Origin of the sequence: Halomonas flagellata, assembly GCF_022487945.1 — a bacterium.
GTDB lineage: Bacteria > Pseudomonadota > Gammaproteobacteria > Pseudomonadales > Halomonadaceae > Halomonas > Halomonas flagellata.
Window position 1 is genome coordinate 280,523 of the sequence record NZ_JAKVPY010000001.1, and the last position, 55,712, is coordinate 336,234.

At 70.0% G+C, this 55,712-nt stretch carries 50 protein-coding genes (2 of these 50 running past the window's edge); 23 read left to right on the forward strand and 27 right to left on the reverse strand.

The annotated features are described in order from the left end of the window. Positions 1–825: the 3' portion of a phosphoenolpyruvate carboxylase gene (gene ppc, locus MKP05_RS01305; protein WP_240566690.1), read on the forward strand. Its footprint begins 1,824 nt before the window's first position; 825 of the gene's 2,649 nt are visible here — the last part of the coding sequence; its start codon lies beyond the left edge, outside the window; its stop codon occupies positions 823–825. Positions 826–927: 102 nt separating this feature from the next. On the opposite strand, the gene MKP05_RS01310 is transcribed toward ppc, so the two are convergent. From MKP05_RS01310 to MKP05_RS01325, 4 genes are all read right to left on the reverse strand, one after another. Continuing rightward, on the reverse strand, positions 928–1,587 hold the full coding sequence (locus tag MKP05_RS01310) for a peroxiredoxin (RefSeq protein WP_110281739.1): 660 nt from the start codon (positions 1,585–1,587) through the stop codon (positions 928–930). Positions 1,588–1,719: 132 nt separating this feature from the next. Then, a complete protein-coding gene (locus tag MKP05_RS01315; protein WP_240566691.1) occupies positions 1,720–2,292 on the reverse strand; it encodes a hypothetical protein in 573 nt (190 codons plus the stop codon). A 91-nt stretch (positions 2,293–2,383) separates the two neighbouring features. Then, positions 2,384–3,286 (reverse strand): ketopantoate reductase family protein, encoded by a 903-nt coding sequence (locus MKP05_RS01320; RefSeq protein ID WP_240566692.1) that lies wholly within the window; start codon positions 3,284–3,286, stop codon positions 2,384–2,386. Continuing rightward, positions 3,283–5,217: a DNA topoisomerase III gene (locus MKP05_RS01325; protein ID WP_240566693.1), complete on the reverse strand. Its 1,935-nt coding sequence runs from the start codon at positions 5,215–5,217 to the stop codon at positions 3,283–3,285. The genes MKP05_RS01320 and MKP05_RS01325 overlap by 4 nt, the downstream gene beginning before the upstream one ends. 131 nt (positions 5,218–5,348) lie before the next feature. Between MKP05_RS01325 and MKP05_RS01330 the strand changes: the two genes are divergently transcribed. Both MKP05_RS01330 and MKP05_RS01335 read left to right on the forward strand, forming a co-directional pair. Continuing rightward, positions 5,349–6,593, forward strand: coding sequence for an ABC1 kinase family protein (locus tag MKP05_RS01330; protein ID WP_110281735.1), 1,245 nt, complete (start codon positions 5,349–5,351; stop codon positions 6,591–6,593). 62 nt (positions 6,594–6,655) lie between these two features. Then, positions 6,656–8,488: an SEC-C domain-containing protein gene (locus MKP05_RS01335; protein ID WP_110281734.1), complete on the forward strand. Its 1,833-nt coding sequence runs from the start codon at positions 6,656–6,658 to the stop codon at positions 8,486–8,488. Positions 8,489–8,510: 22 nt separating this feature from the next. Here the strand turns inward: MKP05_RS01335 and MKP05_RS01340 are convergent, their stop codons facing one another. Further along, positions 8,511–9,878: an AmpG family muropeptide MFS transporter gene (locus tag MKP05_RS01340; RefSeq protein WP_110281733.1), complete on the reverse strand. Its 1,368-nt coding sequence runs from the start codon at positions 9,876–9,878 to the stop codon at positions 8,511–8,513. 157 nt (positions 9,879–10,035) lie between these two features. On the opposite strand from MKP05_RS01340, the gene rfaH reads away from it, so the two are divergent. The 5 genes from rfaH (at position 10,036) to MKP05_RS01360 (ending at position 13,133) form a co-directional block, all read left to right on the forward strand. Beyond that, positions 10,036–10,572, forward strand: coding sequence for a transcription/translation regulatory transformer protein RfaH (rfaH, locus tag MKP05_RS01345; protein WP_110281732.1), 537 nt, complete (start codon positions 10,036–10,038; stop codon positions 10,570–10,572). Between the two features lie 52 nt (positions 10,573–10,624). After that, positions 10,625–11,131 (forward strand): FKBP-type peptidyl-prolyl cis-trans isomerase, encoded by a 507-nt coding sequence (locus MKP05_RS01350; RefSeq protein WP_240566694.1) that lies wholly within the window; start codon positions 10,625–10,627, stop codon positions 11,129–11,131. A 128-nt stretch (positions 11,132–11,259) separates the two neighbouring features. Continuing rightward, on the forward strand, positions 11,260–11,373 hold the full coding sequence (ccoM, locus tag MKP05_RS21695; RefSeq protein ID WP_276316473.1) for a cytochrome c oxidase subunit CcoM: 114 nt from the start codon (positions 11,260–11,262) through the stop codon (positions 11,371–11,373). 198 nt (positions 11,374–11,571) lie between these two features. Then, positions 11,572–11,904 (forward strand): hypothetical protein, encoded by a 333-nt coding sequence (locus MKP05_RS01355; protein WP_240566695.1) that lies wholly within the window; start codon positions 11,572–11,574, stop codon positions 11,902–11,904. After that, the gene (locus tag MKP05_RS01360; protein ID WP_240566696.1) at positions 11,904–13,133 is read left to right on the forward strand and encodes a PqqD family protein; all 1,230 of its coding nucleotides are present in this window, start codon (positions 11,904–11,906) and stop codon (positions 13,131–13,133) included. The genes MKP05_RS01355 and MKP05_RS01360 overlap by 1 nt, the downstream gene beginning before the upstream one ends. A 22-nt stretch (positions 13,134–13,155) precedes the next feature. Here the strand turns inward: MKP05_RS01360 and MKP05_RS01370 are convergent, their stop codons facing one another. The 17 genes from MKP05_RS01370 to MKP05_RS01450 all read right to left on the reverse strand — a co-directional run bounded on the left by MKP05_RS01370 (position 13,156) and on the right by MKP05_RS01450 (position 30,998). After that, positions 13,156–15,849 carry a bifunctional diguanylate cyclase/phosphodiesterase gene (locus MKP05_RS01370; RefSeq protein WP_276316474.1) on the reverse strand — a complete coding sequence of 898 codons (2,694 nt, stop codon included), beginning with the start codon at positions 15,847–15,849 and terminating at the stop codon, positions 13,156–13,158. A 22-nt stretch (positions 15,850–15,871) separates the two neighbouring features. Next, positions 15,872–16,528 (reverse strand): transglycosylase SLT domain-containing protein, encoded by a 657-nt coding sequence (locus MKP05_RS01375; protein ID WP_439108961.1) that lies wholly within the window; start codon positions 16,526–16,528, stop codon positions 15,872–15,874. A 7-nt stretch (positions 16,529–16,535) separates the two neighbouring features. Beyond that, the gene (locus tag MKP05_RS01380) at positions 16,536–18,257 is read right to left on the reverse strand and encodes a proline--tRNA ligase (RefSeq protein WP_240566697.1); all 1,722 of its coding nucleotides are present in this window, start codon (positions 18,255–18,257) and stop codon (positions 16,536–16,538) included. A 141-nt stretch (positions 18,258–18,398) separates the two neighbouring features. Then, positions 18,399–18,992 carry a GNAT family N-acetyltransferase gene (locus MKP05_RS01385; protein ID WP_240566698.1) on the reverse strand — a complete coding sequence of 198 codons (594 nt, stop codon included), beginning with the start codon at positions 18,990–18,992 and terminating at the stop codon, positions 18,399–18,401. 286 nt (positions 18,993–19,278) lie between these two features. Beyond that, the gene (locus MKP05_RS01390; protein WP_110281725.1) at positions 19,279–20,037 is read right to left on the reverse strand and encodes a DUF3307 domain-containing protein; all 759 of its coding nucleotides are present in this window, start codon (positions 20,035–20,037) and stop codon (positions 19,279–19,281) included. Continuing rightward, entirely contained in the window at positions 20,034–20,675 is a 642-nt protein-coding gene (locus MKP05_RS01395) for a hypothetical protein (RefSeq protein ID WP_240566699.1), read from the reverse strand. The genes MKP05_RS01390 and MKP05_RS01395 overlap by 4 nt, the downstream gene beginning before the upstream one ends. 148 nt (positions 20,676–20,823) lie before the next feature. Beyond that, on the reverse strand, positions 20,824–21,726 hold the full coding sequence (locus MKP05_RS01400; RefSeq protein WP_240566700.1) for an NAD(P)-dependent oxidoreductase: 903 nt from the start codon (positions 21,724–21,726) through the stop codon (positions 20,824–20,826). Between the two features lie 757 nt (positions 21,727–22,483). Further along, a complete protein-coding gene (locus MKP05_RS01405; protein ID WP_240566701.1) occupies positions 22,484–24,289 on the reverse strand; it encodes an ABC transporter transmembrane domain-containing protein in 1,806 nt (601 codons plus the stop codon). 145 nt (positions 24,290–24,434) lie between these two features. Continuing rightward, entirely contained in the window at positions 24,435–25,661 is a 1,227-nt protein-coding gene (locus tag MKP05_RS01410; RefSeq protein ID WP_240566702.1) for a GGDEF domain-containing protein, read from the reverse strand. Between the two features lie 390 nt (positions 25,662–26,051). After that, positions 26,052–27,071 carry a nucleoid-associated protein YejK gene (yejK, locus tag MKP05_RS01415; protein ID WP_240566703.1) on the reverse strand — a complete coding sequence of 340 codons (1,020 nt, stop codon included), beginning with the start codon at positions 27,069–27,071 and terminating at the stop codon, positions 26,052–26,054. 41 nt (positions 27,072–27,112) lie between these two features. After that, positions 27,113–27,874 (reverse strand): ABC transporter permease, encoded by a 762-nt coding sequence (locus tag MKP05_RS01420; protein ID WP_240566704.1) that lies wholly within the window; start codon positions 27,872–27,874, stop codon positions 27,113–27,115. Continuing rightward, on the reverse strand, positions 27,871–28,794 hold the full coding sequence (locus tag MKP05_RS01425; RefSeq protein ID WP_240566757.1) for an ABC transporter ATP-binding protein: 924 nt from the start codon (positions 28,792–28,794) through the stop codon (positions 27,871–27,873). Before MKP05_RS01425 ends, MKP05_RS01420 begins: the two co-directional genes overlap by 4 nt. Before the next feature lie 7 nt (positions 28,795–28,801). Next, entirely contained in the window at positions 28,802–29,008 is a 207-nt protein-coding gene (locus tag MKP05_RS01430; protein WP_240566705.1) for a DUF6494 family protein, read from the reverse strand. Between the two features lie 137 nt (positions 29,009–29,145). Beyond that, positions 29,146–29,424 (reverse strand): peptidylprolyl isomerase, encoded by a 279-nt coding sequence (locus MKP05_RS01435; protein WP_240566706.1) that lies wholly within the window; start codon positions 29,422–29,424, stop codon positions 29,146–29,148. A gap of 89 nt (positions 29,425–29,513) precedes the next feature. Then, complete coding sequence (locus MKP05_RS01440; protein WP_240566707.1) at positions 29,514–29,843, reverse strand: hypothetical protein; 330 nt, start codon at positions 29,841–29,843, stop codon at positions 29,514–29,516. Between the two features lie 50 nt (positions 29,844–29,893). Continuing rightward, a complete protein-coding gene (locus MKP05_RS01445; RefSeq protein ID WP_240566708.1) occupies positions 29,894–30,286 on the reverse strand; it encodes a gamma-glutamylcyclotransferase family protein in 393 nt (130 codons plus the stop codon). Between the two features lie 79 nt (positions 30,287–30,365). Next, positions 30,366–30,998, reverse strand: coding sequence for a DsbA family oxidoreductase (locus tag MKP05_RS01450; protein WP_240566709.1), 633 nt, complete (start codon positions 30,996–30,998; stop codon positions 30,366–30,368). Positions 30,999–31,140: 142 nt separating this feature from the next. Between MKP05_RS01450 and MKP05_RS01455 the strand changes: the two genes are divergently transcribed. From MKP05_RS01455 to MKP05_RS01475, 5 genes are all read left to right on the forward strand, one after another. Further along, positions 31,141–31,881, forward strand: a complete 741-nt coding sequence (locus MKP05_RS01455) for a maleate cis-trans isomerase family protein (RefSeq protein ID WP_240566710.1) — start codon at positions 31,141–31,143, stop codon at positions 31,879–31,881. Positions 31,882–31,969: 88 nt separating this feature from the next. Further along, a complete protein-coding gene (locus MKP05_RS01460) occupies positions 31,970–32,953 on the forward strand; it encodes an alpha/beta hydrolase (RefSeq protein WP_240566711.1) in 984 nt (327 codons plus the stop codon). 20 nt (positions 32,954–32,973) lie between these two features. Next, positions 32,974–33,291: a cupin domain-containing protein gene (locus tag MKP05_RS01465; protein ID WP_240566712.1), complete on the forward strand. Its 318-nt coding sequence runs from the start codon at positions 32,974–32,976 to the stop codon at positions 33,289–33,291. A gap of 39 nt (positions 33,292–33,330) precedes the next feature. Further along, positions 33,331–33,801 carry a GFA family protein gene (locus MKP05_RS01470; RefSeq protein ID WP_240566713.1) on the forward strand — a complete coding sequence of 157 codons (471 nt, stop codon included), beginning with the start codon at positions 33,331–33,333 and terminating at the stop codon, positions 33,799–33,801. A 75-nt stretch (positions 33,802–33,876) separates the two neighbouring features. Further along, positions 33,877–35,109, forward strand: coding sequence for a methyltransferase (locus MKP05_RS01475; RefSeq protein WP_240566714.1), 1,233 nt, complete (start codon positions 33,877–33,879; stop codon positions 35,107–35,109). 5 nt (positions 35,110–35,114) lie between these two features. On the opposite strand, the gene MKP05_RS01480 is transcribed toward MKP05_RS01475, so the two are convergent. From MKP05_RS01480 to MKP05_RS01490, 3 genes are all read right to left on the reverse strand, one after another. Next, positions 35,115–36,704 (reverse strand): tetratricopeptide repeat protein, encoded by a 1,590-nt coding sequence (locus tag MKP05_RS01480; protein WP_240566715.1) that lies wholly within the window; start codon positions 36,702–36,704, stop codon positions 35,115–35,117. 174 nt (positions 36,705–36,878) lie between these two features. Beyond that, positions 36,879–38,006, reverse strand: a complete 1,128-nt coding sequence (locus tag MKP05_RS01485; protein WP_240566716.1) for an extracellular solute-binding protein — start codon at positions 38,004–38,006, stop codon at positions 36,879–36,881. Next, positions 37,993–39,870: a chloride channel protein gene (locus MKP05_RS01490; RefSeq protein ID WP_240566717.1), complete on the reverse strand. Its 1,878-nt coding sequence runs from the start codon at positions 39,868–39,870 to the stop codon at positions 37,993–37,995. The genes MKP05_RS01485 and MKP05_RS01490 overlap by 14 nt, the downstream gene beginning before the upstream one ends. Before the next feature lie 27 nt (positions 39,871–39,897). On the opposite strand from MKP05_RS01490, the gene MKP05_RS01495 reads away from it, so the two are divergent. Then, positions 39,898–40,437, forward strand: coding sequence for a PH domain-containing protein (locus tag MKP05_RS01495; RefSeq protein ID WP_110281705.1), 540 nt, complete (start codon positions 39,898–39,900; stop codon positions 40,435–40,437). Continuing rightward, complete coding sequence (locus tag MKP05_RS01500) at positions 40,434–41,969, forward strand: PH domain-containing protein (protein ID WP_240566718.1); 1,536 nt, start codon at positions 40,434–40,436, stop codon at positions 41,967–41,969. Before MKP05_RS01495 ends, MKP05_RS01500 begins: the two co-directional genes overlap by 4 nt. A gap of 19 nt (positions 41,970–41,988) precedes the next feature. Here the strand turns inward: MKP05_RS01500 and MKP05_RS01505 are convergent, their stop codons facing one another. Then, on the reverse strand, positions 41,989–42,855 hold the full coding sequence (locus MKP05_RS01505) for an SDR family oxidoreductase (RefSeq protein ID WP_240566719.1): 867 nt from the start codon (positions 42,853–42,855) through the stop codon (positions 41,989–41,991). A gap of 285 nt (positions 42,856–43,140) precedes the next feature. Here MKP05_RS01505 and MKP05_RS01510 point away from each other — a divergent pair, with 285 nt between their 5' ends. From MKP05_RS01510 to MKP05_RS01545, 8 genes are all read left to right on the forward strand, one after another. Further along, positions 43,141–44,088, forward strand: a complete 948-nt coding sequence (locus MKP05_RS01510) for a TAXI family TRAP transporter solute-binding subunit (protein WP_240566720.1) — start codon at positions 43,141–43,143, stop codon at positions 44,086–44,088. Positions 44,089–44,169: 81 nt separating this feature from the next. Beyond that, entirely contained in the window at positions 44,170–46,494 is a 2,325-nt protein-coding gene (locus MKP05_RS01515) for a TRAP transporter permease (RefSeq protein ID WP_240566721.1), read from the forward strand. Between the two features lie 22 nt (positions 46,495–46,516). Beyond that, positions 46,517–47,551, forward strand: a complete 1,035-nt coding sequence (locus MKP05_RS01520) for a M28 family peptidase (protein ID WP_240566722.1) — start codon at positions 46,517–46,519, stop codon at positions 47,549–47,551. Between the two features lie 95 nt (positions 47,552–47,646). Continuing rightward, a complete protein-coding gene (locus MKP05_RS01525) occupies positions 47,647–50,169 on the forward strand; it encodes an ABC transporter substrate-binding protein (protein ID WP_240566723.1) in 2,523 nt (840 codons plus the stop codon). Continuing rightward, complete coding sequence (locus tag MKP05_RS01530; protein ID WP_110281700.1) at positions 50,166–51,278, forward strand: ABC transporter permease; 1,113 nt, start codon at positions 50,166–50,168, stop codon at positions 51,276–51,278. The genes MKP05_RS01525 and MKP05_RS01530 overlap by 4 nt, the downstream gene beginning before the upstream one ends. Continuing rightward, entirely contained in the window at positions 51,275–52,615 is a 1,341-nt protein-coding gene (locus MKP05_RS01535) for an ABC transporter permease (RefSeq protein ID WP_240566724.1), read from the forward strand. The genes MKP05_RS01530 and MKP05_RS01535 overlap by 4 nt, the downstream gene beginning before the upstream one ends. Beyond that, positions 52,615–53,598, forward strand: coding sequence for an ABC transporter ATP-binding protein (locus MKP05_RS01540; protein ID WP_240566725.1), 984 nt, complete (start codon positions 52,615–52,617; stop codon positions 53,596–53,598). Before MKP05_RS01535 ends, MKP05_RS01540 begins: the two co-directional genes overlap by 1 nt. Further along, the gene (locus MKP05_RS01545; RefSeq protein ID WP_240566726.1) at positions 53,598–54,611 is read left to right on the forward strand and encodes an ABC transporter ATP-binding protein; all 1,014 of its coding nucleotides are present in this window, start codon (positions 53,598–53,600) and stop codon (positions 54,609–54,611) included. The genes MKP05_RS01540 and MKP05_RS01545 overlap by 1 nt, the downstream gene beginning before the upstream one ends. Positions 54,612–54,622: 11 nt before the next feature. Here MKP05_RS01545 and MKP05_RS01550 read toward each other — a convergent pair whose 3' ends face one another. Continuing rightward, positions 54,623–55,712, reverse strand: the 3' portion of a protein-coding gene (locus MKP05_RS01550; protein WP_240566727.1) for a ChaN family lipoprotein. The gene runs 59 nt beyond the window's last position; only the last 1,090 of its 1,149 coding nucleotides appear in the window; its start codon lies off the right edge, out of view — the gene reads right to left on this strand; its stop codon occupies positions 54,623–54,625.

Below are 55,712 nucleotides of genomic sequence, written 5' to 3' on the forward strand. Positions count from 1 at the left end.
AGGGTGACCGAGCAGGGCGAGATGATCCGCTTCAAGTTCGGCCAGCCGGACATCGCCCTGCGCTCCATGGAAATCTATGCCTGTGCGGTGCTCGAGGCGACCCTGCTACCGCCGCCGGCGCCGCGTACCGAGTGGCGCGAGGAGATGGATCGCCTGGCCGCGGTCGCCCATGGCGCCTATGTGGGGGTGGTGCGCGAGGATCCCGACTTCGTGCCCTATTTCCGTGCGGTGACCCCGGAAGGGGCGCTCGGGCGTCTGCCGCTCGGATCACGGCCCACCAAGCGGCGCCAGGATGGCGGCGTGGAGACCCTGCGGGCGATCCCCTGGATCTTCGCCTGGACCCAGACTCGCCTGATGCTGCCGGCCTGGCTCGGCAGTGGCGAGGCATTCGCCCGTCGCCTGGAGGACGAGGGAGGGCTGGAAGTGCTCCAGGAGATGCGCGACCAGTGGCCCTTCTTCGGCACCTACCTGGACATGCTCGAGATGCTGCTGGCCAAGGCCGACGTGGGGATCGCCGCCTACTACGAGAATCGCCTGGTCGACGAACCCGCCCTCAAGGCGCTGGGCGAGAAGCTGCGCAGCCGTTTCACCCGGCTGTACGAGGTGCTGCTCCGGGTCCTCGACCAGCAGGAGCTGCTCGAGAAGACCCCGCTGATTCGCCAGGCCATCGAGGTACGCAACCCCTACATCGACCCCCTCCACGGGCTGCAGGCCGAGTTGCTGCAGCGCAACCGGGATGCCGACGGGGCGATCAGCGCGGATCTCTCCCGGGCGCTGATGGTGACCATGGCCGGGATCGCCGCCGGGCTGCGAAATACCGGCTGAGGCCCGGCGCTTTCCCGGTGGCCGAAGCGGCGCGCCCCGGCCGGTAGCCGGGGCGCGCCGCTCGCTCACGAGAGGAGGAGCCGCCGGTCGAGCGGATGGCCGTCAGGAGGGCTGCTTGACCGTGCGCAGGTAGGGTTTCAGCGTGGTGAAACCCTCGGGGTACTTCTTGCGGGCCTCCTCGTCGCTGACCGACGGCGGGATGATGAGGTCCTCACCCGGCCGCCAGTTCACCGGAGTGGCCAGGGTGTGCTTGGCCGTCAGCTGCACGGAATCCAGCAGGCGCAACACCTCGTTGAAGTCCCGCCCGGTGGTCATCGGGTAGACGAGCATCGCCTTGACCTTCTTGTCGGGCCCGATGATGAACACCGAACGCACGGTGGCGTTGTCGGCGGGCGTGCGTCCCTCGGCCGTGCCCTCGAGCTCGGCCGGCAGCATGTCGTAGAGCTTGGCGACCTCCAGCTTTTCGTCGCCGATCATGGGGTAGTTGGGTGCCGCCCCCTGGGTTTCCTCGATATCCTTCGACCAGGCGGTGTGGTTGTCGACCGGATCCACCGACAGCCCGACGATCTTGGTATTGCGCTTGTCGAACTCGGGCTTCAGCTTCGCCATGTAGCCCAGTTCGGTGGTGCAGACCGGGGTGAAGTCCTTGGGGTGGGAGAAGAGGATGCACCAGCTGTCACCGATCCATTCATGAAAGTTCAGGGTGCCTTGAGTGGTTTGTGCCGTGAAGTCCGGAGCGGTATCACCGATTCTGAGGCTCATCGTAGTGACTCCTGTCAAGTGGTGGATGCAGGCATGAGACAAGGCCTTGGCGCGGAAAGCTCGCCAGGCCGGCTGACTATATAGCATGGACCCGCCAGCCGCCTACCGGTCAAGAGGAGGAACGCCAGGGGGCTAGAAGGGATAGTGGAACGAGGCGGTGATCAGGTTGAGGTGCGCCATGCTCGGCGCGTCGATCTCCTCGACCTCCAGCCGGCTGACCAGGCGATCGAACTGCAGGCGGGCACCGAAGCCCTGCACGCGGGTGGTGCCGGCGGTGGCGTAGGCGTCGGGGCGACCACCCACCGGGTCGCCCTCCCATCCGGCGAAGCCGGACTTGGCATAGAGTCCCACCTGGCCGAGGCGCACGCCGGCGACCAGGCTGCCGCCCAGGCTGGTGGTGTTGAGGATCAGCGGCTGGTTGTCGAGCCGGGTCGGCACCTCGTCGCTCTCGCGATAGGTGAATTCGGCGCCGAGGTCGAGGCGCGGCAGGGCGAGCGGCGAGAAACCGGCCGTGAGGCGAAATCCCGAGGTGTAGCCGTCCGGCGTCTCGAGGTCGCGCCCCTCGAGGATCACGCCGTTGTCGAGGTGCATCAGGCCGGTGGCCTTGTCGGCGTAGGCGGGCGTCTCGTCATCCGCCAGCAGCGACGACGAGTACAATGCCAGACTGGTTGCCAGGGCGATGGCAAGTGGGAAGCCCGGTTTCATGATCCCTGACCTTGAGCGCGTGGAGTCCGCTTGCTCATTATATGGACCATCTCAGACTAGCAGGAGAGCCATCGGCCTGCCAGGCGACGGCTCAATGTCGGTCGTCGGGTCCGGTGCGCTCGAGTTCGGCCAGGCGGGGGGCCTCGATGCCATGCCGCCGCGCCGCCGTCAGCAGCGGCCCGAGGATCGCTTCGCGCTCGGTGGGCCGGCCGGCCAGCACGTCCTGCAGCATGGAGGCGCGGTTGGCGGCGGTGCCCGCCACCACCTGCCAGACCAGGGTGCGCCAGCCGGCGATTCCCTCACCCTCGGGTGGGGCGATGCCCTCGGCCACCATGATCGTGGCGACCTCCTCGATGACCGCCTCGACCATGGGCCGGAAGGGCCGGTCGCGCAACTGGCCGTTGCGGATGCGAAAGCGTGCCACCAAGGGGTTGATGGCGGCGTTCACGGCGAGCTTCTGCCACAGGCGGGTGCGGATGTCGGGCTCCGCCTCGGTGGCCAGGCCGGCCGCCGTGAGGGTGGCCGCCAGTGAGCGGGCCAGTGGGAGGTGGCGATTGGCCAGGTCGCCGAGGCGGGTGGCCCCGTGGCCGGCGTGCACCACGCGGTCATCGCCGGCCAGCCAGGCCCCCTCGGTGGTGGTGGCGCACAGCACCGGGCCGTCGTGGCGCTCGCTCAGCCGCGATTGGCAGCCGAAGCCGTTCTGCCACAGCACCAGGGGGGTCCCGGGAGCGAGCCGCGTGGCAATGGCCGCATGCGCCGCCTCGGCGGCGTAGGCCTTGGTGGTCAGGTGCACGACATCGGGGGCCAGCGGTGGCAGCCGGTCCAGGGTGAGGGTCGGCACGGACAGCGTCAGCGCCTCTCCCGCCGGGGTGATCAGCGTCTGCTCGGTGGGCAGCGGGCGCCGGCCGACCAGCGTCACCCGGCCAGCCTTCGCCAGGCTGAGGCCCACCAGGCGACCCAGTGCGCCGGGGCCGACGATCAGGTGGGCGCTCATGAGCGGGAGCCTTTTCCGCGTGCCGGGGAGCGGCGGCGTCCCTTGGCGGGGGCGCTGCGCCGGCGGCTTGCGGGCTTGCCGCGGCCGGGTGATGGCGCCTCCTCGCCGCGGGCCTGGGCCAGGGCCCGGTGCAGTCGCCCGGCATCGGCGGCGGCGAGCAGGCCGTGCAGGTCCTCGACCAGGGCGGCGACGAAGGGGGCCGGGTCGTCGCCCGCCTCGGCAATGGCGCCCAGGCGCTGCTCCCACAGGGCGGTGCGCTCCGGGCGACCCACCGCCTCGGGCAGCGAGGCGATCAGCGCGCTGCCGAGCCGGGTGGCGCGCAGCGCCTTGGCCTGGCGTACCAGGTAGCCGCGTTCCAGCAGGGTCTCGATGATGCCGGCGCGGGTGGCCTCGGTACCCAGGCCGTCGTGTTCGCGCAGGGTGCGCCTGACCGCCGGGTCCTCGACGTAGCGGCCAATGTTCATCATCGCCTTGATCAGGCTGGCGTCGGTGAAGGGCTCCGGCGGGCGGGTCTCGCGATCCTCCACCCCCGCCTCCGTCACCCGGCACGCCTCGCCCTCGCTGAGCGGCGGCAGCGGTGGCGCCTCGTCGCGGGTGGTGAACAGCGGCTTCCAGCCGGGCTCCAGCACCTCCTGGCCGCGGGCGCGAAAGCATTCGCCGAGGAGGGTGAACTCGGCCTTCACCTCGCGGGTGGCCAGCGCCGGGTAGAACTGGGCGAGCACGTTGCGGGCGATCAACCGGAAGACGTCGCCCTCGGCCTTCTCCAGGCGCGAGAGGTCGGCGCACTTGCCGGTGGGCGCCAGGGCATGGTGGGCGCCGACCCGCTTGTCGTTCCAGGCCTTCGAGCGTCGCGAGAAGTCGGCGCCGGCCAACCAGCCGCGCAGGGTCGCATCGGTGCCGCAGGCCCCCTCCAGGGTGGCCCGGGCGGCGGCCCAGTGCTCCTCGGGCAGGTAGCGGCAGTCCGAGCGCGGGTAGGTGATCAGCTTGTGGCGCTCGTAGAGGCGCTGGCAGATGTCCAGTACCGCCTTGGCCGAGAGCCCGAAGCGGCGGGCGGCATCGACCTGCAGCGCCGACAGCGAGTAGGGCAGGGGGGCGGCCTGGCGCTTGTCGCGGGTCTCCAGCGCGGCGAGGCGACCCTCGGCGCCGGGCAGGCGTGCGGCCAGGGCCGCCGCGGGCTCGCGGGCCAGCAGCCGGCCCTGGTCGTCCAAGGGGTGCGCCTCGCCGGGCACCCACCAGGCGCGGAGCCGGCCCCGGGCCACGGCAAGCTCGGCCCAGAGCACGAAGAAGGGCCTGGGCTCGAAGTCGCGGATCTCGGCGTCACGACGCACCACCAGCCCCAGCACCGGGGTCTGCACCCGGCCCACCGAGAGCACCCCGTCGTGACCGGCCTGGCGACCGGTCAGGGTCCAGGCCCGGGTCAGGTTGATCCCGTAGAGCCAGTCGGCCCGGGCACGGGACTGCGCCGCCCGGTAGAGCGGCTGGTAGCGGGCGTTGTCCTCGATGCGCGCCAGGGCCCGCTGCACCGCCGGCCGGTTGAGGTCGCTGACCAGCAGCCGCGACACCGGGCCCTGCCAGCCCAGGTGCTCGATCACCTCCTGCACCAGCAGCTGACCCTCGCGGTCCGGGTCGCCGGCGTGGACGACCTCGCTGGCGCCCTTCAGCAGCCGGCGGATCACCGCCAGCTGGCTCCGTGCCTTGGGCCGCGGGGTATGCTTCCAATGCCCGGGCAGGATCGGCAGGTGGTCGAGCCGCCATGCCTTGAAGGCCGGGTCGTAGGCATCCGGCGGGGCCTGCTCCAGCAGGTGGCCCAGGCACCAGGTGACCGTGGTGTCGCCGGCGACGATGGCACCCTCCTCGCGCCCCTGGCGTCCGGGCAGGGCCTCGGCGATGGCCTTGGCGAGGCTGGGTTTCTCGGCGATGATCAGTCGCATCCTGGTTCCCACCGGTTCATGATATGGACATTCTTCCAGTATTCCACGATCCTCGCCAGATGTAACATCACTCTATTCGTGTACAGCCCTTGTATCGAATGCCCTGTCTCCACTATCCGGGGAGCGACGATATGCGCGAACGCGGCCGTACCCGGCGCCTGCTGGGGCTGGGCGCCCGGACCGGCGGCGCCCTGTTGCGCACCCGGCTGGGCGGCGAGCCCGACTGGCGGGCCCTGGGCGAGGCCCTGTTCGAAGGGCTCTCCGAGCTCAAGGGGCCGGCCATGAAGCTGGCCCAGATCATGGCCCAATGGGACGACCTGCTGCCGACGGATCTCGCCGACGAGCTCGCGCGCCTCCAGCGCCAGGCCGAACCGATGCCCTGGGCCTCGATCCGCGAGACCCTGGTCGCCCAGTACGGTGATCTCGACGCCCACTTTCGCGACATCGAACGGCGTCCCTTCGCCAGCGCCTCCATGGGCCAGGTGCACCGTGCCGTGACCCGGGAGGGCGAGACCCTGGTGCTCAAGGTCCAGTACCCCGGGCTTGCCGAGGTGCTGGAGAGCGACCTGGTGCAGGTGCGACGCCTGATGCGGCTGGGGCGCTGGCTCAGGGTGCCGCAGGTGCGGCTCGACGCCCTGTTCGAGGAGCTCGCCGCGAGCCTGCGCGGCGAGCTCGACTACCATGCCGAGGCCGAGGCGCTGGCCCGCTACCGGGCGCGCTATGCCCATCTCGACGCACTGGTGATTCCCGAACCGCTGCCCCGGTTCTCGGGTCCCCGGGTACTGGCCATGCGTTATGTGGCGGGTACGCCACTGCGCGAGTTGGAGATCTCCGATGTCGAGGTGCGCCAACGCCTGGCGACGACGCTGGCGGACTGGCTCACCGAGGAGCTCTTCACTCACGGTGAGCTGCACGCCGACCCCCATGCCGGCAATTTCGCCGCCGACGCCCATGGGCGGCTGGTGATCTACGACCTGGGGGCGGTGATTCCGGTGCCCGAGGCGCGGCTGGTGGCGATGATGCGGCTGCTCGAGGCCACGCTGGCCGGGGACCCCCTGGCCATGGACGAGGCGCTGCTGGCCCTCGGTGGGCGCCAGGGACAGGGCGCGCCGCTATCGCTCTACCGCGAGGCCGCCGAGGCCGTCATCCCCCTGTTCCGGCCTGGCGAGCAGGACTTCGCCGACGTCCGCGTCCATCGCCGCCTGCGCGAGCTCAGCCCCAAGGTCTGGGCCGCCATGGACCGGCTGCAGCCACCGGCGGACACCCTGCTGCTCTCGCGCACCCTCAATGGCCACTACTGGAACCTGGTGCGACTCGGGGCCCGCCTCGACATGCACGCCCGTACCCGCCCCTTGCTGGCCTGGGCGCGGCGCTGAGTGCCTGCCCAGGACGCCGCTGGACTGTTAGACTGTGCCGTTTTCTGGTTGCGGAGGCTGCGATGCTGGCGGTATGGGTGGAACAACTGCTGGGCTTTGCCTCGGGAGCCCTGGCGGCCATTCGCGAGGACGAACGCTATCCGACGCTGATGGCCTGGGCTCGGGAGGAGGGCGCCGCCCTGATGGGTGGCAATCTGGCCCACGCCCAGGCGCTGGCTCCGGAGCTGTGGTCGCAGACGCCGCTGGAGCGGCTCGACTTCGCCTGTGAGCCACTCGCCCGTCCGGGTCGCAACGAGCCCTGCTGGTGCGACTCGGGCCGCAAGACCAAGCACTGCTGCGGTGCCGTGTCGCTGCCCGGCCATGTGCCCGAGCACCTGATGTGGATGCTCTCGCTGCGCGACTGGAAGGGCGGGGTCCTCAAGGCCGCGCTGGCGAGCGGCCGGGCCCCGGCCCAGGCGCTGCTCGAGGCCGGGTTGATCGCCGCCGAGAGCGGCCAGCGGGGCCGCGCCCAGCAGATTCTCGAGTCGCTGTTCGAGCGCGCCGACTGGTCGCGCCTGCCCGAGCAGGCCGAGCCGGCCTTCGAGATCCTCGTCGACCTCTACCAGGAGCGCGGCTTCCATCGCAAGCGCACCGCCCTGCTCGACGAGGTGCTCGACCGCGGGCCGCTGTTCCTGCGCGGGGTGGCGCTCGAGCGCCTCTGCCTGATGCATCTCGACAACGACGACCTGGACAGCGCCCGGGCCGCCTTCGTGCGCGCCCAGCAGGCGCTGCCCGATTCGCCGACCCTGGCCTACATCGAGGCCATGCTGCTGCTCCACGAGGGCCACGAGCGGGAGGCCGCCGAGCGGGCCCGCTTCTGGTTCCGGCGCCTGGCCCGCCAGGGGGACCTGGACCCGGACCAGCTGCAGTTCCTGTCCGACCTGGCCGACAACCCCGGCGCCACCCTCGCCGAGCAGCTGCTCAATGCCGAGGAGGACCTGGCCACGCCGCTGGCCTCGTTGCAGGCGCTGCTCGAGGCGTTGCCGACGGCGCCACGGCTGACGATCCGGGATTCCGGCGAGGGCCGCCTGGAGTACCACGCCAGCGCCCGCGAGGACACCCTGTTCGCCGCCTGGCAGAAACACTTCCGGGTGCAGGTGGTGGGCGATGCGCCCATGGGCTTCGACGACGACCCCTGGCCCCATGCCGCCGACTGGCTCACCGAACTCTGTTCCCACCCGGAGTGGCTGGATTCGCCACGGGTGGTCCAGGGCCTGGCGCTGGCCCTGACCAGTCGCTTCGGCAGCCTGCCGTGGATGGCGCCGAGCCTCTTCGCCCCCCTGGCCGATCGACTCGAGCGCTGGCTCGAGCAGGTCCAGGCGGCGGGCGACGGTACCCTGACCTGGGATGACGCCGACAACGCCGTGCTGCTGCGCACCGGCCTGGCCCTGGTGGTGGGCATGGAGCGGGGGGCCCGGCAGCGCTCCCGGGAGCTCGCCGAGCGACTGCTGGCGCTGGATGACCAGGACGGCCTGGGGCTGCGCGAGCTGGTGCTCGACCAACTGCTGCGCGAGGGGCGTGACCGTGAGGCCCTCGCGTTGAGCGAGCGGGCCCTCGACGAGGAGGCCGCGGAGCCTGCGCCGCTGCTGGGCCTGTTGATGGGGCGTGTGCTGGCGCTCTATCGCCTGGAGCGCCGGGACGATGCCTTGGAGGCCCTGGCGGCGGCCCGCCGCCACAACCCCCATGCCCTGGCCATGCTCTGTGCCGACAACCCGCGGCCGGTGACCGCGAGCGGTGACGGCATCGCCGAGCCCGGCTCCCGGGCCGAGGCCTGGCAGTACCGCACCCTGATGCGCGACCAGTGGCGGGCCACCCCGGGGGCGCTGGAGTGGCTGCGGGAGCAGCTGCCCGGCTGAGAGATTCCCTCGCCCGGGGGGCTCAGGCCGCCCGGGTGGCGGGCCGCGGCACCAGCTCGCGGTCGCGGCTGATCCAGAGCGCCAGGGCGATGGCCGGCAGGCCGAGCGCCGTCGCCACGACGAAGAAGGTGGCATAGCCCTCGGCGGCCACCACGAGCCCGCCGAAGCCGCTGAGGAACTTCCCCGGCAGGGTCATCAATGACGAGAACAGCGCGTACTGGGTCGCGGTGTAGGCCCGCGACGTCAGGCTCGAGAGAAAGGCGATGAACACCGCGCTGGCCAGGCCGTTGGCCAGGTTGTCGCCGACGATCGCCATGACCAGGAACGGCAGGCTCTGGCCGGCCAGCGCCAGGGCCGCAAACAGCAGGTTGGTCAGCGTGGCCGCCACCGCCCCCAGTACCAGGATCGGGCCGATGCCGTAGCGGGCGACCAGCAGGCCGCCGAGGATGCCGCCACCGATGCTCATCGCGATGCCGAAGACATTGGTGACGTTGGCGATGGTGGCAAGCGAGAAGCCCAGGTCGATGTAGAGCGGGTTGGCCATGGAGGCCATCGCCAGGTCGCTGATGCGAAACATCGCGATGAAGACCAGCAGCCACAGCGCCTTGAGCCGATGGCGGCCGAGGAAGTCCGTGAAGGGGCAGACCACGGCACCGATCAGCCAGGCGCCCAGGCGTCTGGCCGGCTTGGGCTTGCCGCGGCTGGCGCGCAGGAAGGCACGCACCTTCGGCTCGTGGATCAGTTGGGTAGTGAGCGACAGCCGCGGGGGCTCGGGGCGTAGCAGCACGGTGAGCACGCCGACCCCCACCAGGGCCGCCATGGTCAGGTAGGCGGCTTCCCAGGAGAGGGCCGAGGCGACGTACAGGGCCCCCGCGCCGGCGGCCAGCAACCCCCCGCGATAGCCGATGATATAGGTCGAGGCCATGGCCGCCTGGACGTCGTCGGGCGCCGATTCGATGCGGAAGGCGTCGATGGCGATGTCCTGGGTGGCCGAGCCGAAGGCCACCAACAGGGCGAAGAGGGCGATCAGCCCCAGGTTGCCCACCGGGTCGACCCCGGCCAGGCCCACCAGCCCGGCGGCGATCGTCGCCTGGGCCAGCAGCATCCAGCCGCGGCGCTGGCCGAAGGTGCGGGTCAGCAGCGGCAGGGCCAGGCGGTCGACCACCGGCGCCCAGAAGAACTTGATCGAATAGAGGATGCCGATCCAGGAGAAGAAACCGATGGCGGCGACCTCGACGCCAGCGCTGCGCAGCCAGGCCGAGAGGGTGGAGAACACCAGCAGGAAGGGCAGGCCGGCAGAGAAGCCCAGGAACAGCATGGTGATGACCGGCGCGCGCAGGTAGATGGCCAGGGCTGCACGCCAGCTGCGGCGGACGGTGGCGGTGGGCATGATGGGCTGCACTCCTTGCGGACCTCGGACGCGGGGGCACACGACTCGCCCCCATCGATGGTAAACTCGCGAATCGGCGGCCGGGCCGCTTTCCCGCAGGGTTCGATTGTTGCAGAGCCCCGCCAGTGATACCAGCATGCCCCAGATCAGGAGTCCCATGAGCGAAGACGATCCGCGCCTGGAACATGGCGATGACGCCACCCCCCACTGGTACGTGATCCAGTGCAAGGGCGGTGAATCCTTCCGCGCCGCGGAGCATCTCGGCAACCAGGGCTATGAGGTCTTCCACCCGGTGCTCGAGGTGCAGAAGAGGCGTCGCGGCAAGCTGGAGTGGGTCATCGAACCGCTCTTCCCCCACTACCTCTTCATCCGCCTCGACCGCCTGGTCAGCAATTGGCGGCCGATTCGCTCCACCCGTGGCGTGCTCAGGCTGGTCGGTTTCGGCGACATGCCACTGGCGGTGGACGATGGCCTGGTCGAGACCCTCCGCCACCACGGGGCCGACCGCCAGGACGCCACGGTCAACCTCTACTTCCGCGCCGGCGACGTGGTGGAGATCACCGAGGGTCCGTTCAAGGACCTGCAGGCGGTCTTCTCCAGCCACAAGGGCGAGGAGCGCGCCATCGTGCTGCTCAACATGTTGCACAAGCAGCAGCGACTGGAGATGCCGGTCTCCCAGTTGCGCCGCCGCTGAGCGTGTCGTTCACGCTCGCTACTCGCCCATCACCCTGCGACAGGAGAGCCCCATGACGATCGCCCCCCAGCGGGTCGTGACCCTGCACTATGTCCTCAGCGACACCGACGGCAATGTCCTCGACGATTCCCGCGCCCGCCAGACGCCGCTGGAGTATCTCCACGGTCATCACAACATCGTCGCCGGCCTCGAGCGTGCCCTGGACGGCCAGATCGAGGGCGCCGAACTCAGCGTCACCCTGATGCCGGCGGAGGCCTATGGCCTGCGCAACGAGGCACTGGTCCGGGAGGTGGGACGTTCGGCCTTTCCGGTGGATGACCTGGCCCCGGGCATGCGATTCCAGACCCCGGGAGACGATGGCCCGCAGGTCGTCACCGTGGTCGAGGTGCGTGACGACACCGTGCTCGTCGACAGCAATCACCCGCTGGCCGGCCACACCCTGCGCTATCGCCTCGAGGTGCTGGACGTGCGGGAGGCCACTCGCGCCGAGCTCGCCAAGGGGCATCCGCTGCCACTGGGCACCGATCACGGCAGCGTGGAAGACAGGAAGGCCATCTAAACCTGACCTGCGTCAACTCCATGCCCGGGCCGCCGGCATCGCCGGCGGCAAACTTGATTCAGGTCAGAAACTCCCCAGCGCCGACGGGCTACAGTCCTCCCAACACATCGAGACGGGAGGACAGCACCATGTACTGGGATGACGCCGTAATCTTCGGGCTGGTCACCGTCGCGATGATGATCGCCTTCCTGGGTGGCTGGATCGGATTCATCATTCGCGACCATCGCAAGAAGAAGCACTGAGCCAGCCGCTCACAGAGTCGTCAGGGGAGGGGGGTTCGACCCCCCAGTCGCCGACCCGCTTGGGTCGGCTTTTTTTGGTGCGAATGTGCAGGCCCCGAGGAAATAGCGGGCAAGCGTCGGCCAGGTGCCGTCGTCAACTGGAGCGATGCGGGCGCGACGAGTATCATGAACACTGTTCGATAACAAGGAGACAGTGTCATGAAAGCGCAGCGTCACGATACCACTCCCGACGAAGGCAAACGCCTGAGCCGCCGCCGCCTGCTCGCCACCCTGGGCGTCGGCATCGCCGGCGCCTATGTGGCCCCGACCCTCTTCAGCCTGGGCCAGGCCCGGGCCTGGCATGACGAGCCGCGCGACCGTCGCTACCGCCGATCCGGTTACAGCCGTCCCAGCTACTCCCGACCCAGTTACAGCCGTCCCAGCTACTCCCGCCCCAGCTACAGTCGCCCCAGCGGCGGCTACCATCGCCACACCTACCATTACCATGCGCATGACCATCATCCCGACCACCGCGGGCCGAGTCGCTGGTGATGTCGGCTCCGGTTCCGCCTGACGGCATGCGGGTGCAGGACCTGGGTTTCGAGGGCCTGGGGGCGGTGCTTCGCCTGAACGACGCCCCCGAGGTGCAGCGCCTGCTCGGCGACGTCACGCCCGGTTGGCGGTCGTTTCCCCTGACGGCTCGCGGGCCGGCACCGGCGATCCGTCTGGCTCGCGACTCGCGGGGCGCCGGACGGGGGTATTGCCAGCACTCTCCCGAGCTGCCCCGCGGGCTGCACCTGCCCACCCCGGTGGCTGCGGCCTGCAGCCTGGTCGCCGACCTGATCGGTGCCTTCTTCACGCGTCATACCGAGCTGATCGGCCTGCACTGCGGTGCGGCGGAGGTCGCCGGCCGGCTGGTGCTCTTTCCCGAGTCGCACCGTGCCGGCAAGAGCACCCTGGCCGCGGCCTTCGCCACCGCCGGCCACCGCATCTTCGGCGATGACGTCCTGGCGCTGACGCCGGCCGGCGAGGGCATGGCGCTGGGGATCGCTCCCCGCCTTCGCCTGCCGCTGCCGACCCGTCTCGATCCCGCCCTGCACGCCTTCGCCGAGCGACATGCCGGCCCCGAGGACGAGCGCTACCGGTACCTCGTCCTGCCGGAGGCCCTGCAGGCGAGACACGGCGAGTGTCTTCCGCTGGGGGCCATCGTGTTGCTCGAACGGGACGCAACGCTGGCCACGCCGGAATTCATCGCGCTGGCACCGGGGGAGGGGCTGTTGCAGCTGCTGTGTCAGCACCTTGCCCACGCCCAGCCCAGCGAGACGCTGATGGAACGCTTCCTGCCGCTGATGGCGTCGCTGCCCTGCGTGCTGTTGCGCTACGCCGAACCCCTGGCGGCCGCGCGCTGCCTGGCCACCCAACTGGCCGGCCCGTCACCCGCCCACGGTTCGGCTGCGGTATCGTTGACCGGTCATCGCCCCGCGTCCCGTGTCGCGTCCCGGGTGCCGGCCGACCGACGTTGGCGGGTGCGGGAAAGGGTGCGCGACTATCCCCTCGGCGACGATCTCTTCCTGATCCACGCCCCGAGCGGCGCCATCCATCGGCTCAATGCCAGTGGGCGGGCGGTATGGACGCTGTTGTCCCACGAGGCGCTAACGGCCGGTGAGATCGCCGACCTGCTGAGTGAGCACTTTGGCGGCGTGTCGACGGAACGGATCGAGGCCGATGCGAGCGCCTTGCTGGGGATGCTGGCCGAGGCGGAGCTGATCCGGCCCGCCTGAGCGTCGGGAAGGGCCGGGTGTCTCAGGCGTCGCGGCTTCCCGCCACCCGGCGCAGGAAGACGTCCACTGGCTCGGGACGCGCCAGGTGGTAGCCCTGCATCAGGGTCACGCCCTGCCGGTGCAGGAAATCCACCTGGGTGGCGGTCTCCACCCCTTCGGCCACCAGGCGCAGGTCCAGCGCCCGCGCCAGGGCGATGATCGAACGCGCCAGGGGCGCGTCCGGCCGCGTCTTGAGCGGGTCGAGAAAGACCTTGTCGAGCTTGATCTCGTCCACCTCGAGCTCCTGCAGGTAGCGTAGCGAGGAGTAACCGGTGCCGAAATCGTCCAGCGCGATCGACAGCCCCAGGGCGCGCAGGGCGGCGAGTCGCGGCATGATGCCGGGCGTCACCAGCAGCGACTCGACCACCTCCAGTACCAGGCGATGCGGCGGCAGGTCATGCGTCTGCAGCAGGGCCTCGACGCGCGCAGGGAAGCCATGGTCGCGCAGCTGCTGCACCGAGACGTTGACCGCCAGCACCAGGTCGGTGTCCCGCAGCGGTCCGGTCAGCTGCGCCAGGAGCTCCTCGAGCACCCAGTCGCCGATCGGCTGGATCAACCCGCTGTGCTCGGCCTCGGCAATGAAGTCATCGGGAGCGAGCAGGCCACGCTCGGGGTGCACCCAGCGCAGCAGGGCCTCGGCCCCGTGCAGACGGCCGCCGGGGTCGAACTGGGGCTGGAAGTAGAGCCGGAACTCCCGCCGGGTGATGGCATCGCGCAGCTCGCGCTCGAGCCGGCTCTGGTGGCGTTGCCACTGCCCCAGGGCATCGTCGTAGAAGGCCAGTCGGTGACGGGCCTCGCCGCGAGCGCGTTCGAGGGCCAGTTCGGCCCGCTGCAGCAGGCGGTCGAGGTCGCGTGAGTCTTGTGGGTAGCCGGCCAGGCCCAGAGAGAAGTGCAGCGTGGCCGGGGCGTTCTCGTTGAGCCAGGGGTGGGCATGGAGCTCGTCGAGCAAGGCCACCAGGCAGCCTTGCAGGCCGTTGCGATCGTCGCCGGGCAGCAGCAGGCAGAGCCGGTTGGCCGGGAGACGCGCCAGCACCCCCCGTAGCGCCGGCGCGGCGAGCCGCCGGCGCAGTAGTTCGCCGACCTCGTGCAGGGCGGCATCGCCGAAGGCCTTGCCCAGGCTGTCGTTGATCTGGTTGAGTCCCTTGACGTGAAGGATGCCCACCTGGAAGGGGCCCTGTCGCCGCAGTGACTCGATGTGCTCCTCGAGCCCATGCAGGGTCGGCAGGGCAGTGACCTCGTCGTGGTGGAGCTGGCGGTGCAGGGTGCGCTCCACCTCGCGCCGGCGCAGCGACTCGGCGAACTGGCAGAGCAGGCCCGAGAAGCTGGTCAGGGCGTTGATCTCGTCGGTGTGCCAGTGTCGCGGCCGGGGGGACTCGCAGCACAGCACGCCACGCAGCTCGCCGGCCACGAACAGGCCGATATCGAGCATCGACGCGATCTCGTGCCGGTGGAGATGGTCGTGCAGGCCGGTCAGGCGCGGGGCGGCGGGGGCATCATCGGCCACCAGGACCGGGGTGCGGCGCAGGGCGACCAGGTAGGCCTCGAGATCCTCCCCGCAGAGTTCCTCGCCGACCGTCTCCGGTACGAGACTGGCGTGGCAGATCAGGCGATCGTCGCCGCCATCGAGCAGCCAGAGGCTGATCCTGGGGATATCGAGCAGCTGCGAGCTGCGTTCGAGCAGGGCGGTGATGAACTCGTCCTCGCTGGCGTCCCGCAGGTGCAAGTCGCGCAGGTCGTGCCAGGCACGCTGCTGGGCCGTCAGCCGCGACTGGGTCTGGCGCAGCTCCTCGACGGTCGCCAGGCTGGCCCGGGCCTGGTGGCGCAGGTGCCGGAACAGCAGCGCGGAGAAGCCTCCCAGCCCCAGCAGGGTGAGCAGCAGCCAGGGAAGCGACTGGCGCAGCATCACGCTGCCGGGCTCGGAGGGGGTCCATTCCAGCCAGGCCAGGGGCTCGCCGGTCCGGGTGCGCAGCGGCAGGCGGCCGGGCTGTTCGGGAGTGTCGGTGAGGCGCAGGTCGGGCAGGTTGGTGGCCTCGCGCAGTATCCGGGCGAGGCCATTGCCGACCTCGAAGGCGAAGAGCAGCCGATGGGGCGAGGGGGCCTGGGCATGATGATCACTTTCCGGGAGTACCGGCGCGGTGGCGAACAGCACCGGTCGTTCCTGCCAGAGCGCGAAGCCCGATGTCATGGGGGTCGTGGCGGGGCGACTCTGGGTCAGCAGGGGGCCGTGGTCGGTCGCGGGGGGACGCGGTTCACCGCGCTGGACCTCGTAGAGTACCTCCTGGTCGGCCGACACCAGCAGGGCCAGGTCGATGCCCAGGTTGTCATGCAGGTTGGCCCCCATCTCCAGTTCCAGCCACTCGCGGTCCGGGCCGTCGTCAGCGTGGACGGCCAGGTGGCTGAGGTCCCAGATCGCGTAGTCCAGTACCTGGCCGACCAGTCGGCGGCGGATCTGTTCGAGCTGGGTCTCGATCTGCTCGTGGGTGTGGCGGGCATGCTGGAGGTTCTGCTCGCGGGCGGCCCACAGCAGGATGGCGAGCATCACCACCATGGCCAGGGCCAGCAGGGCGGCGAGGCCGAGGCTCAGGCGGCGATAGTCGCGCTCGGTGCGGCTCAGCGCCCGGGCGATACCGGCGGACGGGTCGGCCTGGCTCGCGTCCTTGTCCATGGTGTCGGGCATCCTTGTCTCGCCTTGGTCGATGTCAGCGCTGTGCCGCGGCGCGTGAGCCGCCCTCTCCGGGTTGGCGCCAGTGACGCTGCCAGGCGCGCATCACCCGCTCGGGGTACCAGGTCTGCCCCAGGCTGCCGTTGTAGCGGGCTAGCGCCCGGGTCAGGTCGCCGCGTTCCACGGCCAGGTAGTGGGCGAGGATGGTGCAGCCGTAGCGCAGGTTGCGCCAGGGATCCTTGAGGTCATCGGCGGGCAGTCCCAGTTCGCGGATCCAGAACGGCATGATCTGCATCAGCCCCACGGCCCCGGCGGAGGAGACGGCCTCCGCCTGGAAGGCGCTCTCCACCTGGATCACCGCCAGCACCAGCTCCGGGGGCAGGCCGGCCAGGCGCGCCTCGTGGTAGGCGCGATGCAGCAGCTCGGTGCGCCGCGCCGGGTCCTTCACGAAACGGGTCAGGCGAGGCTCCATGTCGTTGAACCACTGGCGGGCGGCCCAGATCTCGGCCGGCGAGCGCGGGGACTCCAGCGAAGCGTTCAGGGTGGTGCGCAGCGAGGCGGGGATCTCGGGCAGGGTACGCACCGCCCGTCGCTGCTCCATGGATGGTGCAGCCTGCAGGGCGCTCGTGAAGGTGCCGACCTCGTTGGCGAGGGCGGGCGGCAGGCCGGCCGCCACCAGCAGGGCGGCGGCCATCCCTCGCCTAGCGGTCGACGCGGTCACCCAGGAAGTCGAGGATCTGCTCTGCCGGCACCATGGTGGCGTCACTGTCACGGCGTCCCTTGTATTCGAGTTCACCCTTGTCCAGGCCGCGGTCGCCGACCACCAGGCGATGGGGAACCCCCATCAGCTCATGGTCGGCGAACTTGACGCCGGGGCGCAGGTCGCGGTCGTCCAGCAAGACCTCGAAGCCCGCGGCGGTGAGCGCCTGGTAGAGCCGCTCGGACTCCTCGCGCACCCGCTGTGACTTGTGGGCGTTCATCGGCACCAGCGCAATATGGAAGGGGGCGATGGCGTCGGGCCAGATGATGCCCGCCTCGTCGTGGTTCTGCTCGATGGCGGCGGCCACGACGCGGGTCACCCCAATACCATAGCAGCCCATCCAGGGGTGGGTGGCGCGGCCGTTGTCGTCGAGCACGGTGGCATTCAACGCCTCGCTGTACTTGCGCCCCAGCTGGAACACATGGCCGACCTCGATGCCGCGCTTGATGGCAAGCACGCCCTTGCCGTCCGGCGAGGGATCGCCTTCCACCACGTTGCGCAGGTCGGCGACCTTCGGCAGCGCCACGTCGCGCTCCCAGTTGATGCCGAAGTAGTGCTTGCCGTCGACGTTGGCGCCGGCGCCGAAGTCGCTCATCAGGGCCACCGAGCGGTCGATGATGAGCGGCATCTCGAGGTTCACCGGACCCAGCGAGCCGGGGCCGGCACCCACGACGGCACGGATCTCCTCTTCCGTGGCCATGGTCAGCGGCGTGGCCACCTCGGGCAGGTTCTCGGCCTTGATCTCGTTGAGTTCGTGATCGCCGCGCACCAGCAGGGCGATCAGGCCGCCCTCGGCGGCGTGCACCATCAGGGTCTTGATGGTCTTCTCGATGGGCAGGCCGTGCTGCTCCACCAGGGCGGCGATGGTCCTGGCATGGGGGGTGTCGACCAGCCGCAGCTCTTCGGCGGGGGCCGGGCGTTCGGCCGAGGCGCCGGGCGGTGCCGGCAGCGCCTCGGCCTTCTCGATATTGGCGGCGTAGTCGGACTCGGTGGAGAAGACGATGGCGTCCTCGCCGGAGTCGGCCAGCACGTGGAACTCGTGGGAGTCGGTGCCGCCGATGGCGCCGGTGTCGGCCAGTACCGGGCGGAAATCCAGGCCCAGGCGCGTGAAGATGCGGGTATAGGCATCGTACATCGCCTGGTAGGTCTCCTGCAGGGAGGCCTGGTCGATGTGGAAGGAGTAGGCGTCCTTCATGATGAACTCGCGCGAGCGCATCACCCCGAAACGCGGGCGGATCTCGTCACGGAACTTGGTCTGGATCTGGTAGAAGTTGGCCGGCAGCTGCTTGTAGCTCGACAGCTCGCGGCGCATCAGGTCGGTGATCACCTCCTCATGGGTGGGGCCGACGCAGTAGTCGCGGTCGTGGCGATCCTTGAGGCGCAGCAGCTCCGGTCCGTACTGCTCCCAGCGGCCGGACTCCTGCCACAGCTCGGCGGGCTGGACCGCCGGCATCAGCACCTCCTGGGCGCCGGCGCGGTCCATCTCCTCGCGCACGATGCGTTCCACCTTGCGTAGGGTGCGCAGGCCGGTCGGCAGCCAGGTATAGAGGCCGGAGGTGAGGCGGCGGATCATGCCGGCACGCAGCATCAGCTGGTGGCTGACGATCTCGGCATCGGCGGGGGTTTCCTTGAGGGTGGCGATCAACAGTTGGGTGGCGCGCATGGGTCCGGCGGTTCCTCGAGCTGTTCTTCTGGGACGTCTTCTTCGACAGAAGGGCGTAGTCGGGGCCGCTGAGTCGGCGGCAGTAGGCGCATTGTACGGCCAAGCGCCATATGCGGCAAAAGGCGGTGCTCGTCCGGGGGCTCATGCCAGCGGCTTCAGCCAGAACACCATGGGCTTGTCGGTCTCGGCCGGTTCGCCGATGTCCTTCCAGCGGAAGGTGGTGGTGAGATCGGGCTGGCGCTCGTAGCCCCGGGCGCGCCAGAAGCCGTGCAGCGGCACGTAGCCTGGCGGTTTTCGCGGGTGGTCATCGGGACGCTCGACGGCGCAGAAGGCCGCGATGGTAAAGCCTTCACGGGCGGCATGCCGTTCCCGCTCCGCCATGAAGGCCTTGCCGATGCCGCGGCCACGGTACTCGGGCAGCAGCACCGACTCGCCGTAGTAGAAGACCGTGGCCGGCTCGAGCCCGGCTCGCTCGAAGGGGGCACGGAACGCCTCGACATCCGCGACCAGCGGCATGCCGGTGGCGGCGCCGATCAGGTCGTCGCCATCGAAGGCCAGCACGAACAGGCTCTCGGGGCAGTCGGCATAGCGCCTCAGGTAGTCCGACTCGTAGGCCAGGTCGCCGTCATAGAGATAGGGGAAGTCGCGAAACACCCGAATGCGCAGGCGGGCCAGGGCCGCCAGATGGGGGGCAATGTCCTGGCCCTGGCAGGTGGTGAGTCGTGTATCGCCCATGGGGCCTCCGTGGAAGGGAAGAAGGGAAAACGCTCGTCTGAACCCGGCTAGGAGCCTGTCGGATTTGACCGGCTCTCGCAGTAGATCAGCATTAAGTCCGACAGGCTCCTAGGGTAAGCTCTGGCCGATTTTGCCTGCCGGTACGTGTCCGGACAATGGCCGGTGTCGGCTGCCCGTTCTCTCAGGAAGTTTGTGCATGAACTCCCCCGGGGCACAAGCCTCGTCGGCGGTCATTCCCTCGGCGTGGCGTTGGCCTTGCGTCGCTCGAGGTCGTTCGCCGCATGAATCAACCCTCCAGCAGCAGGCGCACCAGCATGCCCAGCACCAGGGTGGTGGAGACGCTGAGCAGGGTGCCGAGCAGGACGTACTCGGTGAGCTTGCGGTCGCGCGAGTCACGCAGGTCGCCGAAGCGCAGCACCGACTTGGCGGCGAGCAGGAAGCCGACCGCGGTGAGCTGGTCGAGCAGTACCAGGGTGAGCACCAGGAGGCGCTCCAGCACACCGATGCGCGCCCCGGCCCGGGCCAGGGTGCCGGTGTCCTCGAGTTGCTCGCTCCAGCGCTGCATGACCAGGGCGATGGCGATCGACATGGGGCGCGTCACCAGCAGGTAGGCGACCGACACCCCGAGCACCGCCGGTGAGGTGAGCCAGGCGGCGAGTTCCCGCAGCGCGGCCGGACTGCCGAGCCAGGCCAGCCAGAGACCCAGTAGCACCAGCAGGTGGCCGGCCTGGTCGAGCAGGAACCAGCGCAGTTCGCCGGCCGGCAACCGGACCTTGGCCAGGTCGATCAGCCAGTGGCTGCCGGCGACCACCAGGGCGCCGAGCGCGACGGCCGTGGCCCCCCGCGTGGCCGGTGCGGTCGCCGCGACGATCAGCAGCACTCCGCCGGCGAGCAGGCCATGCAGCAGGGCATGCTGGGCCAGGCGCCACGAGCGGTGCTTCAGCCGGTATCGCTCCTCGACCCAGCGGCGGGGTTGCAGCAGGAAATCCCCGATCAGGTGGGCCAGGATCAGCCCCAGCAGCAGCGACGGGGCGGCGGCACTCATGGGGTCGCCTCCGGGTTGGCGAGGCGTTGCCCGAAATGGGCCAGGGTATCGGCCAGCAGCTCCCAGCGAGCGGCGCGCAGGCGCTTGTGCACGCTGGGCTGGCGAATGCCCAGTCGTTCGGCCAGGGCCTGCTGGGTGGTCGTCCGATCGAGGCTGAGGATGACGATCTCGGCGGAGTAGCGCGACCAGCCGTCGATCAGGTCGTCGAGGAAGCGGGTCAGCAGCGCCAGGCAGCCGTCGTTCGGGGCCTCGAGCAGTTCCACCGCCAGATGGCTGGCATCGAGGGCGTCCAGGGCGCGCCCCGAACGCACGAAGACCTCACCGTCGGCCTCCGCGACCCCCTCGTCCGGTTGCCAGTCGTCCTGTCCGACCGCCACGGCGATGCGGGCGTCCCAGCGCTGGTGCGTTTCCGAGTGCTGGATCAGGGCGGCGCGCAACCAGACGGCGGCCGTCATGGCTTCCTCGGCATCGGGCAGGGCGAGCTGGAAGCCATCGCCCCGGTAGCGCTCGCCGCGCCCCCCGTGGCGTTCGGCCAGTTCGGCCAGGGTGGCGTCGAGCACACGGTGCAGCCGGGCCGCATCGGCGACCTTGCGCGAGTCGATCACGTCACCGGTGAGCACGGCGATCCGGCGGGACATGGCGGCCTCCCTGGCTGTTAGCTGCCCACATCATAGCCTCTCCAGGCTATTTTTCAATCTAATAGCCTTTTTAGCCAATAAGTGCTTGTTATTGCCATTCTGGGCTATAAGGCTAGCGGGCCAGTCTTTCCAATGACTGCGTATCTTGTTAGTTCTTCACCCGCGCTCCCGCCAGCGGCGGGCGGTAGGCCTTCACCAGGGTCGCCGGGTCGTGCTCGGCATGGCCCTGGTTGGCGTGGGCGCGCATCAGCTGGGCGGCCACGCCGCTCATCGGTGTGGCGCTGCCGCAGCGCTGGCTCTGGGCCACTGCCATGTCGAGGTCCTTGAGCAGGGTGCGCAAGTGCCAGGGCGGAGCCTCGAAGTCGTCCGCCGCCATGCGCGGGGTAAGGATCCGGAAGGGCTTCGAGTCGGCGAAGCCGCCGGCGAGCGCCTCGGTGAGACGACAGGCGTCGACGCCGCTGGCCTCGGCGAGTGCCACCATCTCGGCGATCACCGCCGCCTGGCAGCCGACGATCATCTGGTTGCACACCTTGGTGACCTGGCCGCTGCCCACCGGTCCCATATGGGTCACCCGGGCGGCGAGGGGGGCGAGAAGGGGGCGAATGGCCTCGATGTCGTCGACGTCGCCGCCGCACATGATCGCCAGCGTGCCGGCCTCGGCCCCGGCCACGCCACCCGAGACCGGCGCGTCGACCCAGCGAGTGCCGGATTCGTTCTCGAGCCGGGCGGCGAAGTCGCGGGTCGCGGCCGGGTCGCTGCTGGAGAAATCGATCAGCAGCTGATCGGACCGGGCGTAGTCGCCCACGCCCTCGGGGCCGAAGACCACCTCGTCCACGACCTCGGTGTTGGCCAGGCAGAGCATCACCACGTCGACGCTCTCCACCAGTTCACCGATATAGTCGGCCACGCGCACGCCGGTGTCGCGCAGGTCATTGACCTTCTCCGGCGTGCGATTCCACACGGTGACATCGAAATCGGCCTCCAGCAGCCGACGCGTCATGGGATGGCCCATCAGCCCGATGCCGATGAAGCCGAGGCGAGGCTGGGTCATGTGTCGAGTCTCCGGGCAGTCGGGGAAGGCCCCAGCATGCGCGACGCAGGGCGCTGGCAGCAAGTCGCCGACCAGGGTACGGCTTCCAGCCTTCGCTCCGTGCCGATCACCCTGGCGGATGCGCTGCCATGATGCAGTGCGACATCGAAACGGCTATGCTGTGGTGCGAAAAAGCCGCCGCGATGCCTGGTGATCACGGCGGCTTGTCAGGAGTTTTCTTGTTAATGGTATGATTTTATAGGTTTTGTTCGTTCTTGGTATGAGTTTGGCAAAGTCTGGAGTAGACGGATGCCGGACGGGGGCGATTCGACCACACCGCGGTTCGACCCCGGCTTCGACTTCCACGTCGTTTGCGGTCATGCCACTGTACCGCAAAGGATGTAACGAGTGAGCTGGCGTGCTCCAACTTGGTCCCCTTCGGGGGACTTTTTTTGCCATGAGCATACCCAAGGCGGGTTACCAGCATCTCGATCGTGGAAAGGCGGGACAATGCGACCTTAGTCGATGTCTGCGCGTTTTCGGCGGCTGTCCACGTCGGCAGGCATGCATCGTCGGAGGGGCTGGCGTGTCGTGGGGGTTTCACGACGGGAGGCCTTCCGCGGCCCGAGCCAGTCGGTACGCACCCCGCCGCCGTCTGAACTGACCCCCAATAGTTGGACGGTTCATTCAGCCGGCGCTCAAGGCCTGAGCCCTGTACTGCACTCGGGCGGGGGATTGCCGCCCGGTATCGGAATAGATAGGGGCCAGGGCAGAGGATTCAAGCATCGCCCAGGCTCGGCGTGCCGGCCGGGTCGGTCGCCTGCTCGCCGCCGAACTGCAGCTCGGCCAGGTGGCGGTAGAGGGGGCTGGTCTCGAGCAGCTCCGCATGGCGTCCGGCAGCGACCAGGCGGCCCTCCTCGAGGACCAGCAGGCGGTCGGCGGCGACCACCGTCGCCAGGCGATGGGCGATCACCACGCTGGTGCGGTTCTCCATCAGGCGATCGAGGGCCTGCTGCACCAGGCGTTCGCTCTCCGCGTCCAGGGCGCTGGTGGCCTCGTCGAGCAGCAGCACCCGCGGATTCTTGAGCAGTGCCCGGGCGATCGCCAGGCGCTGCCGCTGACCGCCGGAGAGTTGCACGCCACCGGGTCCCAGGGGAGTGTCGAAACCGTTGGGCAGGGCCTCGAGGAACGCCAGGGCGTTGGCGTCCCGGGCCGCGTCGCGTAGCTCTTCCAGGCTGGCCTCGGGCTTGCCGTAACGCAGGTTTTCGGCGGCGGTGCCCGTGAACAGCGTCGGTTCCTGGGAGACCAGCCCCATGGCACGGCGCAGCGACCGGGGCGCCAGGTCGCGCAGGTCGATGCCGTCGAGCCGCAGCGTGCCGCTGTCGGGGTCATGGAAGCGCAGCAGCAGGGCGAGCAGGGTGCTCTTGCCGCCGCCCGAAGGGCCGACCAGGGCGATCCGCTCTCCGGGCCGGACATGCAGGTCGAGCCCGTGGAGCGCGGGCACCTTGCGGCCCGGGTAGGTGAAGCTCACCCCCTCCAGGCGAATGTCACCGGCGACGGGGTCGGGCAGGGGGGTGGGGCTGGCCGGGGCCTGGATGCGGGGCCTGGCGCCGAGCAGTTCCAGCAGCCGCTCGGCGGCCCCCGCGGCACGCTGCACGTCGCCGGCCACTTCGGCCAGGGCGGCGACGGCCCCGGCGGCCAGCACCGCATAGAAGACGAAGGCGGAGAGCTCGCCGGCGGTCATGTTGCCGGCCAGCACCGCCTGGCCGCCCTGCCACAGCATCACGCCCACGGCGGCGAACACCACCAGCATGGCGATGCCGGTGAGCCAGGCCCGCTGTCGGGTACGCTCGACGGCGCTGGCGAAGGCGTCTTCGACGCGCCTGCCGTAGTTGCGCCGTTCCATGGCCTCGTGGTTGAAGGCCTGTACGGTGCGGATGCCGGCTAGCGACTCGCCGGCGTAGCGGCCCAGTTCCGCCACCCGGTCCTGGCTGTGACGGGAAAGCCGGCGGACGCGCCGACCGAACCAGAGGATCGGCAGTACCGTGACGGGGATGCCGAGCAGCACGATGGCCGAGAGCCATGGCTGGGTGACCAGCATCAGGATGACCGCTCCGAACAGCATCAGCAGGTTGCGCAGGGCCAGCGAGACCGATGAGCCGAACAGGCTCTGCAGCACGCTGGTGTCCGCCGTCAGGCGCGCCGAGATCTCGCCGGGGCCCCTGCCGGGGTGCAGGGTGCTTTCGAAGAACCCCGGCTCCAGCTCGAGCAGGTGGTCGAAGACCCGGCGGCGCAGGTCGGCGGCCAGCCGCTCACCGATCCAGGTCACCAGGTAGTAGCGCAGGGCCGAGGCGCAGGCCAGCACGGCCACCACGGCGAGCATCATGACGAGTGCCTGGTTGAGCCGGGCGCGGTCCTCGGCCAGGAAGCCCTGGTCGATCACCAGTCGCAGCCCCTGGCCGAGCAGCAGCACGCTGGAGGCTGCGGCCAGCAGGGCGAGGCCGGCCAGTGCCAGGCGCCAGCGGTAGGGGCGCAGTAGCCCCAGCAGTCGCAGCAGGACCCGCGGGTCCGGGGGAGAGCTCATCGGGCGCCTCGAACGGAGCGGTAGCAGGAAGGGGCACCATAGCAGTGTCCCGTGCCGCCTGCATGGCGAGGAAGCCTTCTGCCAACCCCGGCGGCTACGCCGGGGAGTTCGAGCCGGACCGGGCCGTCGGGCCCTGATGGCGCAATCAGGCTTCCACGGCGGCGAGCGAAGGACCGTGGCGGGCGACCATCACACAGTTGCGGCCCCGGGCCTTGCCGTCGTAGAGGGCCTGGTCGGCACGCAACAGGGCCGGGTCGAGCCGGGTCTCCCCGGGCTCGACCCGGCTGATGCCCACCGTCACCGACAGCGGGTTCCGTTCGGGCACCATCGGCAGCGACAGGCTGGCGACCCGCTCGCGCAACCGTTCGGCGATGGACGTGGCGGTATGCAGGTTGGCCTGGGGCAGGGCGATGACGAACTCCTCGCCGCCATAGCGGCCGATGATGTCGGTCTCACGCAGTACCGACTGACAGCACCCCGCCACGGTGGTCAGCACGATATCGCCGATCGCATGGCCGTGGCGGTCATTGAGGCTCTTGAACAGGTCGATGTCGACCATGCACAGCACCAGCTGCGAGCCGTCGCGCCGTGAGCGGCGCAGTTCCCGCTCGGCGAGTTCGAAAAAGCGCCGCCGGTTGGCGATGCCGGTCAGGTCATCGGTGCAGGCCATGTAGCGCAGTCGCTCCTCCAACTGGCTGCGCTCCTCGATCTCGGCCTGCAACTGCCGATTGATGGCGCGCTCCTCCAGCAGGGAGGCGAACTGCTCGCGCTGCAACTGGCTCAGCCGTTTCACGGTCATCCAGCCCAGCAGGTTGACGAAACCCAGCAGCAGCAGGCTGGTGGCCAGCAAGGCGCCGGGCAGGGGAGCCCACAGCAGCATGAGGGTGACGAAACCGGTGACCAGGTAGGCATTCCAGATCAGCATCCAGGGCAGCCGGTTGGGAACGAACAGGTAGAGGCCCATGCTGGCGGCCACCATCGAGGCGAGCTGGATCCCTGGCGTGTCGGGCCGCAGCGGGAGGGCCAGCAGCAAGCCACTGATGCCGAGCAGGCAGATCAGGTTGATCGGCAGCGGGCGTTGCGCCAGGGCGGGGCGCTTCCTCAACGAGAGGGCCAGCAGGATGCAGGCCAGTGCCACCGATGTTCGCGTGGCGATCAGGACGAAGAAGGCATTGCCGAAACCCAGCAGGCCATAGTCGGTCAGGCCGAAGGCGAGAAACAGCCCCGCGGCCACCCACAGGGCGTAGCGCATCTGGCAGGCGTCGTGGGCCTGCATGGTGCGGCGGAAGAGGGCTTCCAGGGCCGAGTCTTGAAACTCGGCACGCCAGTTCAGTCCGGCCGAATCCCCTGCGTCGGTCTTGCCAGCAGCCATGCGCCACCTTCCTAGAGGGCCAGGCATAAGCACGGTTCCCTTCAGTTCGTGTCGTTATTATGGTGTTCCCTGTGACGCCGCGCGGCCTTCCGCGAGAAGAGCCGTCGGCGTACGGGGGAAGCATGGCCACGAATGTTCCGGTGCGCCAGCCGGCCCGGGACGATGTCATTCAAGACCTACATTCGTTGTAAGGGAATACCTACAGTGCGAGTGTGAGGCGCGAGTGGGAGCCTTCTCAGACCTTGCACTGCTCTCGTTGCCATCCTTTGCCGCCGGGTGAACCACTTACGGCGATGGTCACCCCTCAAGCCTTCCACCGCGCCGTTCGGGGCACGCGCACACCGGGCACATTCGATGATGATGAAAATAAGGCACGGGGCATGGTCGTCCTCAGCCCTGCCGCTTGAGCTGCTCGCGTAGCTGCTTGGGTACCTGCTTGATGATCAGCCGGTCCTGCGCCTCGTCGTACTCGACGCTGGATCCGAGCAGGTGGGAGTCGAAGCTGATCGAGACGCCGCCGGCGCGGCCGGTGAAGCGGCGGAACTGGTTCAGGGTGCGCTTGTCCGGCGGGATCTCCGGGGAGAGGCCGTAGTCGGCGTTGCGGATATGCTCATAGAACGCCCTGGGCTGCTGCTCGTCGAGTACCTCCGAGAGCTCCTCCAGGGTGATGGGCTCGCCGCGGCTGGCCTGGTCGCTGGCGTAGTCGATCAGTGCCTCGGTCTTCTCGCGGCTCTGCTCCTCGGGCAGATCCTCGTTCTCGACATAGTCGCTGAAGGCCTTGAGCAGGGTGCGGGTCTCGCCGGTGGCGTCGACGCCCTCCGCGGCGCCCAGCAGTTCGGCGAAGCCTTCGGCGAGCTTTCGGCCACCACGGTCGCGGGTCCAGGAGAGGTACTGCTTCGAGGGCGAGTCGCCGCGCCACTGGCTCAGGTTGAGCCGCGCGGCCAGGCTCATCTGGGCCAGGTTCAGCTGGCGCACCGGGGCGATGGCCAGGTCGTCGTCGATGCCGAAGCCCTCGCGATGGTGCAGCAGCGCCAGGGTCAGGGTCTCGGTGTCGCCCTGCCGGGTATGCGCCACCAGCAGGTGGCCGGAGAGCGACAGGTGGGCCGCGACCAGGGCGGCGATGCGCTCGCCCAGCTCGCGGCTGAAGGCGACGAAGTCGAGCTCACCTTCCAGATAGGCGATCAATGCCGCGGGAAAGGCGGAGGAGCCGCTGCCGGCGTCGCCCTCGTCGCCCTCGGCGAGGAAGTGGCCCCAGGCCTTGGGCTTGGCGTGGTAGGCCTTGTTGACGCCTTCCAGCAGGTCGTCCAGGGCGGGCGAGCCGGCCAGTTCCGCCGCTGCCGGGGCGAGCGTCGCCGGCGCTTCGCCGGTCTCCTTGTCGAGGCGATGGACGATGCTGTGCAGTACCGGCATGGGGACTCCTGGTGGGTGGGAGAGGCGCGATGATACCTGCCTCAGGGCTTCAGTCGATAGCCGCTCCTGAAGATCCAGGCCACCACCGTCAGGGCCACGCCCAGGAACAGCAGGATCATCGCCAGGCTGACCGCCGGGCTGACGTCGCTGATACCGTAGAAGCTCCAGCGGAAGCCGCTGATCAGGTAGACCACCGGGTTGGCCAGGGTCACCGCCTGCCAGAAGGGCGGCAGCATGTCGATGGAGTAGAAGGTGCCGCCGAGGAAGGTCAGCGGGGTGATCACCAGCAGGGGCACCAGCTGCAGCTTCTCGAAGCCGTCGGCCCAGATGCCGATGATGAAGCCGAGCAGGCTGAAGGTCACTGCCGTGAGCACCAGGAACAGCAGCATCATGATCGGGTGGTCGATCGAGTAGGGCACGAACAGCCGTGCGGTGACCAGCACGATGGCGCCCAGTATCAGTGACTTGGTGGCCGCCGCACCGACATAGCCGACCACCACCTCGAAGTAGGACATCGGCGCCGAGAGGACCTCGTAGATGGTGCCCGAGAAGCGCGGGAAGAAGATGCCGAAGGAGGCGTTGGCGACGCTCTGGGTCAGCAGCATCAGCATGATCAGGCCGGGCACGATGAAGGCACCATAGCTCACCCCGTTCACCTCGGTGATGCGCGTGCCGATGGCCGCGCCGAACACCACGAAGTAGAGCGAGGTGGAGATCACCGGCGAGACGATGCTCTGCAGCATGGTGCGCAGGCTGCGGGCCATCTCGGCGAGATAGAGGGTCTTGACGGATTGCAGGTTCATGCGCGCTCCCGAACCAGGCTGACGAAGATGTCCTCCAGCGAACTCTGACGGGTATGCAGGTCCTTCACCCGCAGCCCCACCGCCTCGAGGTCGGCCAGCAGGCCCGAGATGCTCGAGCCGTCCTCCTGGCCGGCGGCGTCGTAGCTGTAGACCAGCGCATGGCCATCGTCGATGAGGGCCAGGGCGTGGCCGGCCAGCGATTCCGGCACGGCGTCCAGCGGCTCGTGCAGGTGCAGGGTCAGCTCCTTGCTGCCCAGCTTGCGCATCAGGGCCTCCTTCTCCTCGACGAGCACGATCTCGCCGCGACGGATCACGCCGATGCGGTCGGCCATCTCCTCGGCCTCCTCGATGTAGTGGGTGGTGAGGATGATGGTCACCCCCTGGTGGCGAAGCTCGCGGACCACTTCCCACATCTCGCGGCGCAGCTCCACGTCGACGCCGGCGGTGGGCTCGTCGAGGAACAGCACCTGGGGCTCGTGGGCCAGCGCCTTGGCGATCAGCACCCGGCGTTTCATGCCGCCGGAGAGCTCCAACTGGCGGTTGCGGCGCTTCTCCCACAGGGTCAGGGCGCGCAGCACCTTCTCGATATGGGCCGGGTCCCTGGGCTTGCCGAACAACCCGCGGCTGAAGCTCACCGTGTCCCACACCGTGGTGAAGGCCTCGTTGGTCAGCTCCTGGGGCACCAGGCCGATCATCTGGCGGGCGGCACGGTAGTCATGTACGTTGTCGTGGCCATCCACCAGCACCCGACCGGCGCTGGCGTTGACCAGCCCGCAGATCACGCTGATCAGGGTGGTCTTGCCCGCGCCGTTGGGGCCGAGCAGGGCGAAGATCTCGCCGCGGCGGATCCCCAGGTCGACGTTCTTCAGCGCCTGGAAGCCACCGGCGAAGGTCTTCGACACGCCCTCGACGCGAATCATCGGCGCCTCACTCAAGGGTGATGTCCCCCTCGAACTCGAGATCGAGCTCCAGGCCGGCGACCTGCACGCTCACGCGTGCCGGCAGCGACTCGTCGCCCTGGAGCCGGCCCTCGGCGAGTGCCTTCGTCACCGCCTGCTCGATCGCCTGCTGGGATCTCACGCCTACGTTCTTCAACAGCTTGCGGATGCTCTGGTGAAAGATCTCGTCATTCATCGGTGAATCCTGTTGGAGTGAGTGGTGAAGCATTCCCATCCTGTCAGTGGCACACGACCCACCGCGGCTCGCCCGCCATGACGAACGCCGCACGGGTCCCCCACGCACGGCGTTCGAACGCTGTCGGCAGCGGCGGCTCACGACCGGCTGGTGATCTCCAGCAGGTGATAGCCGAACTGGGTCTTCACCGGGCCGTGGACCTTGTTCAGCTCGCCGGAGAACACCACCTCGTCGAACTCGCGGACCATCTGGCCCGGGCCGAAGCTGCCCAGGTCGCCGCCCTGGCGGCCGGAGGGGCAGGTGGAGTGCTCGCGAGCCACCTCGGCGAAGTCGCGGCCGCCCTCGATCTCGGCCTTGAGTTCCTGACACTTCGCTTCGCTGTCCACCAGAATATGACGTGCGGTTGCCCTGGCCATGTTGCTCTCCTGAAAGGTCGGCATGGATGCCGGTTGAAGGTCCGGGAAGGATAGCATGACGCCCCCGGCGTGGGGCGACACCGGCGTGGCTATTGCTGGCCTCCGGTGCCGATCGTGAGCCGCAGCGCCTGGAGGCCGTCCAGCTCCATGCGGACCTCGTCCGAGAACACCGGATGGCCGGTCAGGCGGAGCTCCACGCTGGCCTCGGCGCCCCGGTAGATGACCTCGGCCGCCACCCTGGCCTCGTTGCTCACCGGGGCCAGCGGGGGGTAGTCGACCCCTGCCACCTGGAGCGCGGTGAAGCCGAGCGCATCCAGCTCCTCCTGGATCAGCTGCTTCACGGCCACGCCGTAGTAGACGTAGAGCCCGCCATAGGCCAGGCCGGCGAGCAGTGCGAGATAGATGACGAAGCGGCCCATGGCCTCCTCCCTGGTAGCATGGATCGGGTTCCCTGTCGGTGGTGTTTATATCACAGGCGGGGCACCCAGGTGCCCTCGCGGATCACCGGGCAGCCGTCCACGTCATGGTTGTAGAGATAGAGCCAGGCGGGCCCGAATGCCGTCGTGTGAATGGCGCGGTCGAAATCGCCGTGCTTCGGATACCTGACGCGGTAGTCTTCCAACTGGTCGAGCCCGGCCAGTTGCTGAGCCGTGACGCGAAAGACTTCGACCTCGATGCCCCGGGAGGGCTCCGGCTTGGCGCCCGGGAAGGGCCCGAGGTCATAGAGCGTGGCCGTGGTGAGGATGTCCTTGCCCAGGAAGTCGGCGCCATGGAGCCAGTGATGGTTGCGCAGCCCACGCTTCAGCGTGCCATAGACGGCCACCAGGGGCGTTCGGGTGACGGCGATGGCGGGGGTGTTCATGGTCCGGGCCTCCGGAAAGACAGGGGATGTATCGAGGAAACACAGGGGCCGGCAAGGCGGCCTGATCGATAGGCTGCGCTCAACTGGCCCCGACTATGGCCTCGCGCAGCACCTCGGGGGGCTGGGCGCCCGACAGGGCGGTCCGGCCATCGATGATGAACATCGGCACGCCGCCGATGCCGAGCCGGCGGGCGTGGGCCAGCGCGTCGCGTACCTCGGCCACCCCTTCTCTGCTCTCGAGAAACGCTGGCACGTCCACGCCGTACAGGCCTCCGGCATCAGCGGCGTCGGTGAGCACGCGGGCATCGCCGATATCCTCGCCGTTCACGAAATAGCGCGCGAACAGCTCGTCGACCACCGACTGCTGCACACCATGCCCGCCGGCCAGCCAGATCAGCCGGTGGGCAGCGAAGGTGTTGGGCGTGCGCGTCATGCGCTCGTGGTGGATCTCGATCCCGGCACGGCGGGCAGCCGCCTCCACCTGGGCATCCAGCTCCAGGGAGCGTTCCCAGGAGCCGAACTTGGCGGTGCGGTAATCACGGCGCGACATGCCGCCCGGTGGCATTGCCGGGTTGAGCTCGAAGGGCTGCCACGCCACGCTGACGGCGATTTCATCGGGTAGGTCGGCCAGGGCCAGCGCCAGGTGGCGCTTGCCGATGAAACACCAGGGACAGATGGCGTCGGAGATGACCGTGACGTCGACATGGGGCATGGTGGTTACACCTGCGGGGCGTTGGAGTGGACGATATCACCTCGGTGGCTCGGGGCGTAACCGCCGGACCCCTGTCGAATCCGGGACAACACGATATGCTGGTCCGGCGAGGCCACAGCATTGACTGACGGGGAGAACGACGATGTCGCTTGATCAGTGCCTGGGAATCCTGCTTCCCGAGGACGGGCCGACCGACTACGAGTGGTATGCGTTGGGCCCGGCAGGGGCTTCCGCCGATGGGGACCTGCCCGGGATCGAGGTGGGGAAGATACCGAGCGATGGTCACCATGAGCCGGCGGCGTTGACGGCGCTGGGGGCCGTGGACCGACTGGCGCCGGTGGGGGAGGCGCTCGTGCACCAGGCCGGGGCGCGGGCCGTCGTGTGGGCCTGCACCAGCGGCAGCTTCATCGGCGGGCTCGCGTGGGCCAGGGCCCAGGCAGAGGGGCTGGAGACGGCGCTGGGTGTGCCGGTGACCAGTACGGCGCTCGCCTTCCTCGAGGCGCTGTCGGCACTGGGCCATCGCCGCGTGGACCTGCTCAGCCCTTACCCGCAGGAGGTGACCCGGCGGCTGGTACATTTCCTGGGGGAGGGTGGCGTGGCAGTCGGGCACCTCGAGGTACTCGACTGCCCCTATGCCGCGGACTCGCATCGGGTCGACATTGCCGAAGCGGTGCGCACCTTCTGCCGGGAACACGGCGATTCCGAAGTACCGCTGCTGGTTCCCGATACGGCGGTCAACACCCTGCAATGGCTGGACACGCTGAACCGACAAGCCGGGCGGGTGGTGCTGACGGCCAACCAGGTGAGCCTGTGGGCGGGCCTGAAGCGCCTGCGGTGGTCCCGGATGCCGCCACGATACCTGAATTGCCTGGCCTCGGCATGAGGCTGCCTCGGGGGCCGCGAGACTCATTGCCCGACAACCTTCCCTCGGATTGGCTGTCTCGATCGAGTAGCCATCTAGGAGACAATCGATGATCCGACTCGCACTGAGTGCCCTGATGTTCACCCTGGGTGCCAGCGTGGCATTCGCCCAGCCCGACAGCGACGAGCAGGACCCGGGCATGCCGGGCGTGATGACGCGGGAAGAGCTCGAGCGTGAGCCCATCACCTTCGAGCTCGACGTCCCCTATGCACAGACCGACGACCCGCGCCAGAGCCTCGATCTCTACCGGCCCCGGGAGCCGTCCGAGGAGGCGCTGCCGGTGATCGTGTTCTTCCACGGCGGTGGCTGGTACCAGGGTGACAAGGCCGATGGCGCGGCGCGCGTGATGCCCTTCGTGAGCAGCGGCGACTACGCCGCAGTCTCGGTGGGCTACCGGCTGTCGGGCGAGGCCACCTGGCCCGCCCAGCTGCACGACAGCAAGGCGGCGATCCGCTGGATCAAGGCGAATGCCGACGAACATGGCCTGGACCCCGACCGGCTGGCCGTGTGGGGTCGCGGTGCGGGCGGCCATCTCGCCCTGATGCTCGGCATGACCGGCGACGAGCCGAAACTGGAGGGCGATCTCGGCCCCTACGACGAGGTGGCCAGCGAGGTAGCCGCGGTGGTGAACTTCTTCGGCGTGACGGACATGATGGCCCTGGTCGATCAGCCCGGCGAGTTCGACCGATCGAGCCCCGAGGTACCCGAGGCCCTGCTGCTGGGGGGGGCGCTGCCGGAGAACGAGGAGCAGGCCATCGGGGCGTCGCCGGTCACCTATGTGAGCGAAGGTGATCCGCCGGTGCTCACCCTGCATGGTGACGAGGACACCGTGGTGCCCTACGATCAGGCCGTTCGTCTGGACGTCGCCCTGACCGATACCGGCGTACCCAGCTACTTCATCACCGTGCCCGGGTCCGGCCATGGCGACTTTCCGGAGGAGGCCGAGAAGCGCGTGTCGATCTTCCTGTCCCGGGTACTGCTCGGCGAGGAGGGCGAGATTCCCACCGAGCCCCTGGTGACGGCGCAGGAGTGACGGACTGGAGGCTGGGCCCGATGAAGAACCTGTTTGCGTCGATTCCCGACGCCCTCGATGACGAGCTGTTCGAGGAGCTCGTACGCGGCGAGAATGTCCGGGTGGAGCGCATCGTGTCACGTGGGCACCGCTCGCCGGCCTCCGGCTGGTATGACCAGCCGTGGCACGAGTGGGTGCTGCTGCTCGAGGGTGAAGCCATCCTGGCGTTCGAGGAGGGCGATGAGGTGGTGCTCGAGGCCGGCGACCACCTGGCGATACCGGCCCATCGCAAGCACCGGGTCGAGTGGACGACGCCGGAGCGGACTACCCTGTGGTTGGCCGTGCACTACCGAGCTTGAGCGCCCTGGCCGAAACCCGCGAACACTGGAGGTGACCCCATGCTGCTGGAAGGTTCCTGCCACTGCGGCGCGATTCGTTTCAGCGTCGAATCGCCGCATCCCTATCCCTACCAGCGCTGCTACTGTTCGATCTGCCGCAAGACGGCCGGGGGCGGCGGCTATGCCATCAACCTCAGCGGCCGCGCCGACACCCTCAGGATCGAGGGCGCCGTGCACAAGAAGGTCTACCACGCCGTGATCGACGGCGAGGAGAGTCCCGGCGAGCGGCACTTCTGTGCGCACTGCGCCAGCGCGCTCTGGGTCTTTGATCCCCGCTGGCCGGAGCTGGTGCACCCCTTCGCCTCGGCGGTCGACACCGAGCTGCCGGTGCCGCCGGAGCGGATACACCTGCTGCTGGACAGCAAGGCCAACTGGGTGGAGCCCGAGGTGCGTGACGGCGACCAGTGCTTCGCCGGCTACCCCGAGGAGAGCATCGCCGAGTGGCACGAGCGGCTGGGGCTGGTCCGCTAGTCGGCAGGCCCATCTGGCCCCGCACCCCTATGAGCCGGGGCTGCGCAACGCAATCCAGGAAGCCGAGTTCACGCCTTGTCGATACCCCATGCCGACCGCCTGACGCGGCTCACCGTACTGCTCGCCGAGTGGCAGGCCGTCTGGCGGCCGTTGCCGTTCCAGTCTCGCCGGCCGCCCTGGGCCGGGCACCTTCCCGGGCTCGAGCAGGCGCTGCTGGCGCTCTCCGATGAGGCCTGCGAGCGGCTCCAGGCCGCCCCCTGCGGGACATCGCCGCTCGCGGCCTGGCTGCCGGTGGCGGAGTTGGGGGAGCTGGTGGACCTGCCCGACCTGGCGGGGGGGGACGCCGGCCTGCCGGCGTCCTGGAGCCAGCATGTGGGGGGGCGCAAGTGGCAGCAGATCGAGGCCTTCGTCCCCCGGGTGGCGCTGGCGCCGGGTCAGTCGCTGGTGGAGTGGTGTGCGGGCAAGGGGCACCTGGCGCGCACCCTGGCCCGCTGGCACGGGACCGAGGTCACGGCGCTGGAGTGGCAGCCGGCGCTGTGCGACGAGGGCCAGGCACTGGCCGACCGCCAGGGTGTGGCGGTGCACCTGGAGGCCCGGGATGTCCTGGCGCCGGACGTGGCCCGGTGGCTGACACCCGATACGCATGTCGCCGCGCTGCATGCCTGTGGCGACCTGCACGTCCGGCTGCTGGAGCTGGCCGCGGCGAGCGGCTGTGGGGTGACCCTGGCACCATGCTGCTACCAGCGCACCGCGGCCGAACATTACCGGCCGCTCTCACGGCTCGGCCGCGACCTGGCCGGCCGGCAGGGCCTCGAGCTGTCCCGCGACGACCTGGCCCTGGCGGTACGGGAGACCGTTACCGCCCCGCGCCACGTGAGGCGAAGCCGCGAGCGGGCCGGCGCCTGGCGGCTGGGATTCGACCTCCTGCAGCGGGAGCTGCGCGGCCGCGACGACTACCTGCCGGTGCCAAGCCTCGCCTACGGCCGCCTGCCCGAGACCTTCGCCGGCTTCTGCCGCTGGGCGGCGGAACGGAAGGGACTGACGCTGCCGGCTTCCGTCGACTGGGGGGCATACGAGCGGGGGGGCCGGCGGCGCCAGGCCGAGGTGCGGCGCCTGGAGCTCGTCCGCCACCTGTTTCGTCGCCCGCTGGAGGTCTGGCTGGCCCTCGACCGGCTGCAGCTGCTGGAGGAAGCCGGCTTCACGGTGGCACTCGGCACCTTCTGCGAGCGCGAGCTGACCCCGCGCAACCTGCTGCTGCGGGCCTCGCTGCCGGCTAGAGCATGCGGCACTCGAACGCCGCCCTCTTGAGCCGCTCAAAAGCGCGACGCCGGCAGCCAGACGTCGGCTCGCGCCCAGGCCTCCTCGAACTGCTCCTCGACGCTGGCGGCCGCTTCCTCCTGTCCCTTGGCGGCCAGGCTCTGGGTCAGCCCCTGCAGCGCCCAGCCATTGCTCGGGTAACCCGCCAGGGAGTCGCGGTAGACCGCTTCGGCCGCCTCGGCGTCGCCGGCCTCGAGCAGGATGGCGCCGAGCACGTGGCGGGCGTGGAGCGGCCAGGGTTCCGGTTCGCTGTAGTGCAGGCCATCCTCGAGTTCGATGGCTCGGCGCAGTTCCGACTCGGCCTGCTCCAGGTGACCCTCGGCGGCGGCGAGTTCACCGGCCAGGATGTGCTGCGCGATGCCCAGCAGGTCGCGCTGCGAGTGCAGGAAGAAGTGGTAGGTGGCGTCCTCCCGGGTCTCGTCGCGAATGCCGCGGATGGCATCCAGCGCGGCCATGGCGGCCTGGGTATCACCGGTGCGCAACTGGGCGAGGCCGCGCGCGAATCGCCACATGGCGGCCTGGAAGGGCTCTTCCGGCGCGGTCGTCCGTTCGAGCAACTCGTTCCAGCGCCCGAAGCGAGCGAGTTGCAGATACTGATGGAAGGCATCGGGGGCGCGCTCGCGCGCCAGGTCCCGGGCGGCCGACAGGGCCACGCCGCTCTGCCCGTCCATCCAGGCCGCGAAGACCAGCATCGCCGTGTTGTGCGCCGCATAGACACTGGCCCCTTCGCCTTGCCGTGCGGCCTGGTCCACCATCCGCGCCTGCTGGTTCGCCCGCACCGCATCACCGTAGCGGCCGATGTTCATGTAGATATGCGAGGGCATGTGCTGGATATGGCTCACCGCCGGAACGGTGTCATCCAGCCGGTCGGCACAGGCTTCGGCGCGTTGCGGCTCCCAGGCCTCCACCGCGTGGATGTACAGGTGGCAGGCACCGGGATGCTCGAGGTCTGCCGCCAGCACGGCCTCCAGCTCCGCGATCGCCCTGTGCGCCACGGGATATGGCTGGCCGTCCTCGCCCAGCAGGTCCCACGGGCGGAACATCATCAGCGATTCCGCGTGGAGGGTGCGCACCTCGGGGTCGTCCCCATGCGCCGCCGCCGCGGCGGCCATGGCCTCGGCGTAACCCTCGGTCGCCACGTCGCCGCCCGGGCTGTCCGGGTAGCGTACGGCCATGGCCTCGATCAGCGCCCGTTCCCAGGGGGCGGTGCCGTCGGCGCGCTCCAGGGCGGCCTGGGCGGCATCGGCGGCGTCTTCGTAGTCGCCGACCCCGCCGGGGTTGTTCTGGTAGGGTCCCAGGGCCCAGGCCTCGCCCCAGTGGCACAGGGCGCAGCCCGGATCATGCGCCTGGGCGGCCCGGAACGATCGAGCGGCCCGTGCGCGGGCGAAGCCATAGGCCAGGCGGAGCCCCTGGTCGAAGTACGCCTGTGCCGTCTCCGAAGCGGTGGTGATCGAGCGGCTGTAATTCCCCAGGTCAACGGCCAGGGGAAGGGGGTCGTCCGCCTGTCCGGGCAAGGCGGCGAACCCGGCCGCTGCGGTCACGGCGACACCGGCCAGGACGCGGGTGGTCGAGCGTGGTGCTGGCATGGGCTGTCCTCCCTTCGGCTGCTAAAAAGCCCGCAGACTCGCTGGTAGTGTCCGCCCGCGGGTGGGGGTGAGGTAAGGGGCATATCGACCATGATCGGTCCATTCGTGCCAGGAGAGTCCAGGTGGTGGGTGGCGAGCGCGTCTCCTTCCCTGTGCCGGCGATCCGCGAAGCGCTCAATCGCGTTGCCGGGCCGCCAGCCAGGCGTCGAAGTAGTCGTTGATGCGGCCCAGGGTGCGGGCGTACCACGCCTCGTCCTTGGCCAGCGCCCGCTCGGCGTTCAGCGGATGGGTGGGGATGTGCAGGCGCATGTCCACGCCGTTGTCGGGGTGGGTGGTGACCCGAAGGGCCGCCGAACGGCGTGCCGGACCGTAGGGGATGCGCCGCGCCAGCTCGGCGAGGCGCTCGGTGGTGGTGGCGAAGCGGATGAAGTCCCGGGCGGCCTCGGGATGGGGGTTGCCATGGGGGATCGCCCAGGTCTCGTGTTCCTGGACCTGGCCGTCCCAGAGGATCTCGATCGGCACCCCCCGGTTGACCATGGCGTCGAAGAAACGCCCGTTGTAGCCCGACGCCATGACCACCTTGCCCTCGGCCAGCAGCCGTGGCGGCGTATCGCCGGCCTCCCACCAGTGGATCTCGTCCAGGCCGTCGAGGCGCCCCAGCGCCAGGTTCAGGCCGCGTCGGGTGCTGAGCAGGCCATAGAGCTCCTGCTGGGGCACGCGGTAGGAGAGCAGGGCCCACTCCAGGTTGACCGCCGGGGTGCGCTGCAGGGCGCGCGGCCCGGGAAACCGCTGCTGGTCGAAGAGATCGGCGATGGTGGTGGGGCGCTTGCCGGGGAAGGCGTCACGTCGGTAGGCGACCACGGTGGCGAAGATGGTGTGGGTGATGGCGCAGCGGCCGAAGGCGTCGGGCAGGAAGTCCTGCGCCGCTGGGGTGCCATCCGGGGCCGGGGCCAGCAGCGCGGGCGAGAGCGGGCGTAGCAGGCCCTCCTCGCAGGCGGCCATGGCCTCGCTGCGGGTCATGTCGATGACGTCCCAAGGCACCTCGCCGGTCTCGGCGGCGCGGCGCAGGCCATCCAGCCCGCCGTCGTACTGCATCACCTCGACCCGCCGGCCGGTGCTGGCCGTGTAGGGCTCGAAGAGGGCGGCGCGCTGGGCGCGCTCGTAGGCACCTCCCCAGCTCAGCACGGTCAGGGGCCCGTCGTCCGCGGCCGCGGCCGGCGCCGCCAGTCCCATTAGTGCCAGTCCCAGTAGCGCCAACCTCGTCACGCCGGCCAGTCGCCGCCGTCGCTCAACCCGTGCCATGTTCCTCCCGTCGCATCTCGTCGCTGTGGCGCAGGTAGGCGCGGGCGATGCTCGCCTCGAAGACCACGCCGAGGAAGGCATCCTCGGTGGCGTCGACCACCGGCAGGGCCTCGCCGGTGACGTCCTGCAACCGCGCCATGGCGTCCCACAGCGAGGTGTCCGGCCTCAGTAGCGGCCGGTCCGCGGCGGTGACCCCGCCCACCGTCTGCGGGCCGTCCCGTGCCTCGCGGGCGGCCTCCAGGTCGGCGAGGGTCACGCAGCCGCGATACCGCCCCCGGGCGTCGACCAGATAGGCCTCGCCGTGCCGGGCCTGGCCGAGGGCGGTCATCGCCTCCGCCACCCCGGTGTCGGGGCGCAGGGTCACGCAGTCCCGGGTCAGGTGCTCGGCCACCGGGGTGCTGAGCAGCACGGCGCGCCCGCGCCCGGCCGAGAGGTCCAGGCCACGCGTCTCGAGCTGGATGTCGAACAGCGAGCGGCCGAAGAGCTGGGCGGCGATGGGGCTGGCCAGGATCACGCTGGCCAGGGCGGCGGTGGTCAGCGCATAGCTGCCGGTCAGCTCGAAGACGATCAGCAGCGTCGTCAGCGGCGCGCCGATCACCGGTGCCGTCACCGCCACCATGCCGCAGACGGCGTAGAACACGAAGGTCTCCTGGGGCGCGCCGCTGAGCTGCCCCACCAGGCTGCCGCACAGGGCCCCGAACAGGGTGCCGATCACCAGGGCGGGGCTGAACACGCCACCGCTGAAGCCCATGCCCAGGCAGAGCGCCGTGGCGGCGATCTTGAGCCCCAGCACCAGCAGCAGTTCGGCGCTGCCGAAGGCGCCGGCGATGGTGGCGAAGCGCAGGGTCTCCTGGCCCATGCCGAGGATGTCGGGTACCCAGAGGGCGGTGAGTCCCAGCAGTGCCCCGGCCAGGGCCGGGCGCAGCGGCGGGGCGAGCGGCAGGGTGCCGGCCAGGCGCGTGACCCCGAGGATGGCACGCATGTAGGCGCCGGCGACCAGGGCGCCGAGGCCGCCGATGACGAGGAAGACGGCGAACTCCCAGGGCCGTGGCACGGCGGTGTCGGCGACATGGAAGAGCGCCCCGCGCTCCAGCACGTTGGTGGCGATCACGTAGCCGACGATGGCGGCCGCGGCCACCGGGGCGAAGGCGCGCAGGGCGTAGTGGCGCAGCACCACCTCGTGGGCGAAGACGATGCCCGCCAGGGGGGCGTTGAAGGCGGTGGAGATGGCCGCGGCGACCCCGCAGGCGATGGCGATGTTGTCGTCCGACCGCCCCAGCCGCAGCAGCCGCGCCCCCAATGAGCCCAGGGTGGCGCCCAGGTGTACCAGGGGGCCGTACTGGCCCACCGAGGCCCCGGCACCCAGCGAGATCAGCGCGCTCAGGGCCGACAGGCCGCCGGCCCTGGCGGGCAGTCGACCGCGTCGGGTCTGGACGGCGGCGATCACGTCGGCCGGCGCATGGGGGCGCCGTTCGGGGATGGCGAGGTGCAGCAGGCCGACGACCAGGCCGCCCAGCGCCGGCACCGCCACGGTAATGGCCATCAACGCCCCGGCGTGATCGAACATCATGCGACTGCGCGGCGAGATCAGCAGCAGCTCGTTGAGTTCCAGCACCGCGGTGACGAAGGCCACGGCGAAGAGGGCGGCGATGGCGCCGATGATGGCTCCCAGGAGCACCAGGCCCAGGAAACGGACGACCGCCAGGGGACCCCGGCCGGGGCCGATGAGTGCCGGAATCGTGTCCATCTTCAAGGTGTAGGTGCGAAGGGCGTGCAGGGCAAGCGCCGGCCCGCCGGCGGTCACGGGCCTTGCCTGCCGCTCGCCTCCCGGCTCCGGCTCCGGCGCCGTTCGCGTATCTGACATGGGGTCCGGCTGCTACTCTCTGGAACCATGACGCACACCAATGTCCCGCTCGACCCCGAACGCCTGCCCCGGCTGGAAGAGGCACCGCTGACGCCCGTGTCGCCACGGCTGGCCCCCTGCCAGGCCCTGCAGCAGCTCTGGCGCTGGTGGCTGCTGGCCGTGCTGGCGAGCCTGGTCCCCCTGTCGGAGCCACCGCTGGCCGACTGGCAGGGGAGGCTGGCCGTCGGCATCGCCGTCCTGGGGCTGGCGATGGCCGTGCTCGCCTGGTTCGAGGCACGGCGTCGCGCCTACGGGCTGCGCGAGCATGACCTCAGCTACCGGCGAGGGCTCTGGGTCCGGCGCACCCAGGTGCTGCCGCTGGTGCGCCTGCAGCACGTGGAGACGCTGAGCACCCCCCTCGAACGGGCCTTCGGCCTGGTGCGCCTGGCCTGCTTCACCGCCGGCGGGCGCGGCGCCGACCTGGTCCTCGAGGGCCTGCCCGCCGCGCGCGCCGAGGCGGTCAAGCAGCACCTGCTGGCCCGCCTGGAGGCGGAGCCGGCCGTACCCCCGGAGGAGCAGGCGCCATGACCCGCGACGCCCCGGGGGGCGACGGGCTGGCCGAGTGGCAGCGCCTCTCGCCCTGGGCCATCGGGCTGACGCTGGCGACCACCGGCGTGTCGCTGATCCGCGAGCACCTGCCGCTGCTGCTGGCAGCCGGGGCGGGCCTCGCGGTCAGCGACCGTGTCGGACTGCGCGAGGCGCTGCTGGGCGGCGGCCTGCTGCTGGTGGGGGCGCTGCTGCTGAGCCTGCTCTACTACCGGCGTTTCCGCTTCCGCTTCGACGCCGACGTGCTGGTGATCCAGAAGGGGCTGTTCGTCCACCGGGAGTTCAAGGTCGCGGCCCACCATGTGCAGCAGACCAGCGTGCAGCAGCCGGCCTGGATGCGCCCCCTGGGCCTGGTGCAGTGGGAGGTGGAGACCCTGGCCGGCGAGGCGGCGTCCATCGCCCTGCCCGGCATCCGGCGCGAGCTGGCCGAGGCGCTGGAGGCCCGCCTGGGCGGGGCCGCGTCGCGCAGCGGTCCGACGACGACAGCGGACGAGGCGCCCGCGCCGCTGGTGCGTTTCGCCGTCACCCCCGGGGCCCTGGTGCTGCACGGGCTGACCAGCCGCTCGCTGGTGGTGATCGCCGCGCTGCTCTCGCCCCTGGTGCGGCCGCTGGAGCGCTGGCTGCACGACCGCCTGCCGCCGCTCGACCTCTGGGCCTGGCTGCCGGCATCGCCGCCGCTGGCGGTGGGCCTGGGGCTCGCCGCCGCGCTGGCGGTGCTGATGCTGCTCGCGGTGCTGGCGGCCTGGTGGCGCTTCCATGGCTATGTGCTGCGCGACGACGGCGAGCGCCAGGTCCAGGTGAGCGGTTTGCTGCACCGCCGCTCGCAGACCCTGACCCTGCGCCGGCTGCAGGTGGTGGAGTGGGTGCAGACCGGGCTCGGCCGGGCCCTGGGGCGGGGCTACCTGGTCTGTCACCAGTTCGGGGGGACGGCAGGCGGCGAGGTCGCCGAGGCCCGGCGTTTCCTGGTGCCCGGCCTGACCGCGGCCCGGGCCGATACGCTGGTGCCGTCGCTGTGGCCCGGGCGGGTCGCGCCGCCCTCGCTGACGGCGCCGCTGCAGCGGGTGGCCGGGCTCTATCGCCGGGTGCTGTTCCTGCGCCTGCTGCTGGCCATGGTCGCGGGGCTGGGGCTGCTCGTCGGGATGGCAAGTGACGGGCTGGCCGGGCTGCCGGCCTGGAGCCCGGGGCCGGTGCTGGTGGGCCTGGTCGCCCTGGCGGCTGGCTTGGCACATCTGCGCTGGCGGTCGCTGGGCTGGTCGTGTCGCGGCGACTGGCTGCGGGTGCGCCACGGTCTCTGGGGGCAGCGCACCAGCCTCTTTCCCGCCGCGCACCTGGTGTCGCTGCAGGTACAGCAGAGCTGGCTGCAGCGCCGTCGCGGGGTGGTGACCCTGCGGCTCTACCTGGCCAGTGGTCGGTTGAGCCTGCCGTTCGTCGAGGAGCGGGTGGCGCTGGCACTGGCCAACCGGTTGCTGGCGAGCGTCGAGGGGCTGCCGGACGAGGGGGCGGCCACGGCGTGATGGCGGTGGCCGGCTGGGTTCAGGTTTCCCGTTCCCCTCGGGTCGCCCCCATCAATACCCGGTCCATGCCCCGCGTGGAGAGTAGCCGCTTCAGTACCGCGAACAGGTGGGTCGGCACGGTCACGCGGTAGCGCGCCCTGGGGCGCGGGCTCTCCAGGGCATGCAGCAGCTTGTCTACCACGGCGTCGGCGCCGAGGGTGAAGGGCGTCGGAGGGCCCCCGCCGGCCAGGCGGGCCTCCACGGCGCGATAGGTCGCGGCGTGGTAGCTGCCGGCGGCATCGATGTTGTCGAGGAAGGCGCGGTAGGCGTTCTCGCGGAAGCGGCTGGTGATCGGGCCCGGCTCGATCAGGCTGACGTGGATGCCGGTGCCGTACAGCTCCTGGCGCAGGGTATCGGTCAGGCCCTCCAGGGCGTACTTGGAACAGACGTAGGCGCCGCGGTAGGGCAGGGCGGCAAAGCCCAATACCGAGCTGTTCTGCACGATGCGCCCGCCGCCCTGTTCGCGCATCGCCGGTATGACGCGGGTGGTGAGCTCATGGGTGCCGAGCAGGTTGGTTTCCAGCTGGGCGCGCAGCACCGCGCGCGAGAGGTCCTCCACGGCACCCGGCTGGCCGTAGGCGCCGTTGTTGAACAGCGCCTCGAGGCGCCCGCCGGTGCGGCCGAGTACCTCCTCGACGCAGGCGGCGATCGACTCGCTGCAGGCCAGGTCCAGCGGCAGGGCTTCCAGGCCCTCGTCGCCGAGCCGTGCCACGTCGCCCCGCTGGCGGGCGGTGGCGAAGACCCGCCAGCCGCGCCGGACCAGGGCATGGGCGGCCGCATGGCCGATCCCGCTGGAACAGCCGGTGACGAGCACGCTCGGCGCCGCCGAGTTCCTTGGGTGTTCCATGAAGTGGCTCCCTCCTCGATGCCGGTCGGGTGCACTCTGGCGCTTGTCGCGGCATCGGGCAACCCCGGCGAGGTTCGAAGCGGCGAGCGGCCATGCCGTCCGACCAGTGAAATGTGCCGATAGCGTATAGACTGAGAATTGGCCGCACCTCTCAGTATCCCTCGGCGGCGAGCTGGCCCGTCGTCGATGCCGAGGTTTCTCCGGCCGTGTCGGCGAAAGGGAGGGCGGTGCCGCAGGGGCCGCAGGGAGCCTGATTTCCTATCCATCGCATGGGGAGGGGCTGTCATGAAACGACTCATCCTGGTGCTCCTGGCCGTGGCGCTCGCCCTCGTGGCACATTCCGCGCTCGCCCAACGCCAGTTCCTGTCCATCGGTACCGCCAGCGTGGTGGGCATCTATTACCCCGTCGGCGGGGCGACATCCCAGATCATCAACCAGGCCGATATCGGCCTGCGGGCCACGGTCGAGGCCACCGGAGGCTCGGCCTTCAATGTCCGCGCCCTGGCGGCCGGTGAGCTGGACCTGGCCCTGGCCCAGTCCGATGTGGTGTTCCAGGCCTATGAAGGCCAGGCCGGTTTCGAGGGCGAGGCCGTGGATCAACTGCGCACGGTGATGGGGCTGCATGCCGAGCCGCTGCATCTGGTCTGCGCCCGTGACGCGGGGGTGAGCAGTGTGCGCGATATCGTCGGCAAGCGCGTCAACATCGGCAATCCCGGGTCCGGTATCCGCTTCACGGTGGAGCAGGCCCTGGAGGCGCTGGACATCGGCCTGGATGATTTCGAGGCTGAGAGCCTGACCGCCCCCGAGGGGGTGGATTTCCTGCGTGACGGCCGGGTCGATTGCTTCTTCTACACCATCGGCATCGGCGGGGCGGCGCTGCTGGATATCAGCACGTCCCAGGACGTGGTCTTCGTGCCCATGGATGAGCCCGAGTTCGAGAGCCTGGTGGACGAGTTTCCCTACTTCGCCTTCACCGAGGTGCCGGCCGGCACCTATCGGGGCCAGGACGAGGCCGTCACCCTCTTCGGGGTGAAGGCACTGTTCGTGACCACCACCGATCTCGGCGAAGAGGTGGTCTACAACATCACCAGCACGATCCTCGACAACCTGGAGGACTTTACCAATATCCATCCGGCGCTCAACTTCCTGACCGAGGAAGACTTCCTGAGCGGGCTCGGGGCACCGCTGCATCCCGGCGCCGAGCGCGCCTATCAGGAGGCCGGGCTGCTCTGACGCGCGGAGCCAGGCCCGGGCCAGGGGCCGCTCATGCGGCTTCCTGGCCCCTTCTGACGGCTTCTGCAGGGAGGCGCCATCATGGCCGAACATGATCCGCGCCGGGGGGATGCCTTGTCATCCGGGGACGAGCGGCAGTTCGATGCCGAGGCGGCGCGCCGGGCGCGGCAGCTGGTCGAGGAGTTCGAGACCGGCGCCAGGGTGCCCAGCGGTATCCTGCTGTGGGCGATCGTTGGTCTGGCGCTGGCCTGGTCGCTGTTCCAGCTGGGGGTGGCCAGCGTGCTGGCGGTCGACGTGGTCATCCAACGAGCGATCCACGTGTGCTTCGGCATCACCCTGGCCTTCCTGGTCTTTCCCGCCATTCGCGGCCGCAAGGGACCCACCCCGTTCCAGCGGATCGTGCTCGGCACCATCAGCCTGGGGGTGGGGGCGACCACGGTGATGCTGGTGGCCGAGGTCACGCCCCTGGCACTACCGGGCTGGCTGGCGATCGGCGTCGGGGGCCTGCTCTGCGCGGCGGTGCTGGCGACCCTGCGCCACGATCAGGTCCATCGGGTGCCCTGGTTCGACCTGCTGTTTGCCCTGCTGGCGGGGCTGGGCGCGCTCTACCTGGTGTTCGACTACCATGGCCTGCAGATGCGGCAGGGCCTGGCGATCCCTCGCGAGATATGGATCGGCCTGCTGTTCATGCTGCTGCTGCTGGAGGCGACGCGGCGCAGCCTGGGACCGGCGCTGGCGGTGATCGCGGGGATCTTCTTCCTCTACCAGCTGGTGGGGCCACGCGGCGCCGTTCCCTGGCTGGCCGACTGGGTGCCCGATCTGCTGGCCCATCGCGGCGCCAGCCTGCAGCGCGCCATCAGCCAGCAGTACGTGACCACCGAGGGCATCTTCGGCGTGCCGGTGGGGGTGTCCACCGCCTTCGTCTTCCTGTTCGTGCTGTTCGGCTCGATGCTCGACAAGGCCGGCGCCGGCAAGTACTTCATCGACGTCGCCAACTCCTTCCTCGGCCATATGCGCGGTGGCCCGGCCAAGGCCGCGGTGGTGGCCTCGGGGATGACCGGCATGGTCTCGGGCTCGTCGCTGGCCAATGTGGTGACCACCGGCACCTTCACCATTCCGCTGATGAAGCGCACCGGCTATCCCGACTACAAGGCCGCGGCCTGCGAGGTGGCGGTATCGACCAATGGTCAGCTGATGCCGCCGGTGATGGGGGCGGCGGCCTTCATCATCGCCGAGTTCGTCGGCGTGCCCTATATCGAGGTGGTCCGGGCGGCGGTGATCCCGGCCTTCGTGGCTTACTTCGCGCTCTTCTACATCATGCACCTGGAGGCGCTGAAGCTGGGCCTGCATGGCATCCCGCGGGACGAGCTGCCGCCGCGGCTCAAGACCTTCCTCGGTGGGATCCACTTCCTGATTCCGGTGGCGGTGCTGGTCTACTTCCTGGTGATCGAGCGGCGCACCCCCGGTTATGCGGTGATGACGGCGATCCTGGCGCTGGCGGTGCTGATGCTGGTGCAGGAGCCGGTCAAGGCCTTCCTGCAGGGGCGCCCGCTGCTGCCGGCGCTGTGGGGTGGGGTGGTCACGCTGTTCCACGGCCTGATCGCCGGGGCGCGCAACATGGTGGGCATCGCCGTGGCGGTGGCGACCGCCGGCATCATCGTCGGCTCGGTTAGCCAGACCGGGGTGGGGCTGCGCCTCACCGAGATCATCCAGATCATCAGCGCGGCCATGGCCGGCGGCATCGGCCTGATCACCCTGCCGGTGGTGGAGTTCCTCGGCGGCGACGTGGGGGACTTCGACACCACCACCCAGTTCGTCATCGTGCTGCTGATCACCGCCGTGGCCAGCCTGATCCTGGGGCTGGGGCTGCCGACCACCGCCAACTACGTGGTGATGGCCACCCTCACGGCCCCGGTGATCTACAACCTGGGCAACCAGTTCGGCTTCGCCATCCCGCTGCTGGCGGCGCACCTGTTCGTGTTCTTCTTCGGCATCCTGGCCGACGACACACCGCCGGTGGGGCTGGCCGCCTATGCCGCGGCGGGGATCGCCCGCAGCAACCCGATCCGTACCGGGGTGCAGGGCTTCGTCTACGATATGCGTACCGCCATCCTGCCGTTCATGTTCATCTTCAATACCCAACTGCTGCAGATCGACGTGGAGGGCTGGTTCAACATCCTGCATATCTTCGCCAGCGCCCTGGTGGGCATGCTGGCCTTCGCGGCGGGCGTGCAGGGGTTCGTGCGCATCCGTACCCTCATCCCGGAGCGGCTGGTGCTGCTGGGTGTCGCCTTTATGCTGATCCAGCCCAACTGGTTCACCGACATCCTGGGCGTCAGCCTCTACGCCCTGGTCTACCTGTCCCAGTGGGTGCGGTTGCGGCGCCGAGCGGGCAGGGCTCGATGAGTGCGGCCGTCGGGAGGTGTCAATGAGGCGTCAAGCAGGCATGGCGGTGATGGTCGGGCTCGTGGCGGGGCTGCTGGCGCTGGCCTTGACGGCACTGGGGGGAGGCTACTGGATGATGTTTCAGATGCCGGGAAGGTCCTATCGCGAGGCGCCGCCACCCCTGGATGCCGAGGGGCAGGCCCTGCGTGAGCGCCTTCGGGAACATGTCCGGGTGCTGGCCGACGAGGTCGGCGAGCGGCACTACTGGCGGCCCGAGGGCCTGCACGCGGCGGCCGACCATATCGAGCGGGCCTTCCGGGAGGCCGGCCACGCGCCGGTCCGGCACGCCGTACCGACCCGGGGGCGGGTATTCGACAATATCGAGGTGCGCCTGCCGGGCAGCGGGACGACGGACGAGATCCTGGTGATCGGCGCCCACTACGACACCGTGCGCGGCACCCCCGGTGCCGACGACAACGCCTCGGGCGTGGCCGTGCTGCTCGAGCTGGCCCGGCTGCTGCGCGAGGCCGAGCTCGACCGCTCGCTGCATCTGGTCGCCTTCGCCAGCGAGGAGGCCCCCTTCTTCGGCAGTGACGCCATGGGCAGCCTGAGGTATGCCCGGGAGGCCCGGGCGCGGGGCGACGAGATCGTCGGCATGATCTCGCTGGAGATGCTGGGCTACTACATCGACGCGCCGGGCAGTCAGCGCCATCCGCCGCTGCTGGGCCATTTCTATCCCGACCGGGGCGACTTCGTGGCCTTCGTCGGCAACCTGGCGTCGCGGCGGCTGGTGCACCAGGCCATCGGCGCCTTCCGCGAGCATGCCGAGCTCCCTTCGGAGGGGCTGGCCGCGCCGGAGCTGCTCGGCGATATCCGCCGCTCCGATCACTGGGCCTTCTGGGAAATGGGCTACCCGGCGATCATGCTCACCGACACCGCCAACTTCCGCAATCCCTACTACCACGGCCCCCACGACACCCCTGATCGGTTGGACTACGCGGCCATGGCGCGGCTGACCACCGCGCTGGCCAGGGCCGTGGAGACCATGGCGCGGCGCCGAGCCGGCGGCAAGCGTTGAATGCCCCGGCCTCGCCGCCTGGCCATCTCGCCTACTGTGACATCATTGGACATGGTGCAGGCCAGGGCAGGCGTCAGCGGTGAGGCGGCGAGGTGATGAAGGGTGTCGTACTGGCGTGTAGCGCTCTGCTGTTCGTGGCGATGGTCGCCGTCGCCCTGTGGCCGGCGACCAGCGGGCCGTCGCGCGGCCCGCCCCTTGCCGGCGGTGAACTCGAGCCGGCGGCCCTGGAGGGGCGGCGCGGCGCCCTGGTGGACCAGGTCGTGTTCACCCGGGAGGCGGACGTGGGCCGGGTCACCGGGCTGATCGAGGCCGGCTCCCACCAGGTCTTCACCCAGGGCATCTCCAGCCCCACGGTGTTCCACCGCCTGCGTGACTCCCTGCATGCCACCCACGACCTCTCCTACGGCACCTCCAGCGAACTGACCCTCAATCCGGCCGGCCCCGAGCTGGCGGGCGGCGAGCTCAACCCCTTCCATGTGCCGGCGATCCGCGAGGCGCTCAATCGCCTGGTGGACCGCCGGTACATCGCCGAGGAGATCTTCGGCGGCCTCGCCGTCCCCCGCTACCTGCCGATCAGCACCGCCTTTCCCGACTATGCCCGCCTGGCCGACGTGGCCCGCGAACTGGAGCTGCGCTATGCCCATGACCCCGAGGCCGCCCGCGAGGCGATCCATCGCGAGATGGAGGGCCTCGGCGCGCGTTTCACGGATGGCCGCTGGTGGTACCGCGACGCCCCGGTGCGCCTGAATGTGCTGATCCGCACCGAGGACGAGCGACGCCGGATCGGCGACTACATCGCCAACCTGATGGAGGACCTCGGCTTCGCCGTCGAGCGACGCTATCGCACGGCGGAAGAGGCCTCGCGGCTGTGGATCGCCAGCGACCCGCGCGCCGGGCACTGGCACATCTACACCGGTGGCTGGATCATCGTGGTGATCCTGCGGGATCAGGCCGACGTCTTCAGCTACTACTACACCCCGCGGGGTCGCCCCGAACCGCTGTGGCAGGCCTACCAGCCGTCGCCGGAATTCGACGAACTGAGCGACCGCCTGGTGCGGCGCGACTACCGCAGCCGGGAGGAGCGCCGGGCGATGATGGCCCGCGCCCTCGAACTCGCCATGGAGAATTCGGCACGAATCTGGCTGGTCGATCAGCTCAACGCCTCGGCGCGGGCCGCCAACGTCGAGGTCGCCGTGGACCTGGCCGGCGGGCTGTCGGGGTCGGCGCTGTGGCCCTACACCCTGCGCTACACCGACCGGGTGGGCGGGCAGATGGTGTTCGGCATACCGAACCTGCTGGTCGAGCCGTGGAACCCGGTGGCGGGCAGCAACTGGATATCCGACCAGATGATCATGCGTGCGACCCAGGACCCGGTGCTGATGCCCGACCCCTTCACCGGCCTGTACCTGCCCCAGCGCATCGAGAGCGCCGAGGTGACCGTGGAGGAGGGGGTGCCGGTCGGTCGTACCCTCGACTGGCTGAGCGTGGAGACCGCGAAGGAGATCCCGGTGCCCGAGGCGGCCTGGCTCGACTGGGACGTCGGGGCCGGCCGCTTCGTCACCGCCGGCGAGCGGCACCCCGAAGGCATCTCCGCGCGCACCCGGGTGCGGGTGAGGTACGAGGAGACGCTGTTCGAGCAGCGCTGGCACGACGGCTCGCAGCTGTCGCTGGCCGACTTCCTCCTGCCGTGGATCCTGACCTTCGAGCGAGCCGACGAGCAGAGCCGCCTGTTCGATATCGCCCATCTGCCCACCTTCGAGGCCTTCCAGCGCCACTTCCGCGGCTGGCACCTCGTCTCCCGTGACCCGCTGGTCATCGACATCTACAGCGACCAGATCTATCCCGATGCGGAGACCATCGTCGCGCAGCGGGCACCGGCGCCGATCCCCTGGCACACTCTGACGCTGGGCATCCTCGCCGAGCACAGCGGGGAGCTGGCGTTCTCGTCGAACAAGGCCGACCGGCTGGGGGTGGACTGGATGAGCCTGGTGGCGGGGCCCAGCCTGTCGGTCCTGGAACGCCAGCTGCGCCGGGCGCGCGAGCGCGGTACCCGGCTCTATCCGGCGGCGCTCGGCGAACTGCTCGACGAGGAGGATATCGCCGCGCGCTACCGGGCCCTGACCGACTGGCATGCCGCACGTGGCCACTTCTGGGTCGGCAACGGCCCCTTCCAGTTGCATTCGGTCCATCCGGTGGAGGGCAGCCTGGTGCTGCGTCGCTTCGCGGACTTCCCCGACCCGTCCGACAAGTGGTTGCACTTTTCCCGCCCGGAGATCCCCGAACTCGACCTCGACGGGCCCCTGGTCGTGGCGATCGGGGAGGACGCCGACTTCCGTCTCGCCGTGACCTTCGAGGGCGAGCCCTATGCCGCCGAGGGCATCGACAAGGTGCAGTTCCTGCTCTTCGATGGCCGCGGTGAGCTGGCCCGGCGGGGCGAGGCCGAGGCGCTCGATGATGGCCTGTGGGGAGTCGAGCTGTCGCCGGAGGCGATCGCGGCCCTGGGGGCCGGGGCCAACAGCCTGGAGCTGGCGGTGACCAGCCGCCGGGTGGCGCTGCCGGCCTTCGCCTCCCACGTCTTCGCCACGGTATCGCCCGGCGGCAGGGAGGGCACGCCATGAGCAAGGCTCCCCTCGCGGCGCGGCGCCGCGGCCTGTGGCGCGACCTGCGCCACCTGCTGGCCTACGCCGTCAAGCGGCTGCTGGCGCTGCTGTTGACCGTGCTGGTGGGCGTCTACCTGACCATCCTCATCGCCAACATGGGCGGCCAGGTGGACGAGCTGCGCCTGGTGCAGATCCGCAGCCAGGCTGCCGAGGCGGTGCGCGCCGACCCGGCCCTCCAGGACATGCCCCCCGAGGAGCGCAACGCGCTGATCGAACGCCGGGTGTCGCTGGAGGTGGAACGGCTGCGCCTCGACCAGCCGTTCGTGGTGCGCAGCGTCGACTACCTGCAGCGCGCCATGCGCCTGGACCTGGGGCGGGCCGAGCAGATGCACAGCGACCTCGGGTCGCGGGCGGTCTACGACATCATCGTCGAACGGCTGCCGGCGACCCTGCTGCTGTTCGGCAGCGCCAACCTGCTGGTGTTCTTCACCTCGGTGTTCATCGCGCTGTCGCTGTCGCGCCGCTACGGCAGTGCGCTGGACCGCAGCGTGATCGCCCTGGCGCCGACCTCGGCGGCCCCGGGGTGGTTCTACGGCATCTTCCTGATCCTGGTGTTCGCCTTCCTGGTGCCGCTGCTGCCCGCCGGCGGCATGGTCACCGCGCCGCCCCCGGAGAGCCCCTGGGCCTATGCGGCGAGCCTGGTGCGGCATATGCTGCTGCCGCTCACGGCGATGTTCCTGTCGTCGATCTTCGTCTCGATCTACTCCTGGCGCACCTTCTTCCTGATCCACTCCAGCGAGGACTACGTGGAGATGGCGCGCGCCAAGGGGCTGCCGTCGCACCTGATCGAGCGTCGCTACATCCTGCGCCCGACCCTGTCGCCGATCATCACCAGCTTCCTGCTGATGCTGATCGGCCTGTGGAGCGGTGCCATCATCCTCGAGCAGGTGTTCAACTGGCCGGGACTGGGGTCGCTGCTGTTCCAGGCCATCGGCCACCGGGATACCCCGGTGATCATCGGCGCCGTGGTGATCTTCGCCTACCTGCTGGCGGTGACGGTGTTCCTGCTCGATATCCTCTATGCGCTGCTGGACCCGCGCGTGCGCCTCGTGGGAGAGCGGCGATGACGGGCGGACGGTGGCGCGACGGCTGGGGGGAGCTGCGCCGCTACCCCTCGGCGCTGGTGGGCATGGCGATCATCGCCGTGCTGGTGGGGCTGTCGCTCTACACCGTGATCGCCATTCCCTACTCCGAGGCGCTGGACAAGTGGCGGGGCGGCGAGCCCTGGCGGCTGCACCCGGTCAACGCCGGCCCGCTATGGGTCGATCGCCTGACCGGTGGCCACCAGCCGCGCACCCTGATCGTCGCCAGCGACGCCGCCGAGATCGAGACGGTGCCCTTCGAGGGCGGTCGCCGCCTGCGCATTCCCCTGGCCTTCGACTACGACTACGCCGGCTTCCCCAGCGAGATCAACCTCTTCCTGCGTGCCGAGGGGCATGCGCAGCGGCCCTTCGCGCGGTTGCTGTGGCAGACCCCCGACGGCCGGGAGCTCTCGCTGGGCGGGCATCGCATCGGCCGCGAGGACCGCGTCTCGATCTCCCAGGACCGGGCCCTGGAGCGTCGGCTGGGCGGGCGGGTGCCGCATATCGGGCTGCTGGCCGCGCCCGACGGCGAGGCGGTGCCACGGGTCCAGCCGGGCCGCTACCGGCTGCTGCTGGATGCGGTGGTGTTCGACGACGAGGCCGGCATCGACGCCGAGCTGGTGCTCTACGGCCGGGTGCACGGCATCGCCGGCACCGACCACCAGCGGCGCGACCTCAGCCTGGCCCTGCTGTGGGGCACGCCGGTGGCGCTGGCGTTCGGCCTGCTGGCGGCGGTGGGCACCACCCTCATCACCCTGGTCATCGCCGCGGTGGGGGTCTGGTACCGCGGCTGGGTCGACGCCACCATCCAGCGACTCACCGAGGTGAACATGATCCTGCCGCTGCTGCCGATCCTGGTGATGGTCGGTACCCTCTACTCCACCAGCATCTGGCTGATGCTCGGGGTGGTGGTGCTGCTGGGCATCTTCAGCGCCGGCATCAAGATGTACCGGGCGATGCTGCTGCCGATCCGCGAGGCGCCCTACATCGAGGCGGCCCAGGCCTACGGCGCAGGCAACCTGCGCATCGTCATGCGCTACATGATTCCACGCATCCTGCCGGTGCTCATCCCCACCTTCGTCACCCTGATCCCCACCTTCGTGTTCCTGGAGGCCTCGCTGGCGGTGCTGGGGCTGGGCGACCCGGTGCTGCCCACCTGGGGCAAGGTGCTCAACGACGCCCAGTCCCGGAGCGCGCTCTACAACGGCTACTACTACTGGGTGGTGGCACCGGCGGTGCTGCTGATGCTCACCGGGCTGGGCTTCGCCATGCTCGGCTTCGCCCTGGACCGGGTCTTCAACCCGCGACTGAGGAGCCTGTGATGAGCGTTCGTCCGTTGCTCGAGGTGGAAGACCTGCACCTGCACTACCAGACCCGGCGCGGCGTGGTGCGCGCCGTGGACGGCGTCGGCTTCGAGGTGCGACGCCACGAGGCCCTGGTGGTGCTGGGCGAGTCCGGCTGCGGCAAGAGTTCGCTGGCCAAGGCCCTGATGCGGGTACTGCCGCGCAATGTCCACCGCACGGCCGGGCGGGTCAGCCTGGGCGAGACCGAGGTGACGGCGCTCTCCGACGAGCGCTTCCGGCGCGAGGTGCAGTGGTCGCGGCTGGCCCTGGTGATGCAGGCCTCGATGAATGCCTTGAACCCGGTGGTACGGGTGGGCGAGCAGGTCGCCGAGCCGCTGCGGGTGCTGCGTGGCTGGTCGCGGCGGCGGGCGCTGGAGCGGGCGGCGGAGGTCTTCGCCCTGGTCGGGGTCTCCACGGACTTCCTGGCCCGCTACCCCTTCGAGCTCTCCGGCGGCATGCGCCAGCGGGCGGTGCTGGCCATGGCGCTGGTCGCCGAGCCGGAGCTGGTGATCCTCGACGAGCCCACCTCGGCGCTGGACGTGCTGACCCAGGCGAGCATCATGAATGCCTTGAAAACCATCAAACGTGAACTCGGTACCAGCTTTATCCTGATCACCCACGATGTGGCGACCTCCAGCGAGCTCGCCGATCGGGTGGCGCTGATGTACGCCGGCCAGTTCGTCGAGGTGGCCGACGCCGCCGCCTTCTTCGCCGAGCCGGCCCACCCCTACTCGCGGATGCTGATGGCCAGCGTGCCGCGGCTGCGTCAGCGGCAGCGTCCCGAGTCGATCCCCGGCCAGCCGCCCAGCCTGTTCGACCCGCCGAGCGGCTGCCGCTTCGCCGAGCGCTGCCCGCATCGCTTCGCCCGCTGCGCCGATGACCCCGAGGCGATCCGCCTGGGCGAGCGACACCGGGTGCGCTGCTGGCTGCATGACGAATCCACGCGACGGGGAGGGGCGTGATGGTAGCATCCCAGGCCGTCTTCCACCGGGAGTCCGCCGAGGCGCCCTTGCTCGCGGTCCGCGACCTGCACACCTGGTTCGCGCTGCGCCAGTGGGGCTTCCTGCGGGTGGGCGCCGTGCACGCGGTGGACGGCGTGAGCTTCGAGCTGGCCCGCGGCGAGGCGGTGGCCTTCGTCGGCGAGAGCGGCTGCGGCAAGAGCTCGCTGGCCCGCACCCTGCTCGGGCTGCATCGCCCCACCCGGGGCGAGGTGCGCTTCGACGGGCGCTCGCTGGGTGAGCTCGACGGCCACGCGCTCAAGGCGTACCGGGCCCGGGTGGGCTATGTCCAGCAGGACCCCTACGGCGCGCTGCCACCCTTCATGGACGTGCGGCGGATCCTCGCCGAGCCGCTGATCATCCATGGGGTCAGGCACCGCGCCGAGCGCGAGCGGCGTATCCGCGCGGTGCTGGAGGAGGTGCGGCTGTCTCCGGTCGAGGAGTCCCTGGGCAAGTTCCCGCACATGCTCAGCGGCGGCCAGCAGCAGCGGGTGGTGATCGCCCGGGCGCTGATCCTGGCGCCGGCGCTGCTCATCGCCGACGAGCCGGTGTCGATGCTCGACGCCTCGGTGCGCATCGAGATCCTCGACCTGCTGCGCGGCATCCAGGCCAGGCGCGAGCTGACCCTCGCCTTCATCACCCACGACCTCTCCACCGTGCGCCACTTCGCCGAGCGGATCTTCGTGATGTATGCCGGCCGGGTGGTGGAGAGCGCCCCGGTCGACGAGCTGCTCGACCACCCCCGGCACCCCTACACCCAGGCGCTGCTCGCGGCGATCGCCGATCCGGACGCGGCCAACGCCTCCCGCCTGCGCGAGGTGCCCGGCGGCGAGCCGCCGAGCCTGCTGCACCCGCCCAGCGGCTGTCGCTTCCATCCGCGCTGCCCCCACGCCATGGCCGGCCTCTGCGACCGCGACGATCCCCCCGATTTCGAGCCCCGGCGCCACCACCTCTCGGCCTGCTGGCTGCATCGTTGACGCGGCTGGGGTCATGGCGAGGGGGGCGGGAAGCGGGCGAGGAGCTCCTGCACCCGGCCGTCGCGCCGCACCTCCAGTGGCAGCAGGGTGCCGGTCACCATGCGCTGTATCAGCCGGGTGAGGTCCCCCGGGGCGCTCATGGGGCGGCCGGCCGCGCGCACGATGACGTCGCCCTCCCGCAAGCCGGCCTCGGCGGCCACGGAGTCCGGCCCGACGCCGTGGATCGCCACGCCCTCGGCGTGCTCGCCGATCAGCACCCCCAGGCGCAGGGTCGCGGGCGGTTCATGGGGCGATTCGTCCCCCAGCAGGTAGTAGGCATCGGCCAGGCCCGGCTCGACTGGCCGGCAATCGGCGTCCGGCGTCACCGGCAGCAGGGTGCGGTGGTCGCCGAGGCCCAGGTCGTCGAGCTGGTGCGGCACGCCATGGCCGTGGGTGAGGTGGCCCTGGCCAATCAGGCCTACCACCAGGGTGTCGCCGCCGCCGGCCACGGCCAGGGCGGTGGCCATGGCCCGGTCCCAGACCAGTTGGGCGTCGATGAAGCGGTCCAGGCCGTTATCGTCGTCGCCGGGGTGGCGCTCGTACTCCTCGGCCAGGAATTCCCGGTAGGCCTCGGGCGGCGCCGCCGGTGGCGTGATGCCGAAGCGCTGCGCGTCGGGGACGGCGTCCCAGCCTTCGTCCACCAGTCGCCGACGCAGCGCGTGGTCGACGTTCAGGGCCAGCAGCGGTATCCGTTGCATGCGGGCGAAATGCAGGATCGGGAAGTAGAGCGCCGGGTCGAAGCCCCAGGCGTCATGCCATTGGCTGGCCTCGAGGAAGCCGGCCTCGTCCAGTTTGCCGGCCACCCAGGCGTCCAGGGCCGGCTGGGCCTCGCGGGGCAGCATTTCCAGCCCGATCACCAGACGTGGACGATGGGCGTACAGGCCGGCCAGGGTGTGCAGCTGCCAGCGATGGTGCGCCAGGCGATCGTGCTGTTCGCCGAGCAGCACCACCTCACGTTCGGCCAGCTCGGCCATCAGGGTATCCGGGGAAACGGGGTCGCCGCCGTCCAGGTACCACTGGCCGGTCGCGGGACACCCGTCGGCGGTCGCCGGCGGCGCGAGC

What these genes read in the sequence shown, in the direction of transcription:
- MKP05_RS01310 (WP_110281739.1), bottom strand. Translation starts at nt 1,587, where the DNA reads ATGAGCCTCAGAATCGGTGATACCGCTCCGGACTTCACGGCACAAACC.
- MKP05_RS01315 (WP_240566691.1), bottom strand. Translation starts at nt 2,292, where the DNA reads ATGAAACCGGGCTTCCCACTTGCCATCGCCCTGGCAACCAGTCTGGCA.
- MKP05_RS01320 (WP_240566692.1), bottom strand. Translation starts at nt 3,286, where the DNA reads ATGAGCGCCCACCTGATCGTCGGCCCCGGCGCACTGGGTCGCCTGGTG.
- MKP05_RS01325 (WP_240566693.1), bottom strand. Translation starts at nt 5,217, where the DNA reads ATGCGACTGATCATCGCCGAGAAACCCAGCCTCGCCAAGGCCATCGCC.
- MKP05_RS01330 (WP_110281735.1), top strand. Translation starts at nt 5,349, where the DNA reads ATGCGCGAACGCGGCCGTACCCGGCGCCTGCTGGGGCTGGGCGCCCGG.
- MKP05_RS01335 (WP_110281734.1), top strand. Translation starts at nt 6,656, where the DNA reads ATGCTGGCGGTATGGGTGGAACAACTGCTGGGCTTTGCCTCGGGAGCC.
- MKP05_RS01340 (WP_110281733.1), bottom strand. Translation starts at nt 9,878, where the DNA reads ATGCCCACCGCCACCGTCCGCCGCAGCTGGCGTGCAGCCCTGGCCATC.
- rfaH (WP_110281732.1), top strand. Translation starts at nt 10,036, where the DNA reads ATGAGCGAAGACGATCCGCGCCTGGAACATGGCGATGACGCCACCCCC.
- MKP05_RS01350 (WP_240566694.1), top strand. Translation starts at nt 10,625, where the DNA reads ATGACGATCGCCCCCCAGCGGGTCGTGACCCTGCACTATGTCCTCAGC.
- ccoM (WP_276316473.1), top strand. Translation starts at nt 11,260, where the DNA reads ATGTACTGGGATGACGCCGTAATCTTCGGGCTGGTCACCGTCGCGATG.
- MKP05_RS01355 (WP_240566695.1), top strand. Translation starts at nt 11,572, where the DNA reads ATGAAAGCGCAGCGTCACGATACCACTCCCGACGAAGGCAAACGCCTG.
- MKP05_RS01360 (WP_240566696.1), top strand. Translation starts at nt 11,904, where the DNA reads ATGTCGGCTCCGGTTCCGCCTGACGGCATGCGGGTGCAGGACCTGGGT.
- MKP05_RS01370 (WP_276316474.1), bottom strand. Translation starts at nt 15,849, where the DNA reads ATGCCCGACACCATGGACAAGGACGCGAGCCAGGCCGACCCGTCCGCC.
- MKP05_RS01375 (WP_439108961.1), bottom strand. Translation starts at nt 16,528, where the DNA reads ATGGCCGCCGCCCTGCTGGTGGCGGCCGGCCTGCCGCCCGCCCTCGCC.
- MKP05_RS01380 (WP_240566697.1), bottom strand. Translation starts at nt 18,257, where the DNA reads ATGCGCGCCACCCAACTGTTGATCGCCACCCTCAAGGAAACCCCCGCC.
- MKP05_RS01385 (WP_240566698.1), bottom strand. Translation starts at nt 18,992, where the DNA reads ATGGGCGATACACGACTCACCACCTGCCAGGGCCAGGACATTGCCCCC.
- MKP05_RS01390 (WP_110281725.1), bottom strand. Translation starts at nt 20,037, where the DNA reads ATGAGTGCCGCCGCCCCGTCGCTGCTGCTGGGGCTGATCCTGGCCCAC.
- MKP05_RS01395 (WP_240566699.1), bottom strand. Translation starts at nt 20,675, where the DNA reads ATGTCCCGCCGGATCGCCGTGCTCACCGGTGACGTGATCGACTCGCGC.
- MKP05_RS01400 (WP_240566700.1), bottom strand. Translation starts at nt 21,726, where the DNA reads ATGACCCAGCCTCGCCTCGGCTTCATCGGCATCGGGCTGATGGGCCAT.
- MKP05_RS01405 (WP_240566701.1), bottom strand. Translation starts at nt 24,289, where the DNA reads ATGAGCTCTCCCCCGGACCCGCGGGTCCTGCTGCGACTGCTGGGGCTA.
- MKP05_RS01410 (WP_240566702.1), bottom strand. Translation starts at nt 25,661, where the DNA reads ATGGCTGCTGGCAAGACCGACGCAGGGGATTCGGCCGGACTGAACTGG.
- yejK (WP_240566703.1), bottom strand. Translation starts at nt 27,071, where the DNA reads ATGCCGGTACTGCACAGCATCGTCCATCGCCTCGACAAGGAGACCGGC.
- MKP05_RS01420 (WP_240566704.1), bottom strand. Translation starts at nt 27,874, where the DNA reads ATGAACCTGCAATCCGTCAAGACCCTCTATCTCGCCGAGATGGCCCGC.
- MKP05_RS01425 (WP_240566757.1), bottom strand. Translation starts at nt 28,794, where the DNA reads ATGATTCGCGTCGAGGGCGTGTCGAAGACCTTCGCCGGTGGCTTCCAG.
- MKP05_RS01430 (WP_240566705.1), bottom strand. Translation starts at nt 29,008, where the DNA reads ATGAATGACGAGATCTTTCACCAGAGCATCCGCAAGCTGTTGAAGAAC.
- MKP05_RS01435 (WP_240566706.1), bottom strand. Translation starts at nt 29,424, where the DNA reads ATGGCCAGGGCAACCGCACGTCATATTCTGGTGGACAGCGAAGCGAAG.
- MKP05_RS01440 (WP_240566707.1), bottom strand. Translation starts at nt 29,843, where the DNA reads ATGGGCCGCTTCGTCATCTATCTCGCACTGCTCGCCGGCCTGGCCTAT.
- MKP05_RS01445 (WP_240566708.1), bottom strand. Translation starts at nt 30,286, where the DNA reads ATGAACACCCCCGCCATCGCCGTCACCCGAACGCCCCTGGTGGCCGTC.
- MKP05_RS01450 (WP_240566709.1), bottom strand. Translation starts at nt 30,998, where the DNA reads ATGCCCCATGTCGACGTCACGGTCATCTCCGACGCCATCTGTCCCTGG.
- MKP05_RS01455 (WP_240566710.1), top strand. Translation starts at nt 31,141, where the DNA reads ATGTCGCTTGATCAGTGCCTGGGAATCCTGCTTCCCGAGGACGGGCCG.
- MKP05_RS01460 (WP_240566711.1), top strand. Translation starts at nt 31,970, where the DNA reads ATGATCCGACTCGCACTGAGTGCCCTGATGTTCACCCTGGGTGCCAGC.
- MKP05_RS01465 (WP_240566712.1), top strand. Translation starts at nt 32,974, where the DNA reads ATGAAGAACCTGTTTGCGTCGATTCCCGACGCCCTCGATGACGAGCTG.
- MKP05_RS01470 (WP_240566713.1), top strand. Translation starts at nt 33,331, where the DNA reads ATGCTGCTGGAAGGTTCCTGCCACTGCGGCGCGATTCGTTTCAGCGTC.
- MKP05_RS01480 (WP_240566715.1), bottom strand. Translation starts at nt 36,704, where the DNA reads ATGCCAGCACCACGCTCGACCACCCGCGTCCTGGCCGGTGTCGCCGTG.
- MKP05_RS01485 (WP_240566716.1), bottom strand. Translation starts at nt 38,006, where the DNA reads ATGGCACGGGTTGAGCGACGGCGGCGACTGGCCGGCGTGACGAGGTTG.
- MKP05_RS01490 (WP_240566717.1), bottom strand. Translation starts at nt 39,870, where the DNA reads ATGTCAGATACGCGAACGGCGCCGGAGCCGGAGCCGGGAGGCGAGCGG.
- MKP05_RS01495 (WP_110281705.1), top strand. Translation starts at nt 39,898, where the DNA reads ATGACGCACACCAATGTCCCGCTCGACCCCGAACGCCTGCCCCGGCTG.
- MKP05_RS01500 (WP_240566718.1), top strand. Translation starts at nt 40,434, where the DNA reads ATGACCCGCGACGCCCCGGGGGGCGACGGGCTGGCCGAGTGGCAGCGC.
- MKP05_RS01505 (WP_240566719.1), bottom strand. Translation starts at nt 42,855, where the DNA reads ATGGAACACCCAAGGAACTCGGCGGCGCCGAGCGTGCTCGTCACCGGC.
- MKP05_RS01510 (WP_240566720.1), top strand. Translation starts at nt 43,141, where the DNA reads ATGAAACGACTCATCCTGGTGCTCCTGGCCGTGGCGCTCGCCCTCGTG.
- MKP05_RS01515 (WP_240566721.1), top strand. Translation starts at nt 44,170, where the DNA reads ATGGCCGAACATGATCCGCGCCGGGGGGATGCCTTGTCATCCGGGGAC.
- MKP05_RS01520 (WP_240566722.1), top strand. Translation starts at nt 46,517, where the DNA reads ATGAGGCGTCAAGCAGGCATGGCGGTGATGGTCGGGCTCGTGGCGGGG.
- MKP05_RS01525 (WP_240566723.1), top strand. Translation starts at nt 47,647, where the DNA reads ATGAAGGGTGTCGTACTGGCGTGTAGCGCTCTGCTGTTCGTGGCGATG.
- MKP05_RS01530 (WP_110281700.1), top strand. Translation starts at nt 50,166, where the DNA reads ATGAGCAAGGCTCCCCTCGCGGCGCGGCGCCGCGGCCTGTGGCGCGAC.
- MKP05_RS01535 (WP_240566724.1), top strand. Translation starts at nt 51,275, where the DNA reads ATGACGGGCGGACGGTGGCGCGACGGCTGGGGGGAGCTGCGCCGCTAC.
- MKP05_RS01540 (WP_240566725.1), top strand. Translation starts at nt 52,615, where the DNA reads ATGAGCGTTCGTCCGTTGCTCGAGGTGGAAGACCTGCACCTGCACTAC.
- MKP05_RS01545 (WP_240566726.1), top strand. Translation starts at nt 53,598, where the DNA reads ATGGTAGCATCCCAGGCCGTCTTCCACCGGGAGTCCGCCGAGGCGCCC.